Below are 55710 nucleotides of genomic sequence, written 5' to 3' on the forward strand. Positions count from 1 at the left end.
CGGCGTCCGCTTCTCGTACGCCCCGCTTCATCTCGGTGTCTCCCGCTTCCTCCTGACCGCGCACTTCGCTCACAGCAGCCCCGTTTCACTCGCCGGCACTTCTCGCGCACACCTCCGACGACCGTCGGGCTCCCGTTCGTCATCACGGCCGGCTGCGATCGGCTCTCCGGCGTCAGACGCGAAGCGCTCCGGGACGGCTCCTGAGTGCGTCTTTGACGATTACGGTCCCGTAACGCATATTCGGCCCCATTCGTCTCGGATACGTGGGGAACGAGTTGTGTTTTTACTCACGATCGGGTATCTTCTGATCGAACCGGAGGCGCACCTTCCATACTCACCCCTGATGAATAATTACCTTATATTCCCTAATGTGTGTACGAGGGATCCTACCCCTATCAGGGTCATACCTTTAAGTGATGGATCCAGAGTGTGTACCATGACCGAGCCACGTAGTAACACCCGGGAGGTATCGGAGCGGGATCTCTCGGGCCACGGTGGGGGGCTTGCGGCGGCAACGGACGAGCGTTCGAACTGCGGGATCGGCGGAATCGTCGATCTCGACGGCGACCCGAGTCACGAGACGGTTACCGACGCCGTCGAACTGCTCGAGAACCTGGAACACCGGGGAACGACGGGCGCCGAAGAGAACACCGGTGACGGCGCCGGCATCATGGTCGCGCGCCCGGACGACTTCTTCCGCGAGGTCGTCGACGCCGACCTCCCCGAGGAGTACGCCGTCGGCTCCGTGTTCATGCCGACCGAACCGAGCGTGCAGGCCGAGATCCACGACGTCATCGCGGAGGTGTTCTCCGTGTACGGATTGGAGGTCTTGGAGTGGCGCTCCGTCCCGACGGAGAACGCGGACCTCGGTGCGACCGCGCTCGACTCCGAGCCGGAGGTCTCTCAGCTGTTCGTCGCGCCGGTCGAGGGCGCCGGTCTCGCGGAACGATTCACCAGCGAGGAGACGCGTCCGGACGAGGCCGATCCGGAGATCCGCGGGTTCGACCGCGCGCTGTACGCCGCGCGCCGCGAGATCGAGAACGCGGTGTCGGAGGTCGACGGGGCGGGGCGCTTCTACGTCTGCTCGCTCGACCGCCAGCGCGTCGTGTACAAGGGCCTGCTGAAGGGGTCGCAGCTCGCCGGCTACTACACTGACCTGACCGACGAGCGCTTCGCGAGCCACGTCGCCTTGGTCCACGCGCGGTTCTCGACGAACACGCTGGGCGCGTGGCACCTCGCGCATCCGTACCGCAACATCGTCCACAACGGCGAGTTCAACACGATCCGGGGGAACGTCAACTGGATGCGCGCCCGCGAGAACGACCTCGAGCACCCGGCGTTCGGCGCCGAGCTCGACACGATCAAGCCGGTGATCGACGACCCGAACCAGTCCGACACCGCGAGCGTCGACAACGCGGTCGAGCTCCTCCTGCAGGCGGGGCGCGACCTCCCGCACACCCTCCGGATGCTGATCCCGGAGGCGTTCCGCGACGACGAACTGATGGATCAGCCCCGCGCGGATTTCTACGACTACCACGCCTCCCTTGTGGAGCCGTGGGACGGCCCGGCCCTCGTGATCGGCTTCGACGGCGACCGCGTCGCCGGCGTCTTAGACCGGAACGGGCTCCGCCCCTGCCGGTACGAGGTGACCGAGGAGAACCGGCTGATCGTCGGCAGCGAGGTCGGCGCGCTCCCGACCGAGCCGGCGGACGTGACCCGCCGTGGTCGGCTCCAGCCCGGAGAGATCTTCGTCGCCGACCCCGAGGAGGGGCGGATCGTCCCGGACGACGAGGTGTTCGAAGAACTCACCGACGGGAAGTACGGGGAGTGGGTCGCCGAGCGGCAGGTCGACCTCGACGAGATCGTCGACGAGGACGCGGTCGCCGCGGGGATCGATGCGGCCGCTGACGACGGCGACACGGTGGACGACGAGGCCGAGCCGACCGTCCGCGCTCAGCAGGCCGCGTTCGGCTACACCACCGACTCGCTGAACCACCTCGTCGAACCGATGGCGAAAGACGGGAAGGACCCGGTCGGGTCGATGGGCGACGACACTCCGCTGTCGGTGCTCGCCGACGTCGACCGCCCGCTGTTCACCTACTTCAAACAGCTGTTCGCGCAGGTGTCGAACCCGCCGATCGACTACATCCGCGAGGAGCTCGTCACCTCGCTGGAGACCCGGATCGGCAACCAGCGGAACCTGCTGGACGAGACGCCCGAACACGCCGAGCAGATCGTCTCCGACACCCCGATCCTCACGGACGCGGAGACGGCCGCCCTGCGCGATCTCCCCGGTCCTGGCGAGCGCTCGCCGGGAGGTGGCGAGTCGGGCCAAAAAGCGTTCACCTCCGTCACCGTGGACGTGACGTACGACCGCGACGCCTCGCTCGTCGACGCCGTAACCCGGATCCGCGAGGACGCTGCGACCGCCATCGAGGACGGCGCCGACGCCGTGGTCCTCTCCGACCGAGCGGTCGGTCCGGACCGGCTCGCGGTGCCGAGCCTGCTCGCGACCGGCGCGGTCCACCACCACCTCGTCCGCAACGGGCTGCGCAACCGCGCGGGTATCGTCGTCGAGTCCGGCGAACCCCACGAGGTCCACCACATCGCGACGCTGGTCGGCTACGGCGCGGACGCCGTCGACCCGTACCTCGCGTACGCCTCCATCGCCGACGTGGTCGCCGGTCCGGACGGAGCGGACGAGGACGAGGCGCTCGCCGCCTACCGCCACGCGCTGGAGGACGGCCTCCTCAAGACGATGGCGAAGATGGGGATCTCGACGATGGAGTCGTACCAGGGCGCGCAGATCTTCGAGGCCGTCGGGCTCGACTCCGAGTTCGTCGCCGAGTACTTCGAGGGGACCGAGATCCGCACCGAGGGGATCGGGGCCGAGCAGATCGAAGACGACCTCCGCACGCGCCACGCGATGGCCTTCGGCGCCGACCCCGAACTGGAGACGGTCGGCGAGTACGAGCACCGCTCGTCCGGCGTGAAGCACGGCTGGAACCCCCAGACGGTCGGCACGCTCCAGCAGGCGGTCCGGGGCGGCGACTACGAGCAGTACCGGGAGTTCGCCGAGCTGGTCAACGACCAGTCCGAGGAGCTCCAGACGCTCCGCGGCCTCCTCGAGTTCGAGTCCGACCGCGACCCCGTCCCGGTCGACGAGGTCGAGCCCGTCGAGTCGATCGTCGAGCGCTTCTCGACGGCCGCGATGAGCCTCGGGAGCATCTCGCCGGAGGCCCACGAGAACAACGCGATCGCGATGAACCGGCTCGGCGCGAAGTCGAACACGGGCGAGGGCGGCGAACCTCCGGAGCGGTTCGGCACGGAGAAAGAGTGTAACGTCAAACAGGTCGCCTCGGGTCGGTTCGGCGTCACCTCCGAGTACCTCGCGAGCGCCGACGAGCTCCAGATCAAGATGGCGCAGGGGTCGAAGCCCGGCGAGGGCGGTCACCTCCCCGGGAAGAAGGTCAACGAGATGATCGCGCACGTCCGGTGTTCCACCCCCGGCGTCGGGCTCATCTCGCCGCCGCCGCAACACGACATCTACTCGATCGAGGACCTCAAACAGCTGATCTTCGACCTGAAGGCCGCCAGCCCGGAGGCGGACGTCAACGTGAAGCTGGTCTCCGAGGCCGGCATCGGCACCATCGCGGCGGGGGTCGCGAAGGCGAACGCCGACGTGGTCCACGTCTCCGGCCACGACGGCGGCACCGGCGCGTCGCCGAAGACCTCGATCAAGAACGCGGGGCTCCCCTGGGAGCTCGGGCTCGCCGAGGCGAACCAGATGCTCCGCGCGACCGGCCTGCGCGACCGCATCCGCGTGACGGCCGACGGCGGCATGAAAACCGGCCGGGACGTGGCGGTCGCCGCCGCGCTCGGCGCCGAGGAGTACGTGTTCGGCACCGCGTCGCTCGTCACCGCCGGCTGCGTGATGGCCCGGCAGTGCCACGAGAACACCTGTCCGGTCGGCGTCGCCACCCAACGCGAGGACCTCCGACAGCGCTTCCCCGGCCAGCCGGACCACGTCATCAACTACATGACGTTCATCGCGCAGGAGCTCCGCGAGATCATGGCCGAGCTCGGCTACACCGAAGTCGAGGAGTTCATCGGGCGACCCGGCCTCCTCTCCCAGCGCGAGACCGACCACGAGAAGGCGAAGGAGCTCGACCTCTCCGCCGTGATCGCCGAGCCCGCGGGCGACGCCCGGACGAAGACCCGCGAGCAGGAGGACGCCGACATCGAGGCGCTGCTCGACTGGGACCTCATCGACGAGGCGGCCCCGGCCATCGAAGACGGCGCGCCCGTCGCGCTCACCCGCGACGTGGAGAACGTCGACCGCGCGATCGGGGCGACCCTCTCGAACCGGATCGTCTCCGAGCACGGCGGCGACGGCCTCCCGGACGACACCGTCACCTGCCGGTTCGACGGCTACGCGGGCCAGAGCTTCGGCGCGTTCCTCGCGTCGGGGATCACCATGGAGCTGTCCGGCGCCGCCAACGACTACGTCGGCAAGGGGCTCTCCGGCGGCCGGATCGTGATCGACACGCCCGAGGAGGCCGGCTACGACCCCGCCGAGAACGTCGTCGCCGGCAACGTCGGGCTGTACGGCGCCACCGCGGGCGAGGTCTACGTCAACGGCGTCGCCGGCGAGCGGTTCGGCGTCCGCAACTCCGGCGTCAAGGCGGTCGTCGAGGGCGTCGGCGACCACGGCTGTGAGTACATGACCGGCGGGGCCGTCGCCGTGCTCGGCGACACCGGGCGGAACTTCGCGGCCGGGATGTCCGGCGGCGTCGCCTACGTGTACGACCCGGACGACCGGCTCGACGAGCGCGTGAACCGCGGGATGGTGTCGGTGTCGGAGACGTTGGACGACTCCGACGAACGCATGCTCCGTCGGCTCGTCGAGAACCACCACGCCTACACCGACAGCGACCGCGCGGCCGAGCTGCTCGACGACTGGACGACCGCGCTCGATGACTTCGTACGCGTCTTCCCCGACGCCTACGCGGAGGTCATCGCCGAGGGGAAGGGCGACGACGTGCGCGATGAGCCCCCCGAACCGGCCGCCGCCGTCCCCGGCTCCGCGTCGGACGCGACCGGGCAGGCGTCGAGTGACGACTGATTCGGCCGGGGTTGTCTCCCCGTTCCGTCGTCGAGCCGCCGGGACCTTTCCGTCACCCCCACGTCCGGCCGGCGGACCGCTTAATAGGCGCCGCTCGAACGCTCTTACGTGGACGAACTCGTCGTGAGCACGGAGGTGTACGCCGATCCCGAAGACGTGTACGCGTTCCTGCTCGACTTCCCGCGGTACGCCAACTACTCGGAGTATCTCAGAGAGGTACGAACGCTGGAGGGCGAGGGAGGACCGAACACCCGCTACGCGCTGACGTTCGCGTGGTGGAAGATCACCTACACGGCCCACTCGCGCGTGACCGGCGTCGACCCGCCCGAGCTGATCGACTGGGAGATAACGAAGGACATCGACGCCAGCGGCTGTTGGCGCGTGACGCCGGCAGAGACGGACGCCGGTCGCGACGACGCCGGCACCGCGGGCGACTCCACGGATCCCACCGACCGGCCGTGCGAGGTCGCACTCGAAGTCGAGTTCGACCCCAGTTCGGCGAGTTCCGACGCGCTCGACCTGCCGACGCTCGTCTCGTTCGACTGGGTGCTGAAGAAGGCGATCCCCCTGATCAGAGGCGAGGCCGAACGCGTCGTCGAGCGCGCCGTACGCGATCTTGAGGGGTCGACCCGCGACATCGACCTCGACGTGTACGTCGATTCCGAGCGAATCTGAGCGCGTGTGGGAATCGGTGTCGACGGTGTCTCCGAGTCGAAGGCCTTAATATATCCAGCGGGGAACGAATGGATGCGTACGAGGGCTCGTAGATCAGTGGTAGATCATCCCCCTGGCACGGGGAAGGCCCGGGGTTCAAATCCCCGCGAGTCCACTCGACTCACTTCGTTCGTCTCCGTTCCTCGCGTGGTCCCGTTCGCACTGCTCACGTGACCCCCGCGAGTCCATGTTTTTGCGCCGCGAGTACCGTCACGAGCGGCTCGGACGCTCGTGGTGACTCGGAGACGGGCACTGTACCGACGCGGCCGCGCCAGGGCCGGAGCTCCGTTCACGGGCGACAACCACTTGTCCGGGGGAACCGTCCGGTCGGCAGACAGATGGGTCTCAGAGACGACGTGCTTTCGCTCCTCGCGTGTGAGGACGACGCCGTTCGCGGTCGGTTCAACGAGTTGGTCTCGCGTCACGGCCACGGGATGAGCCGGGAGCGGGCGAGCGGCGAGTCGGCTGCGGGAACGGACCGCGCGGATCGGGGGTCACTTCCGGCACTCGCCGACCGCGACAGGCGCCTCATCGATCGAGTTCGACTCGTCGATACCGCCCCGGTCGGCGTTACGCTGTGCGGGCCGGCGTATCGGGATACGCCGATCCTCTACGCGAATCGGACGTTCCGCGACCTCACCGGGTACCCGCTCGACGAGCTCCGTGGCCGGAATCCGCGGCTGCTACAGGGCCCCCGTACGGAGCCGGAGGCGGTCGCAACGCTGCGCGAAGCGGTGTCGATCTGGGAGCCCGTGACGGTCGAGGTGTGGAACCACCGCCGAGACGGAACGCCGTTTCTGAACCGCGTGTCGCTCCGCCCCCTCCGGGGGAAAGACGGGACCATCACTCACTGGGCCGCGGTCCAAGCGGCGGTCGGGGAGACGGCCGACCGGGCGGGCCGCGCCGAGCGCTACCGACGCGGGTCCGCGCTCTGAAGCCGGCGAGCGACGAGCGTGAACGCGCCCAGCCCGATCAGGTAGAGCCGCCAGCCGGCGTTCGCGACCGGGAACCGCCTGTCGACCGGTTCGTCCGTGACGTCTCGGGGGTCGCGCGGTTCAACGGGGTTGTTCACGTGGACGGCCGCAGTCGTCCCGCCACCGCCGGCGTCGAGCTGTCGCCGTCCCGTCTCCGGGTCCGTCTGAACGTCGACGAACGTCTGGACGAACCCGTCCGTCGACGAGAGAAACGCCTCCCCGCTCAGGGCGTAAAAGCGATCTCTGACGGGCCAAAACGTGTTAACGCCGTCGAGGTGGACCCAGTCGAGGGCGACGTGCGCGAACACGTGGACGAACAGGCCGGCCCACGCGACCGCGACCCACCGCTCCGCGCTGCGCTCCGAGAACCGGTCGGCGAGCCGGCGGCGGAGCACCGACCGGTCCCGGATCCGCGTGTCGTAGTAGAGCAGCGCCGCGGCCGCCGCGGGGACCACGAGGTTGTGGCCGACGGTCCGGTGTGCGCCCGACATCAGCGGACCGAGGAAGCTGTCGACCTCCGGCGACAGGACGATCGCGAGGACGACCGCCAGCGCCCGCCGGTCGTAGTAGTCCCCGAGCAGGCCGGCCGCGAGCGCGAGCGCGAAGCCGGCGTGGACGACCGTCGAGACCATCTACCGGGCCACCCCCGTCCGGTCGGTCTCGGCGCCGCCCGTCTCGGCGTCGGTCTCGGTCTCGGCTGTCGGGTCGTCCCCGCCGCCCAGCTCGCGCAGTCGGCGCAGCCGCGCGGCCCGCACCGCGATCAGGGCCGCCCCCGCGGCGACGACGACCAACTGCCACCCGCTCCGGACGAGCGACAGCTCGCGGTCGGCGCCGAGGTCGAGTCCCGGCCGTCCGTCGGGGTTGACGAACGTCGGAATCGCGTGTGTGGCGGTCGTGCCGGGGCTCTGCAGCGGGAGGAGTCCGGGGCCGTCCGCGCCGAGCGCGACGAACGTCTGGACGATCCCCTCCTGCGTCGAGAACACGAGCCGCCCGTCGATCCGGTAGTAGGCGTCGTGGATCGGATACAGCAGGTTCGCCCCCTCGGAGCCGAACAGGTCCGTCCCGACACCGGCGACGAGGAACGCCGCGATCGCCACCCACGCGAGCCGCACCCCGCGCCACCCGAACCGGGTGCGGAGCCGGGAGCGGTCGCCGACGGCGGTGTCCCAGTAGAGTGCGCCCGCCGCGAACAGCGGCAGCCAGAGCGCGTGGAGGAGCGCGTTCGTCGCGCCCGGGACGACGAGGCTCGCGACCGCGTCGAGGTCGGGAGCGACCGCGGCCGCGATGACCACCGCGACCGCCCGCCGGTCGAACGCGGCGCCGAGCAGGGCCGCCGCCAGCACCGCGCCGACGGCGGCGGCGACGAGCGTCGGGGCCATACCGCCCCTGACGGTCGCACGAGGATAAGCGCACCGGGCAGAAACCGCGGCGGCACCGGCGGCTCCGGCGGGTCAGGAGCCGTCTTCCGTCCGGGGCGGGTCGTCGTCGGAGCCGGGTTCGACCGCGTCCGCGGGGACGAACTCGCCAGATTCGATGGGGGCGGAGGGGGAGGTCTCGGACTCGGCGGCCCGGGACTCGGCGGAATCGCCTTCCGATCGCTCGTCGTCGTTCGCCGCCGGAGCGTCGTCGTCGGCCGCGGAGTCCTCGGGCCCGGACCCCCCGTCACTCGCCGGGACGCCGAGCAGCGCGGCCGCCATCTGCCGGCAGACGTACGCGACGAGGTTCGTGACGTGAAGCGCGACGAGCACCGCGACGACGCCGACCCCGACGGCCAGCAGCGCCTCGGGGAGCGTGTCGATCGCCCACGTCACCGGCTCCCCGTTGGACTCGCCGAAGGTGACCACGTAGGGGTACCGCAGCGGGGCGGCGACAAGCGAGAGCCCGTTCGCGAGCGCGAACAGCGGGACGAACGCGAGGACGGTGACGAAGAACTTCAGCGAGAGGAAGCCGACGCCCCGCCACGTCGACGCGGCGTCGACGTACTTCCTGACGCCCCCGAGCGAGCCGCCGGCGTCGGCCGGCACGTCGTCGTATCGGTCGAGGTCCGTGCCCAGCAGCCGGTTGGCGAGCCAGCGCTCGACGCCCGCGGCGATCCGGGCTCCGATGAGCATCGCCACGAGGACGACGACCCCGACGAGCACCACGGAGAGGACGAGCCCGAACGCGAACCCGAACGAGAACAGCACCGAGTAGACGAACCCGAGCGGAATCGCGAGCAGGAGGTACAACAGGTGTCTGTACGTCCGACCGTCGGCGAGGACACCGACGACCGGGAGGGCGGAGGGGGAACGGGGGGAGACCATGCGCGATCGGGACGTTCTCTTCAGCCGACATAAATCGGTCGCAATCGACGGCGGTCGGGGCCGTCAACAATCGATACCGCCGCGGTTCCGGGCGCCCCGCCGGGTCACCCGATGAAGAAGTCGATCGCGTCGCCGGACGATCGGCCCTTGTACAGCTCGGAGTAGCCGCAGTCGGCGCACGAGACGACCGTGAACCGGCGGTTCTGTACGTCGAACAGCTTGGTGAGACCGGTGCCACTCGTGGCGATCTCGTCCGTTTCGGTCTCCTCGCCGCCGCATTTCGGACAGCCGTGGCCGTCGCCGGTGGCGATCGCGTCGTGTTGCGTGTCGGGCGGGCGTTCGCGGTCGGCGGCCGAGCCGTCGCGAGTTTCGTCCGAACGCTCCCATTCGTCGGTCGATTCGTTGCCGAAGACGGAGTACTCCGTCTCGTCGTCGTCGTCTCGGGAGGGCATCGCTGACACCTGCTCCCGCGACGAGTAAACCTCTTGTGGCCCTACTCGTCGATCTCGTCGACCAGTCCGTCGGCGACGCCGACGTACCCGGCCGGCGTCAGCGCCTTCAGCTCCTCGCGAACCCCCCCGTCGACGTCGAGGTCGTCGAAGAGGTCGCGGAAGTCGTCGAGGGTGACGCGCTTCCCGCGGGTGAGCTCCTTCACGCGCTCGTAGGCGTCCGTGTCGCCCTCGCGCCGGAGGATCGTCTGGACGGCCTCGCCGATCACTTCGGGCGTCGCCGCCAGCTCCTCGCGCATGACGGTCTCGTTCGGGACGACCGTTTCGAGCCCGTCGCCGGCCTTCGAGTAGCCGATCAGGCAGTGGGCGAGGGCGGCGCCCACGTTGCGCTTGACGGTCGAGTCCGAGAGGTCGCGCTGGAGCCGCGAGGTCGTCACATAGTCGGCGAGGAAGGTGAGGTCCGAGTTCGCCTTCGAGAGGTTCCCCTCGCTGTTCTCGAAGTCGATCGGGTTCACCTTGTGCGGCATCGTCGAGGAGCCGGTCTCGCCCTCGACGGTGCGCTGCCCGAGGTACCGGTCGGAGACGTAGAGCCACGCGTCCAGGTCCAGGTCGAGGAGGACGTTGTTGACGCCCCGCAGCGCGTCGAACAGCGCGGCGAGGTCGTCGCAGGGGTTCACCTGCGTCGCGAGCGGGGTGTGTTCGAGGTCGAGCCCGCGCACGAACGACTCCGCGAACGCCGACCAGTCGACCTCGGGGTAGGCGGCGTCGTGGGCGGCGTAGGTGCCCGAGGCGCCCGCGAGCTTCCCGGAGAGGTCGCCGTTCGCGACGACGACCCGCCCGAGCGCGCGACCGAGCCGCGAGGCGTACACGGCCATCTCCTTGCCGAAGGTCGTCGGGGTCGCGGGCTGGCCGTGGGTGCGCGCCAGCATCGGCGTCTCGCGGTGCTCCCGCGCGAGCTCGGCGAGCGCGTCGCGCACCTCGCGGATCGCAGGGACGACCGCCTCGCTCACCGCCTGTTTCACCAGTATCCGGTGCGCGAGGTTGTTCACGTCCTCGCTCGTGAGCCCGAAGTGGATCCACGGGTACAGCGCCTCGCTATCCGCGACCGGTCCGGACGCCGCCAGCCCGTCGAGCCGGACCCGCAAGAAGTACTCGACCGCCTTCACGTCGTGGTTGGTCGCGCTGTACCCCTCGGCACCCTCGACCTCGAGCGCCTTGATCAGGCGGGCGTCCTCGACGGAGAACTCCTCGTAGATCGCGCGGAGGTGCGCCTCCGCGTCGCCGTCGAGCGCGATCGGCGTCGCGTCGAGGGCGGCGAGTTCGATCAGGTACTCGACCTCGACGCGGGTCCGGGCGCGCATGAGCGCGGCCTCGCTCACGTACGGCGACAGCGGCGCGGTCCGGGAGGCGTAGCGCCCGTCGAGAGGAGACACCGCCGCGAGCGGGTCCGACCGCGACAGCCCTGCGATAGCGTCACGGCCCGTCGGTTCGGAGTCGTCGGTCATGTCCGCGACTGCCGCCGGAGCCAGCAAAAGCGTGTCGATGGGAGTCGCACGGACGTGGATCCGTTTTCGATCTCTACCGGGGTCTCGGCTGAGATGTATCCGCGAACGTGAATAGACTCCCGCGACGGACCGCAATCGATATACGCGATCGGTCGGTCCCATCGTGTATGAAGATCGCCGGACTCGCGAGCAACCGGGGGCGGAACCTCAGACACATCGCCGACGCCGCGCCGGGGGGCGCGGAGCTGTCGGTCGTCCTGACCAACCGCGAGCAGGCGCCCGTCTTGGAAGCCGCGACGGAGCGGCGGATCCCCACCGAGGTCGTCGAGCGCGAGGGCGGGGAGTCGCGGGCGGCCCACGAGCGACGGATCGTCGACCGACTGGCGGGGTACGACTTCGACCTCGTCTGCCTGGACGGGTACATGCGCGTGCTCACCGACGCGTTCCTCGACGCGGTGCCCACGACGCTGAACGTCCACCCCTCGCTGTTGCCCGCCTTCCCCGGCACGGACGCCCACGAGCAGGTGCTCGACGCCGGGGTCCGCACCACGGGCTGTACCGTCCACGTCGTCACCGAGGAGGTCGACGCCGGCCCGATCGTCACGCAGGAGCCGGTGCCCGTCTACGAGGGCGACGACGCCGACGCGCTGAAAGACCGCGTGCTCCGCGACGCCGAGTTCACGGCGTACCCGCGGGCGGTGCGGTGGTTCGCGGAGGACCGCGTGACGGTCGAGCGCGACGGTGACGACGCGCCCGTCGACGTGACCGTCGACGGCGACGCGGGGGGCGACTTCCCCGAGCGGCGGTTCGTCTCCGAAGAGCGCGCCGAGTCGCTGCGGTACGGTGAGAACCCCCATCAGGACGCCGCGCTCTACGTCGACGACGGCTGCGAGGAGGCGAGCGTCGTCGACGCGACCCAGCTGAACCCCGGCGCGAAGGGGATGGGCTACAACAACTACAACGACGCCGACGCCGCGCTGAACCTCGTCAAGGAGTTCGACGAGCCCGCCGCCGCCGTGATCAAACACACCAACCCCGCCGGCTGCGCGACGAGCGACACGCTCGCGGACGCGTACGACCGGGCGCTCCGCACCGACGCGAAGTCCGCGTTCGGCGGCATCGTCGCGCTGAATCGCACATGTGACGCCGACACCGCCGACGCGATCGCCGACTCCTTCAAGGAGGTCGTCGTCGCCCCCGGCTACACCGACAGCGCGCTCGACGTGCTCCGCGAGAAGAAGAACCTCCGCGTCCTCGACGTGGGCCCCCTCGGTAAGGGCGACGAGCGCTTCTCCGAGCGGTTCACCGAGAAGCCGGTCGTCGGCGGACGGCTGGTCCAAGAGCGAGACCGCCAGTCGCCGGCCCCGGACGATCTCGAGGTGGTCACCGAGCGCGAGCCCACCGAGGCGCAGTTGGAGACGATGACGTTCGCGTGGAAGACGCTCAAACACGTGAAGTCGAACGGGATCCTGTTCGCGACCGGAACGGAGACGGTCGGCGTCGGGATGGGGCAGGTGTCGCGCGTGGACGCCGTCACGCTCGCCGCGATGAAGGCCGAGAAGGACGCCGACGGGAAGTCCTCCGAGGGCGCCGTGATGGCCTCGGACGCCTTCTTCCCGTTCCCGGACGCGATCGAGGAGGCGGCCGAGGCCGGGATCGAGGCCGTGATCCAGCCCGGCGGCTCGGTCAACGACGAGGACGTGATCGCCGCGGCCGACGAGCACGACATGGCGATGGCGTTCACCGGCTCGCGCTGCTTCCGACACGACTGAGCCGGCGGTCCGTCACCGACTCCCCGACCGCGTCCATCCGCGTTTCTCGGGGCGGGCACCGCCCGCGCCGCTCCCGATCACCGATACCCACCACTACCCCGAGAGCACCCGCTACCGGTGGTTCGTGAGGATGCCCGGCAATCAGTGACCGACGCTAGGCCGGAGCCGGTTCAAAAATCGGTCGACCGGTCGACGCGGAGGCGGGACGCTACGTTCCCAACTGCTCGCGCGCGAACTTCGTCAAGAGCGGGAGGTCGGAGAGGTGGAGGAGCTTCGCCATCGACGCCTTCTGGCCGCGGTTCGCCTTCTCGAGCGTGTTCTCCTCCGCCCGCTGGAGATCGCGCATGAACTGGTCGTAGCGCTCGTTGGGGGCGAGGTACAGCAGCCGCGTGAGCATCAGGCGCGCCTTCATCCGCGGGGCCACGTCGCGGTGCCAGAGCCGCTCGTAGACGGCGAGGCTCTCGGCGTCGAGGCGACGCTCCGAGTCGGTGAGACACCGGTCGACGGTGGCCGCCGCGGCGCGGGCCGACTTCATCCCCTTGTGGATCCCCTCGCCCCACAGCGGGTCGATGGAGGGGACCGTGTCGCCGATCGCGAGGAAGCGGTCGGTGTGCATCTCGTCGGGCATCTGGATGTGCGCGGAGCCGCGGTGGACCTTCCCGTCGATCTTCTCGGCGTCGGCGAACCGCGGGTCGCGGTCGACCCACGCGTCGAGGTAGCCGTCGACGGTCTGGCCGTCCTGGGCGAACTCGCGGTGGCGGTCGTTCTGGATGTAACAGATCCCCACCTTCGCGGTGTCCTCGCCGGTGGCGAAGATCCACGAGTACCCCCCGGGGGCGATGTCGTGGTCGAGCCGGAGCATCATCGCCCGGCGGAGGTCGGCGTACTCCGGGTGGTTCATCTCGACGCCCTCCATCTCGTACTCGATGCCGATCGCCTGGTTCTCGCGCTCGAGGTCGACCACGTCGAGCGCGCTCGCGATCGGCGCCGCCGGACCGGTCGCGTCGACGACCACCTCGGCGTACACCTCCTCGTCGCCGTTGTACCGGACCCCTTCGATGACGCCGTCGTCGTCGAGGATGGGGCGGGAAACCCGCGCGTCGAACCGGTACTCGGCACCGTTCTCGCGGCCGTGCTCGACGAGGAACCGCTTGAACTCGGCGAACTCCAACACCGCGCCGGGTTGGTAGCTCTTGTAGTGGTTGTTGGGCGACTCCAACACCACGTCGTCGGTGTACGACATCACCACGTCGTCGGGGATACCGAAGGAGGACATCATCGACGGGAACGTCCCGGCGGTCGACTTGTTGCTCTGGCGGGGGAACTCGTCTTCCGGCTCCGTTTCGAGAACGACGACGTCGTAGCCTCGCGTCGCCAGATCGCGAGCGCACTGGGCGCCCGCCGGTCCGGCACCCGCGATCACGACGTCGTAGCGATCAACCATATACCCGTGAATACGGACCCACGTAATTAGGCTTGCTGAAACCGGTCGCAACCAGGCCGTGAGCCGGTTCGGCCGCCGAAATTTGGCGGTTCGTTGAGGACGGAATATCCGAAGGCGGTCCGACCCCTCAGCGAACTGGTCGCAGCCGGAACGCGACGAAAAAAAAAACCGTTCCGCTCAGCGCCGGGTCAGTAGAACTCGCGGACGAGGTCCGTCGCGCCCTCGGGCGCGCCGTCCGGGATGACGGACATGTCCTCGTCGACGCCGTGGCGCTCGTGGTACGGCACCGACTCCTCGTCCTGGTAGATGACGCCTTGATGCTCCGTCTCGTCGTCGAAGATGACGTCTTTGGCGGCCGCCTTGTCGCTGGGGTCGTGGTCCGTCTCCTTCAGGTCGACCAGCGAGTCGCGGAAGTAGTCGTAGGTGTCCACGTCGTTGAACGTCACGCACGGCGAGTAGACGTTCACGAAGCCGAACCCGTCGTGTTCGACCGCCTTCTGGATGATCTCCTGATGGCGGAGCGCGTCCGACGAGAACGACTGGGCGATGAACGTCGCGCCCGACGCCAGCGCCAGCGCGTGGGGGTTGACCGGGGGCTGTTTGGGGCCCTCGGGGCTCGTCGAGGTCTCGAAGTCCTCACGCGAGGTCGGCGAGGCCTGCCCCTTCGTCAGCCCGTAGATGCGGTTGTCCATCACGACGTACGTCATGTCGACGTTGCGTCGAACGGCGTGGACGAAGTGGCCCGCGCCGATGGAGTAGCCGTCGCCGTCGCCGCCGGCGACCATCACTTCGATGTCGGGCCGGGCCATCTTGACGCCGGTGCCGACGGGGAGTGCGCGTCCGTGAACGCCGTGGAGCGCGTAGCTGTGCATGTACGTGCCGATCTTGCCGGAACAGCCGATACCGGCGACGACGAAGGTGTTGTCGGGGTCGTTGCCCGTCTCTGCGAGGGCCTTCATCATCCCGTTCATGGTGCCGAAGTCGCCGCATCCCGGGCACCACGTCGGCTGCTTGTCGGACTTGAAGTCGGTGAATCGAATGTCTGAGCTCATTGGTTACGCCTCAACCCCCTCCGAGAGGGTCGCTTTGATGTCATCTGCGAGTTCGTCAGCCTTGAACCGCACGCCGTTGTACTTGTTAATCCGGTCGACCCGCTCTAACACGTCGTGTTCGACGAGGTCGGCGAACTGCCCCTGCTCGTTACACTCCACGACGATGACGTTCTCCGCCGCCGCCACGTCCTCGGAGAGGTCCGGTCGCGGGAAGATGTACGGAACCGAGAGCACCCGCACGTCGTACCCGTCGTCCGCGAGGAACTCGACGGCTTCGGCGAGCGCGCCCTCGTTCGACCCCCACGTGACCACGAGCGTGTCGGCGTCCGCGTCGCCGAACTCGCGCGGGCTCCAGTCCTCGCGTTGGCGGGCCGTCTCGACCTTTCGGTTGCGCTTGTCGACCTGCTCGACGCGCATCTCGGTGTCCTCCGTCCGGCGGCCCTGCTCGTCGTGCTCGAGGCCGGTGGACATGTGCGCGCCGTCGGCGGTGCCGGGGAACGCCCGCGGCGAGATCCCGTCGTCGGTGATCTCGTGGGGCTGGAAGCCGCCGGAGTCGCTCATGTGGTCGTCGATGTCGGCCTCGTCGACGACGAAGCCGCGGTCGACCTCCACCTCGTCCATGTCGAAGGTGTCCGGGGAGAACGTCTGCTCGGTGACCGCCATCGAGAGGTCGGCGGTGAGGTAGACGGGGAGCTGGTACTTCTCGGCGAGGTTGAACGCCTCCACCGTCTTCCAGAAGCACTCGGCGATCGTCGTCGGCGCGAGCACGAACCGGGGGACCTCCCCGTGGCCGCCGTACAGCATCTGGTTTAAGTCGCCCTGCTCCTGCTTCGTCGGCATCCCGGTCGAGGGGCCGGAGCGCATCACGTTACAGATGACCAGCGGCGTCTCCGAGGTCGCGATGAGCCCGAACGTCTCGGTCATCAGGTCGATCCCCGGACCGGACGTGGCGGTCATCGACCGCGCACCCCCGCGGGCGGCGCCGAGCGCCATGTTGATCGCGGACAGCTCGTCTTCCGCCTGCACGACGTGGCCGCCGTAGCGCCCGATCCGACCGGTGAGATACGTCATCACGTCGGTCGCGGGCGTGATCGGGTAGCCGGCGTAGAAGCGGCAGCCGGCCGCGATGGCGCCCATCCCGATTGCTTCGTCGCCGTTGAGGAGGACGTAGTCCTCGTCGGTGGTCTCGAGGTCGTAGTCGAACTCGTGGTCGTACTCCTCGGCGACGTACGACTGCCCCGCGCGGGCAGCCTCCTTGTTGTTGTCGACGAGCTTCTGGCCCTTATCGGAGAAGCGCTTCTCCAGCGCGGAGTCGAGGTTCTCGATGGGGAACTCGGCGACCTCGCAGGCCGCGCCGAGCGCGACGACGTTCCGCATGATCGCCCCGCCGGCCTCCTCGGCGAGCCGTTTGAGGGGAACGTCGATCCCGATCATCTCCTCGGGGATCTCCACGTCCTGCATCGTCGTCCGCTCGCCGTCGTAGATGATCACCGACCCCTCGTGGAGCTCCTCGAGGTTCTCCTCGATCGTCCGGGGAGTCAGCGCGATGAGGACATCCAGGCGATCGACGACGCTCTGTACCTTGTCGACGGAGGTTCGCACCTTGTAGGCGGTGTAACCGCCTCGGATCCGCGAGGCGAAGTCCTTCGACGTGAACACGTGTCGACCCGCCCGAGAGAGCGCTTGCGCGAAGATCTTCCCGGTCGAGTCGATGCCGTCGCCGGCCTCCCCGCCGACGGCCCAATTGAAGTCCGCAGCCATGCTATGAGGGGGATTTCGCCGGACTCATCAAAAGACTTCTGGAAGGAGCCATCGACCCATTTCTGAACGTTTACTGAATTCTGCGCGAATTTTGACGGGAAGAGCGCCCGGTTACGGGTATATGTCGTTTATGCTGGACAAGTGTTTTTGGCATCTCTCACGATCGACCCGCATCGTCGTCGGGTGTTTTCGACGGTCGTCGAACAGCGGAGGGCGGCGCCGGGAGCCGTCCGCGCCCGAGCACAAGCGGGGGGCGCGTGGAGAGACCGGAGAGGGCGGAGAGGGCGAACCGGAGAGGGCGGAGAGGGCGAAAAGGACGGAGAGAAGAGGGGCGGCCCGCGGCTCGGTCCGATGGACGGGCGCTCGCGTCGGTTTCGACACGGGCAGCACCGACGCCGACGGGAACACGTTTGTGTCTCCCGGTCGGATCGCAGATATGGACACGACAGCGACTGTCAGCGCGGTCGAAACGGTCGGCCGCGACACGTACGCCCTCCGGTTCGACGCCCCCGACGGGTTCGCCGCCGAGCCCGGTCAGTTCGTCAAACTTGGCACCGAGATCGACGGCGAATCCGTCGCCCGCTTCTACACCCTCTCGTCGCCGACCGTCGGCGACAGCTTCGAGGTCACGATCGGCATCGACCCCGACGAAGGCGGCAAGTTCTCCGCGTTTCTCGCCGACGCCGAGGCGGGCACGGAGATGACCCTCTCCGGCCCCTTCGGCGATCAGCACTACGACGGGGAGCCGCGTGCGGTCGTGATCGCGGGCGGCCCCGGCGTCGGCCCGGCGGTCGCCATCGCGGAGCGCGCGCTCGACGACGGCGCCGAGGCCGCGGTCGTCTACCGCGACGACGACGTGTCGCACGCGGACCGGCTGGACGCGCTGGAGGAGCGCGGGGCCGCGGTCTACCGCCTCGACGCGGACGAGGCGCTCGACGCGGCGGTCGCCGAGTCGCTGACCGGAAGCGAGGGCGAAACCGTCTTCGTGTACGGGTTCGCCGACCTGGTGGCCGACGCCGAGGCCGCGGTCGAGGCCGCCGGCGGAGACGCCGACGCGGCCAAAGTCGAGAACTTCGGCTGAGCGCTGGCGCGCGGGTTCGGACGGACACTCGCGGGTCGCGGGTGCGCGGCGTGGCCACCCCCTCCGTCTCAACCGCGCTCGGCACCGCAGGCGCACGCCGACCGGGGCTCTCACTCTCCCTGATCGAGGTCCCACGGCGCGTCGTCCGGGAGATCGCTCGTCTTGTACACGCCTCTGCCGACGGCGACCGTTCTGCTCTCGGCGTCGTCGTCCGCCTCGGTGTCGCGGCGGAACTCGTCCGCGTCGCCGTCCGGTTGGACGACCTCCACGTCGACGACCGCCGTCTCACCGCCCTCGCGGACCGTCTCCGCGGTCGCGACGAGGTCGTCGGTCGCCGGCGCGAGGTAATCGATCCGGAAGTCGATCGTCGGCGTCGGAAACCCGACCAGCGCGGTCGCGGCCGCGCCGGCGACGCTGTCGGCCAGCGAGAAGGCGACGCCGCCCTGGGCGATCGCCTGCCGGCGGTTCGAGGAGTGCTTCTCGCCGAACTGCAGGCGGCCGACCGCGCGCCCCTCCGCGGCCTCGGTCACCTCGATGTCGAGCAGGTCGCGGAACGGACTGCGGTTGAAGTAGTCGAGGATGTCGTCGGTGTCGTCGGCGTCGTCGGCGTCGTCGTCGCTCATCGCGGATCAGGGGCGTCGGCGGCGAAGTAGTCGGTGAGTCGCTCCGCGGCCTCGGCGGCCCGCGGCGTCACGAGGGCGAAGCGGATCCACTCGTCGCGGGCGGTGCCGAACGCGTCGCCCGGCATCCCGGCGACGCCGGCCTCGTCGACGAGGCGCTTGACGTTCGCCATCGTGCCGGGGAAGCCGTCGAAGCGCGCGAGCACGTAGAACGCACCCTCCGGGCGGGTGTACTCGGCGCCGGCGGCGTCGAGCGCGTCGGTGAACGCGTCAGCGCGGGCGGCGAGCAGGTCGCGCGCCTCCGCGTAGTAGTCCGGCGGCGTCTCCGCGAGCGCGTGGTGGACCGCGTACTGCGAAGGCCGCGCCCCGGTGACGTTCACGAGCATGTGCCGCGTCTTGGCGTCGCCGACGTGCGCCTCCGGAAAGACGCCGTAGCCGACACGGAACCCCGTGATCGCCATCGACTTCGAGAAGCCGCTGGTGACGATGACCCGGTCGGAGTCGAGCGTCAGGGCGGACTCGAACTCGTCGGTCAGGTCGAAGTGGTCGTACACTTCGTCGACGAGGACGACGGCGTCGACCGCCTCCGCGACCGCGACGACCTCGCGGACCGCGTCGATGCCGTAGACGGCGCCGGTCGGGTTGTTCGGCGTGTTCAGGACGATGAGCGCGGTGTTGTCGCTCGCGGCCTCGCGGATCGCGCCGACGTCGAGGCTCCCGTCGCGCTCGGTCGGGGCGAGGGTCGACTCCCCGCCGAGCATATCCGTCTTCCCGGGGTAGTACGGATAGACGGGGTCCATCAGCAGCGCCTCGTCGCCCGCGCCGCGCTCGAACGCGCGCGCCATCGCGAGGTAGTTCGCCTCGCCCGTCCCGTTCGTGACCACCACGCGGTCGGGGTCGACGTTCCGCCGCGCCGCGATCGCCTCGCGGAGCTCCAGCAGCCCCTCGCTCGGCGGGTACTGGAAGTCGTCCGGCGGGAGGTCGGCGTACTCGTGGAGCGCCTCCCGCAGCGCGGCCGGCGGCTCCCAGTCGGGGTTGCCGCTCACCATGTCGATGACATCCCCGTCGGCCCGGGCCGCGTACTGCATCACGTGGAAGAACTTCGGCTCCTCGTACTCCATACCGGTCGGTCGACATCGGGCGCCGTGGCTCTTTCGACTGGTCGGCCGCGCGCGACACCGACCCCGCTCCCCGCTGGATCGACCCCTCTGCTCCCCGCCGATCCCGATTCCCCCGCTCCCCGCCGGTCCCGAGTCGGTGGTTTCACCTACGATCACGGTCACCCGGTGGTATGAACAAACGGGGTCACGTTCTCAACGCCCTCCTGCTCGCGCTCGGGCTCGGGTTCGTCATCGAGCCGAGCCTCGACACGGCCACCGCGCGGACCGTCGCCGAGATCACCGTCCCGATCGTGTTGGGAGCACTCTTCCCCGACGTCGACACCGCCTTCGGTCGCCACCGGAAGACGCTCCACAGTCTCCCGGTGCTCGGCGTCTTCCTCGCGTACCCGATCGTGTTCGGGAACCTCCAGTACGTCTGGATCGGCGTGTTGACCCACTACGTGCTCGACGTGGTCGGGAGCCGGCGCGGGATCGCGCTGTTCCACCCGCTGTCGGACACCGAGTACGGGATGCCGACCGGCGTGACGACGAGCAGCAAGTACGCGGATCTGGTCACCGTGGCCGTCACCGCGGTGGAGATCGCGGTGTTCTGGGCGATTCACACCTACGTCGTGACCCTCGATCTGGACGTGTCCGCGATCGCGTCGGAGGCGGCCGCCGGGATCGGGGTCTGAGAGTCAAAGACCGATACCGACACGCCGGCGAACCCGGAGCCAGCGCCGGAGCTAGTTCGGGCGGTAGTCAGAGAGCGTCCCGGAGTAGACGCTCACGTCGTTGAACCGCCCCTCGTAGGCGACGTTGCTCGGGAGAGTCGGCTCGTCGCCGGAGAGGAACTGCCGGTCGAGCTTCTCCCACGTGTTCTCGTACGCGAGGTGGGCGAACTCCACGAGCCCGCGGAGCTGATGGGCGGCCCCGCCCCGGTGGACCACGGTGCGGGGGCGCGCCTCGCGGAAGGCGTCGACGACCCCCTCGATGCCGTCGAGGTCGCCGTCGAACTCCGTCCACGCCTCGCCGACGGTGCCGGGGAGGTGGGCGTACGACGAGCCGAACCCCGGCTGCCCGGTGGCCTCGGAGATCCGACGGGTCCGGGCGTTCTGGTGCGGGAGGAGCTTCGTGTTGTACGTCTCCACCGCGTCGATCCGGGCGCCGTGGGCCTCGATCTCGGGTCTGGTGAGCGAGATGGTGGCAAAGCTCGGGTGGGGTGCGAGCACGGCCGCGTCCTGCCGGTCCGCCTCGGCCATCGCCGCCTCGAAGGTGATGTAGTCGGGAACCGGTTCGTCCAGGCCGAGAACGAGGATGTGTCGCCGGTTTCCCCAGTCGCCGGTGAACACCTCGCGGGCGGGGATCACGGTGAGGTCGTCGTCGGAGAATCGGGTCGCACGCTCCCGGATCGTCGGCAGACGGGTGAAGTGCGGGGCGTACACGAGCGCGTCGATCCCCCGTTCCTTCGCGAGGGCCACGACGTCGTCGCCGAGCACCTTCACGTGGGCGTCGACGCGCGTTCTCGATCCAGTCACGGGTGGGCGTTCTGCGTCGCCGAGCAAAGGCGTATCGTTCGACGGCGAATCGATCCCGACCCCGTCGGTCGCGATCGGGCCTCGACCGGCGGCCGCCGGGGGAAACCGTTAATCCCTCGGGGCGGAGACGAGATGACATGCCCCGCTGGACGTGCGGAATCGACGGCTGCGACGCCGCCTTCGACGACGTGGAGTCGGCCATCGTCCACCAGACGAACGGTCACCAGCGCCACGAGTGCAAGGTGTGCGGCACGATCGTCCCGGACGGCTACTTCGCGATCCGCCACGCGTTCGACGAGCACACCCGCGCCGAGTTCGTGCGCGCGTACGACGCCGACTCCGCGGCGGTCCGCCGCCGCGAGGAGATCAAACGCGAGATCGAGCGCGAGGCCGACCTCCAGCGCGTCGTCGATCAGTTGGACAGGAGCCCCTGACCGAGCGCGCTCCCCTCAGAGCACCCGCTTTCCGAACGCGCTCGCGGCGAGCTCCGTCGCGAGCTCCGCGGTCTCGTTGTGCTGGTCCAGCGTCGGATTCACCTCGACGAGCTCCATCGATCGGAGGCAGTCGCTCTCGGCGACTGACTCCATCGCGCTGTGCGCTTCCCGGTAGGTGACCCCACCGCGAACCGGGGTGCCGACGCCCGGCGCCTCCTTGGGGTCGAGCCAGTCGAGGTCGAGGCTGACGTGCACCCCGTCGACGCCCGCCGACGCCTCGGCCATCGCCTCCTCCGTCACGTCCGTGACCCCCCGCTCGTCGATGTCGGACATCGTGTACGCCGCGAACCCGTGGTCACGGATCACCTCGACCTCCGCGTCGTCGACGGAGCGCAGGCCGACGAGCGCGACGTTCTCCGGGCTGAGCCCGGTCGCGTTCGCCCAGTCCGACTCGGCGAACTCGCCGAGCCCGAGCGCGGCGGCGAGCGGCATCCCGTGGACGTTCCCGGAGGGCGTCGTCGCGGGCGTGTTGAGGTCGGCGTGGGCGTCGAACCACACCGCGCCGATCTCCGCGTCGCGCGCGGATCCGGCGAGCGATCCGATGGCGATCGAGTGGTCCCCGCCGAGCGCGAGCGGCACCTCTCCCGCGGCCAGCGTCCCGCCGACCTCGTCCGCGAGCCGGCGACAGACGTCGGCCGTCTCGCGCAGGAACTTCGCCTCACCGTCCCGGGGCGCCTCCGCGTCCGGGTCGCGCTCCTCGGCGCGAGGGACCGCGAGGTCGCCCGCGTCGACCGTGTCGACGCCCGCGTCCGCGAGGTGGTCGGCCAGCCCCGCGTAGCGGATCGCTGACGGCCCCATATCCACGCCGCGTCGGTTCGCTCCGTAGTCGGTCGGCGCGCCGATGATTCTGACGGTGGTCATGTCCGAGAGAGCGCCCCGGCGGCGCTTGAATGGTAGGGTCTCCGCCGCGACCGCACCGCGATCGCACACGGTTTTCACGTCCGGACACCAACGGAGAGCATGAGCGGCTCCAGCGGTAACTTCGCTCCCACGGATCTCGAACCGATCGGCGCCATGATCGCCGTCGCGTTCACCGGCGCCGTGATCGGGCTCGTCGGTGCCGGACTCGCCTTCTTCGTCGGCGACCTCGGTCTCGCGCTGATCGGCGTCGGCGCCGTGGTCGCGCTCTCCAGTCCGATCGCGTATATTCGACTCCGTCGGCTTCGGCGGTCCTGAGAAACCCCACGATCGTTTATAACGACCTTCCATCGCATTTAAGCGGTGCCGCCGTCTATTCGGGTCTATGTCATCGATCGAGCTCACATCGAGTCAGAAAAGCATCCTCACGGCCCTCATCAACCTGTACGGGGAACAGGAGGACGCCGTCAAAGGCGAGGCGATCGCCGAGGAGGTCGACCGCAACCCGGGGACGATCCGCAACCAGATGCAGAGCCTGAAGGCGCTCCAGTTAGTCGAGGGCGTACCCGGGCCGAAAGGCGGCTACAAGCCCACCTCGAACGCGTACGAGGCGCTCGACATCCAGCGCATGGACGAGCCCGCGGACGTCCCGATCTACCACGAGAGCGAGGAGGTGACCGGGGTCAACGTCGACGGGATCGACCTCTCCAGCGTCCACCACCCGGAACTCTGCCGCGCCGAGATCCACGTGCAGGGCTCGGTCCGCGACTTCCACGAGGGCGACTCCGTCACCGTCGGTCCGACCCCCCTCTCGAAGCTCGTCATCGACGGGACCGTCGACGGCAAAGACGACACGGCGAACATCCTCATCCTCCGCATCGATGATATGCGCGCGCCCGACGAGCCCGCCGAGCACTGATCGTCTCACCGACACTCTCGTTCTGCGTTCCGCTCTTCGCAACCCGAACGTAGCCGCTTCCGTTCTGCGCTCGCGCCGTCGCCGTCGCTGAAGCCGGTGTCGAGACGTGGACGGGGATCGACGACTGTCGGAGCCGTCCACCGGAGTCAAAAAACGCCGCGCCGCGCTTGGTTCTCGTCGCCGGGCGTTACATGTCGCCGAACGCGCTCACGCCGCGTCCGGCCGAGGAGACCTTCGCGATCCACCGCACCGCGATCGACTTCTTCAGCAGCTTCGCGGGGGTGCCGCCGAACGTCTTGATCGGCATCCCCACCACGTCGTGGGCGACCGCGTCCTCGCCGACCGAGATGACGGTCCCCTTGTCGCTGTGCTGCCACGACTGGAGCGGCGCGCCGCGGGCGGCGCGCGCGAGGTTCTCGCCGGCGACCTCCGCGGCCTGCCAGGCGGCCTGCGCGGTCGGCGGGGCCACGTCGTCGTCGCCCTGCTCGATGAGCGCGGTGTCGCCGATGGCGAACACGCGGTCGTCGCTGGTGGTGAAGTCCGAGGCGGCGTGGACGCGGTTCGAGCGATCGTCCTTCTCGACCTCGACGCTCTCCAGTTCGGGCTGGCCCGTGATGCCGCCGGTCCAGATCAGCACGTCGTAGGTGAGCTCCTCGGGGTCCTCGTCCTCGCCGCCGCCGAGGTAGACCGCGTCCTCGTCGGCCTTCGAAATGAAGTCGCCCGTGAGGATGTCGATGTCGGCGTCTTCGAGCCGCTGGCGGAGCGCGCCCTGCACCTGGGGGTCGTTCCCGGGGAAAACCTCGTCGAGGCCCTCGACGAGTTTGATGTCGATGGGGGCGCGGTGTTTGTCGCGGTACTCCGCGATCTCGCCCGCGGTCTGGATGCCCGAAAGCCCGGCGCCGCCGACGATGACCTCGACAGGGTCGGAGCGGGTCGCCTCCGCGGCGGCCGACCGAACGTCCTCGTGGATCGCCTTCGCGTCGTCGAGGCTCTTGAGCTGGTGGGCGTTCTCCTTCAGCCCCTCGATGCCGAAGAAGGCGGTCGTGGAGCCGACGCCGAGCAGGAGGTAGTCGTAGTCGACGGTCGTCCCGTCGTCGGTCTCGACGACGCGGTCGTCGGTGTCGACGTCGACGACGCGACCCTGCACGAACTCCGAGTCGGGGGATTTGATCTCGTCGACGGGGATGGTGATCTTCTCGGCGACCGCGGGGTTGCGGATCGCGCGGTGGACCTCGTGGAGAACGAGGTGGTAGTCGTGCTCCGAGATCCACGTGAGCTCGGCCTCGCCATCGCCGACCTCGTCCTCGAACGCCTTCACCGCCCCTGCGCCGGCGTAGCCGGAGCCGACGACGACGACCTGTGTTGTCATGCCTGTCGCTCCGCGGTCCGCGGGTAAAGTCGCTTTGGAACGTCGCTGACGCCGTCGTCAGTTGACCGATCGGGCCGATCCGACGATCGGGCCGGCGCCGCCGGTCAGAGGGAGAGCCCGGCGTGCCAGCGGTCGGCGCCCGCCTCCCGCTTGACCTCGTCCATCCGGGCGAGGAGTTTCACCGCGAGGCTCGCGGTCTCGGCCGCCCGCGACTCGCCCTCGGTCCGGAACTCGCCGGTGACCCGGTTCGCGTAGACGGAGCAGACCGCGCCCGCTCGGAGCCCGTACACGTTCGCGATCGTGAGGATCGCCGACGCCTCCATCTCGATGTTCTTCACGTTCGCGTCCTGCAACTCCGCGACCAGCTCGTCGGAGCCGGCCGCCTCGAACCCCTCGAACCCGGGGCGACCCTGCCCGGCGTAGAAGGAGTCGGCGCTCATCGTCACGCCGGTGTGGTAATCGTACCCGAGCCGTTCGGCGGCGGCGACGAGCGCCGAGACGACCTCGCCGTCGGCGGCCGCCGGGTAATCCTCCCGGACGTACTCGTCGCTGGTCCCCTCCTGCCGGACCGCGCCGGTCGTGATCACCAGATCGCCCACGTCCATCCCGGGCTGGATCGCGCCGCAGGAGCCGACCCGGATGAACGTGTCGACGCCGACGCGCGCCAACTCCTCGACCGCGATGGCGGCCGACGGCGATCCGATCCCGGTCGAAGTGACGGAGATCGGCGCGTCCTCGTAGGCGCCGGTCGCGGTGCGGTACTCGCGGTGGGAGGCGACCTCCTCGTGGTCGTCCCACAGCGCCGTGACCTTGTCCACGCGCTCGGGGTTGCCGGGGAGGAGCACGGCGTCCGCAACGTCGCCGGGGCCGACCTCGACGTGGTACGCCGCCTCGTCGTTCGGGTCCTCGCTCCGGTCGCTCTTGTCGGTCATGTCTCCGCCCTTCGGCGAGCCGTTTAAAAGGAGTTCCGTCTCGGCTGCTCGGCGCGTTTCAAACGCCGCGGGCGTCGTCGAGCGTCCCCTCCGAGATGGTGTTCGGGAGCAGTTCGCCGAGCGAGTACTCGCTGGTCTCGCCGTCGCCCTCGTCACAGATAACGACGAGGTCGGCGGCGGCGAACTCCGCGAGCGACTGCCGGCACATCCCGCAGGGAGTGACGCCGTCTCGGACGCCCGACGTGACGGCGATTCGGTCGAACTCGCGGTGGCCGTTCTTCACCGCCTCCGCGAGCGCGACCTCCTCGGCGTGGAGGCTGTTGGAGTAGTTGGCGTTCTCGATGTTACAGCCGGTGTAGACGGTGCCGTCGGCGGTTCGGAGCGCGGCGCCGACGCGGTACTCGGAGTACGGGACGTGCGCGTCGTCGAGCGCGTCGCGCGCGGCCTCGATCAGGTCCATACGGTGGCGTCGACCGGCGAGCCGATAAGCGGTCGGATCGCGGTCGAGGCGGGAGCCACTGTGAGCCGGAGGCGACCGAGAAGGGGACGACCGGAGAGCCGGTCGCTAGCGACCGGTGTCGTACTTGTACGTCGCCTCGTCGGGGTCGATCCCGAAGTCCTCCGGCGATTCGGTCGTGTCGGCCGCGGCCTCGGCGGGTTCGGCCTTCTTGAACGCCTCCCGGAACCGGTCGGGCATCTCGAACTCGTCGACGGCCAGCCGCAGGCCGACCACGCCGCCGCCGAGGAACTCGCGCTTCTCCGCGATCCGGTCCGAGAGCGCCTCGGGGAGGTCGTCGGTGGCGACCTCCTCGAAGCCGAACTGGGTCAGGTACTCGGGCTGGTCGGTGAGCACGTACACCGTCTCGAACCGGTCGGTGGCCGCGGTGTCGACGAGGCGCTCGACCACGTGCGCGCCGACGCCGCGACCGCGCCACTCGGGGAGCACGCCGATCCCGGTGACCTCGATCCGGTTCTCCGCGTCCTCGCCGCCGCGGTGTAGCCGGAGCCGGCCGAACCCCGCCCGGTCGCCGGACTCCTCGTCGACCGCGATCACGTAGTCCCGCGACCGAAAGGCGACGTCGTCGAGCCCCAGCTGCTCGATCGCGTCCAGTAACCACGCCTCGTCACGGTTCTTGGCGTCGCGGACGTACATGGGTACACGTACGCCGGGCGACGTAAAAACGGTTCCCCGACCGTCCCCACGACGGCGAGGAGTCTATATCCCCTGTCCCATCAGGTGGCTGCGCAGCACGTCCGGCGTCTTGAGCCCGGCGTCGCTGTTGACGAGGACCACCGTCTCGTCGCCGTCGAAGAACCCGTCCTCCTTGAGCGCCCACGCGCCGGCGGGCGCGGCCCCGCCGGTGGCGCCCATCTCCATCACCTCGTTCTGCGCGACGGCGACCGCGCTCGCGAGGATGTCCTCGTCCTCGACGCCCACCGCCGTACCGCCGCTCTCCCGGACCGCCTCGAGCGCGGCCGCACCGCCCGCCGGGTCGGCGATCTCCAGCTCGCCGCAGATCGTGTCGGGCGTCGACCACGGCTCCGGCTCGTCGAGGTCGCGCTCGAACGCGGCCGCGATCGGCGCACAGCCCGCGGCCTGCGCCGCGACGACCCTCGGGACGGCGTCGATCGCGCCGACGCGTTCCAGCTCGGAGAACCCCTTGTACACCCCGGCGACGACCTCGCCGGAGCCGGTCGGGACGACCACCACGTCGGGCGCCGCGCCGAGGTCGGCGACCAGCTCGAACGCGAGCGTCTTCACCCCGTCGTGGCGGTACGGCGTCGCGAACTCCCCGAGGTCGGTGTAGTCGGTCTCCAGCTGTTCGTCGACGGCGTCGGCCGCGTCCGGGAACCGCCCGCCGACGACGCGCATGTCGCCGCCGTGGACGTTCGTCATCGCCTTGTTCGAGAAGGCGCACCGCGAGGGGACGAACGCGTACGAGCGCAGGTCGGCCCGCCCCGCGTACGCCGCCATCGACTGCCCGGCGTTGCCCGGGCTCGCGCACGCGAGCGGCTCCACGTCCGCCCCCTCCGCGGCCCGCGCCGCGACGGCGGTGAGCGCGACCGAGAGGCCGCGGTCGAGCACGGTCCCGGTCGGGTTCCGCCCCTCGTCTTTCACGTACACCGACTCCACGTCGAGCTCGTCCGCGAGCCGCTCCGTCGGGACGAGCGGCGTGGCGCCCTCGCCCGCCGAGATCGCGGCGTCGGCCGGGAACGGTAGCAGGGCGTCGAAGCGCCAGTGACCGCGCCCCGCCCCGGCCGGACCGTCCTGGGGCGACCCCAGCAGCGTCTCGGGATCGACCGCGTCGTAGTCGTAGGCGGGGTCGAGCCCGCGCGCCTGTTCCTCGGCCGACACCGTCGTCGGGTCCGCGGTCTCGTGGACGCGACCCGACGCGCGACTCTCCAGCCCGCGGAACGCCGTCGTCGTCTCCGTCGACTCCATACGAACCCTTGCGGCGGCGACGACTAATCGCTTCCCTCTCGGCGGCGTCGACCGCCGCGCCCGACCGTGGACATCCTACGGTCGCTTATAAACTCGCGACCCGATGAGTCACGTATGCACGGAGACGCTACCGTCGTCGGCGGCGGGCTCGCGGGGCTCGTCGCGGCGACCCGGCTCGCCGAGGCGGGCGCGGACGTGACGCTGTACGAGCGACGGCCCGAAGTCGGCGGGCGCGTGCGGACGGAGACCGTCGACGGGTTCACCCTCGACCGCGGCTTTCAGGTGTTGTTCACGAGCTACCCGGCGGTCGCGAGCGAGGTCGACGCCGACGCCCTCGACGTCCGCCGGTTCGCGCCCGGCGCGACGATCTGTCGCCCGGGGTCCCGCTCGGTGCTCTCGGACCCGCTCCGCGACCCCCGCGGAGCGATTCCCTCGCTGCTGAACGACGAGGTCTCCTTCTCCGACAAGCTCCGGACGCTCGCGCTCCGGTACGACCTCACGAAGCGCGACGAGGACGAGTTCTTCGCCGGGCGGGACGCCTCGATCCGCGAGTACCTCCGCGACTGGGGGTTCGCGGACGACTACGTCGAACACTTCGTCGAGCCGTTCTACGGCGGGATCACCCTCGACAGAACCCTGTCGACCTCGAAGCACGTCTTCGAGTACACGTTCCGCGCGATGGGCCGCGGCGCCATCGGCGTCCCCGCGGGGGGGATGGCCGCGCTCCCCGAAGCGCTCGCCGCCCGCGCCCGCGAGGCGGGCGTGACGATCGAGACCGGCGAAGACGTCGAGTCGGTCCGGACCGCCGGACAGGGGCGGGTCCCGTTCCGGACCGGCAGCGACGACGCCGCGGGCGCGACCGTCGAACTGGCGGACGGGTCGACGCGCGAGACCGACGCGGTCGTCGTCGCGACCACGCCCCCGGAGGCCCGGCGGCTCACGGGCGTCGAGTCGGTTCCGACGGACGGCGTCCCGAACGTGACCGGGTGGTACACGCTCCCCGCGGGCGAATCCTTCGAGACGGGCAAGCGGATCCTGCTCAACGCCGCCGGCGACTCGCCGAACGCCGTGGTCCCGATGTCGGAGGTCGCGCCCGAGTACGCCCCCGACGACCGCGCGCTGCTCGCCGCGACGTTCCTCGGCGAGGAGTCGCTGGACCGCCCCGCGGACGCCCTGCGCGACGACGTGTGCGACGCCCTGCGCGCGTGGTTCCCCGACCGCGACGTCGACGGCTTGGAGACCGTCGACGTCCACCGGATCCGGTTCGCACAGTTCGCGCAGCCGCCGGGCGTCCACGCCGACCTCCCGGACCCGGACGACCCCGAGGGGCCGGTCGTGCTCGCGGGCGACTACACGGAGTGGTCGTCGATTCAGGGCGCCCTCGAGAGCGGGCGAACGGCCGCCGAGACGACGAGGCGGTACCTGTAACGCGCGCCGCGACGGCTCGCCGGCGTCACTCCTCGCGCCGGAACGACTCCTCGCCGTGCTCGTCGACGGCCGCGAGCAGGTCGTCGCGCTGACGGCGGATCTCCGGCGGGAGATCGGCGTACGCGTCGTCGAACATGTCGGCCGGATCGGGAGCGATCGACTCGGCGAAGTCGATCGCGTCGGCGACGATCGCGTCCGCCTCCTCGCGGATCGACGCGACGCCCTCGTCGTCGATCCGCCCGGTCTCGCGCAGGAACCCCTCCATCCGGTCGACGGGGTCGAGCGCCCGCCACGGGTCCACGTCGTCGGCGTCGCGGTAGGCGGTCGGGTCGTCGGCGGTGGTGTGGGCGCCGAACCGGTACTCGACGAACTCGATCAGGGCCGGGCGGGTGGCGCCGTCGCCCGCCGGCTCGTCCGCCGAGCCGCCTTCCCGCGCCTGCTCCGCCGCCTCCAGCGTGACCGCGTAGCTCGCGAGGGGGTCCATCCCGTCGACGCGGACGCCGTCGAAGCCGTAGGCGATCGCCTTCGCGGCGAAGGTGTCGCTCGCGGTCTGGCGCGCTTCGGGGATCGAGATCGCCCAGCCGTTGTTGTGACAGCAGAAGAGGGTCGGCGTGCCGAAGACGCCCGCGAAGTTCATCGCCTCGTGGAAGTCGCCCTCGCTGGTCGCGCCGTCGCCGAAGTGTACGGCCACGACCCGATCGTCGTCCCGATAGTCGAACGCCCACGCGGCCCCCACCGCGTGCGGGAGGTGCGCCGCGATGCCGATGTTCAGCGGGAAGACGTTCCCCCCGGCGATCGCTTCGGTCCCCGACTCGTGGCCCATCCAGTAGGGGAGGTACTCCGTGAGGAGGTCGCGCACGACGACCGCGCCGTGCTCGCGGTACTGGTAGCTGATCAGGTCGCGGTCGGCGAGCGCGTGCGTCGATCCGACCGCCGACCCCTCCTGGCCCGCACAGGGTGCGTACGTGCCGATCCGTCCCTGTCGCTGGAGGCTCACCGCGCGCTCGTCGAACCGGCGAGTGACCACCAGATCGCGGTAGATGGCGCGGAAGCGCTCGTCCGAGAGGTCGGGGATCGTCGCGTCCGGCAGCGGTCGCCCGTCGGCGTCGAGCACCCGGAACACGTCCTCGTCCGCGAGCGGGTCGGCCGCGGGGCCGGGGGAACCGGCGTCGGCGGCGCCGTTCTCGTCCATGGGGAAGGGTGTGCGCGCCGGTCACAAGGAGTTAGCGGTCCCGGCGGCGTCCGACCGCGTCCGATTCCGTCGGCGAACGAAGGTGATCGGGAGGCCGACGAGGACGCCCGCGACGGCGACCGCGCCGAGCACGAACCCGACGAGCAGCGGCACGGGACCGGCCGTGAGCATCTCCGGCCCCCAGACGAGCACGAACCGGCCCGTCCACACGGCGCCGGTGAGGAGGGCGGTGAGCAGTCCGAACGCGGCTCCGCGAGGGTACGTGACGGTCCCCAACCGCTCGACGAGGGCCCACCAGAGACCCGCACCGGCGACGAGCGCGGGCGAGGCGAGGAGCGGCATCGACAGCGCGGCCGGAAGGCCGATCACCTCGGCGAACAGTCCGAGCATGTCGGAGAGCAGGAGCGCCGTGACGGTGGCACAGCCGAACGCGTAGACGCCCGCGATCAGCGTCCACCGCCGCGGAGACGAGAGTTCGAACTCGGACCGGGGAGCGTCGTCCATACCCGAAGAGTCGTGAGCGGGAAATTAAATGTCTTCCGTGGGTGAAACGCCGGTTTGGGTCTCCTCCGCGACGGCGTCCGCAGCCGCGGAAACATTCATTATGAGTGGTTGATACATTCCGCGTATGAACCTTCGCGACGGCGCGACGCTCGGCCGGGCCGCACTGCGCTCCGTCAGCTACCTGCTCCGCGGCGACATCGAGTTTCCGGAGGGACGGCTTCAGGACACGGTCGAGACGGCGGACGGGACCACCTTCGTCGTCTATCGAGAGACGGTGCGGCGGTCGGCCGGATCGGACGAGGCCGAGGGGGGTGCGGTCCTCGTCTTCCGGATGCGGGTGACCGATCCGGCGGCTCGCGGGCCGTTCCGGACCGCCCTGTTCGATCCGCTCGCGAACGTCGCGACGCCGTTTTTCGCGGGGCTCCCCGGATTCCGGCGCAAGCTCTGGCTGGCGGGTGAGCAGCCGGGCGAGTTTCTCGAGCTGTACGAGTGGGGGAGCGAGGCGGACGCTCGTCGGTTCGTCGACGCGTTGCGCTCGCTGATCGACCCCGTCGACCACGCGGGGACGGTCGAGTTCGACGTGGTCCCGCACGACTCCGTCGAGGAGTACGTCGAGGCGGGGCAGGCGGCGTGGCGCGAGGCGCCGCCGGAGGCGAACCGCCCGCCTCGTCGGACCGCCGTGTTCACGGGATTGGCGGGTATCGGGGTGGCGATCGCCGCCGGATACGCGCTCCGGAAGCGGCTTCGCCGGTAGTCACCGGCGAGGTGGCCGTCAGCCGTCGGACCGCTCCGGTTCGACCGTCGTCGACTCGTACTCCATCCCGGCCTCGTCGAGAAACGACCGCAGCGTGGCCATCCCGCGGTCGAAATCGAAGCCGACGCCGTCGATGTGGGGATTCCCGTTCTCGGTCGGCTCGAGCTCCCAGTGCGCGTGGAGTTCGATCTGGCCGTCGTCGTTGCGCCAGCCGCGCAGATGCGTCTGCCACCAGCGGTACGTCGTGCCGTCGATCGTGTGGCGCTCGTGTACCACGCGGGCGAGGTTCATGACCTCGCCGCGCTTGTGGTAGGAGAACTCCCAGTTCGGCGCGAAGCTGTACTCGCCGAGCGCCGCTTCGATCTCGTCGACGGAGCCGTCTACCACGAAGTACTCACCGGACGGCCGGGATTCGGTAAACAGCGCCTTTCGCAGCTGCCGGTAGCCGTTGCGGATGACGTCGAACGGGACCCGAACGGCGTCCCAGACGTTGATCGATGTCATGGTCGGTTACGGTGCGCGGGACGCGCGGGACTGTGTCTGGATCGCGCCCGGTTCGAGCGCGATCACGCGCCGACGCGTCCGTCGCCGACGGTCGTTACTGGTTCCACCAATCGTGACAGTTATTGTCTTGCACATGCGTGACGACATGTGTCCGAGATATTTAATCACAGATGGTAGGTCCACCGTGTCACCGCGCCATCGACGTGCCACACCGCCGCCAAACCGAGCACCGCGCGGCCGCGAAGCGCGCATGTCACTGGGATAATCTTTTTTAGCCGCTCGTTCGACTAACGCCCATGGTAACTAGTCGCATAGACGACTGGCTGTCCGTCATGTGGCAAAGCCTGACATCCACCGGGGGGTTGCTCCTCGAACTCGTCGGGATCGGGCCCGATGTCGACCCGCACACGAAGGTCACATTTCGGGCGATCGCGGACGCAGTCGTCCCCGAGACGCCGGGACTCGCGGGGGCGCTCGGCCCCGAGCACGTCTCCGGCGGCCTGGCGGTCGACCTCGACGCGTTCACCGTGACGTACGTCGACAACGGCTTCCAGCTCGGCCTCCCCCATCTCGGACCGCAGGGGAACATCCCGATCGCGGACCCGATCGCGCACCTCCTCGACTCGGCGGCACTGACGCTCGTCGAGCGAGGAGACAACGAGCAGGAGCCGGACGTGGACCGGGCGCTGTCGCTTCTCGGTCCGGACGACCCGTCGCCGAGGGCCGTCGAGGACGTCGTCGGGCCGTTCGCGAAGCTCTCCCGGCGCGACCGGCTGCGGGCCATCGCCATCGTCGACGAGTTCGACGTCGAGTTCACGCCGACGGACGACGACCTGTTCGAGCTGGACGCCGGTCTCGTGGGGCAGCTGGTCATCGGCTTCATGGAGATGATCTACTACAGCGAGTGGCAGGGGTACGACGAGTTCACCCAGCCGCCGAGCCGACGCGGCCACCCGAACGACCAGTCCGCAGTCCAGAGCTGGCGACAGACCGGGTTTCCGGGGTTCGCGAACGGATACGCCGCGCTCCGCGGCTACGTCGGAACGACCGATAGCCCGCTGGGCGACGGCGACACGTGGACGACCGTCGACGAGGCGGCGGATGTCCGGATCGTCCGTGAGTCGGGGGGGTTCCGCGAAAACGACTACGAGACGAGCGACTACCGGGAGCCGTTCCCGGTGGAGTCGGGGTGATCGAAGATGGTCGAAGACAGCTACGACGCGATCGTGGTCGGGGCGGGCGGCGACGGACCGGTCACGGCGTGGAAGCTCGCGGAGGCGGGCCTCTCCGTGCTCGTGCTCGAGGCCGGCCCGTTCTACGGGAACGAGCAGTGGCCGCGTCCGAACGAGGATCCGGGCGGCGAGGCGTCGTCGAGCGCGGAGGACCTGAGCGGCGACCTGCTCGACGAGCAGTTCACCACCCGCGAGTTCGAGATGATCACCAAACTCGTCTTCGGGCCGGCCGACCACGAACGCGGGTTCTGGTTCCGGAAGTTCCCGGGCGACGGCGCGATCTTACAGTGTGCCGGCGTCGGCGGAACCACGCTGCATTACACCGGGTGCCATCCGCGCGCCTACCCGGCGGCGATCGACGAGCAGGGACACTGGCCGATCGAGTACGCCGACCTGATCCCCTACTACCAGGAGGTCGAGGAGATGTGCGACGTGGCCCCGGCGCCCGTCACCGCCAAGGAGGAGCTGTTCTTCCGCGGCGCGGCGGACGCCGGCTGGGAGCTGATCGAGGACCTGAACGTGACGGAGCCGGGATATCGCCCGCAGCCGAACGCGATCACACAGCCGGACGAGCGGCTCCACGTCGACGCGGGGTACGACGGCGACTTCACCTACCCGGACGTCGAGGGCGACACCCTCGCGCTCGGTAACATCGCCGGGAACCCCCATCCGCGCGGCGCCCCGTACGAGGAGAAGGCGAAAAAGGCGAGCAACGTCAGCTTCGTCCCGCCCGCGCTGCGCACCGGCAACGTCACGATCCGACCCAACGCCTTCGTCACGGACGTGGTAACCGTGACGCCCCGCGGCGATACGCCGACGGTGGCCGGAGTGCAGTTCCGGGACACGTGGTCGGGGTCGGTGAAGCAGGTCGATGCCGAGGTCGTCGTCCTCGCCGCGGGCGCCATCGAGACGCCGCGGCTCTGGCTCAACGCCGATCTCCCGGCGAACGAGTGGGTCGGTCGCGGGCTGACGATCCACTTCGGCGACAACGTGATGGGACTGTGGGACCCCGACGATCTGGACGAGGCGATCGGCAGCGACACGATCGACCAACACGAGGGGCAGGACATCGCCGCCCGGTTCGACTACCCGGGCGTGGGGATGCTCCAGACGGTCGGCACCGCGCCGGGGATCGGCGCGATCTTGGGGTTCGGTGCCAGCGCGTCGGGGTTCGCGTTCCAGAACGACACCGCGGGCGAACCGTGGGACACGATAGGCCGATTGGCCGGGACCGAGCTCAAGCGGCTGCTCTCAGACTACCGCCGAATGCTGCAGATCCTCGTCGTGAGCGACGACCGTCCCCATCAGCGGAACGGCGTCACGGTCGCGCCGGGGGTCGCCGACGAACACGGACCGATCCCCATCGTCAACTACGAGCCCAGCGAGGGCGACCGGCAACGGCGCGACGAGCTCGCGCGGATCGCCGCCGACATCCTGCGTGAAGCCGGCGCGTCGCACGTCCACCGCTCCGACTCGCCGCCGACCGCGCTCCACGTCCACAGCACGATGCGAATGGGGAAAGTCGTCGACGAGGCGTGCGAGGCGTACGACGTTGACCGACTCTTCGTCGCCGACCACTCCGTCCTGGCGAACGGCGTCGGTGGCGCGAACCCGACGAACACGGGCCAGGCGCTCGCGGCTCGGACGGGCGAACGCATCGTCGAGCGCCACTTCTAATCGCCTCCCCCCGTCGGCGCGCGATGGTCAGACCCGTTCGCCGGTCGCGCCGCGCCCGTCACGCCGGATCCGTCACGGAGCGTTTGAGCACGAAGGCGTACCTCGAGTCGGCCTTCCACTCGTCGACGCTCTCCTCGGTGATCTCGCCCGACGAGTACACGCGCTCGTCGTCGAACGCGATCACGTGTCGCGGCCATGGGTAGGGGAGGTCCCAGCAGAACCCGATGCCGATCCCGTCGCGGTCGTTGGCGAACGCCCAAGCGAGCGCGACCAGGGCGTAATCCTCGCAGTCGCCCCGTCCGGCGTCGACGCACTCACGAGGTCGTTTGGCGAAATCGCGGATCCCGTTCCACCGGTCCTGCGTCCAGTCGTACTCCGACTCCGACCACGCTTCGAAGTCGAAGGAGCGCCACCGATCGTCGCGGTCCACGTAGCGATCGGGCGCGATGAACGTGAACGGCGTCCAACGGCGAGCGTTCATACCTGCCAGTATCACGTCAACGAGACTAATAGATGGGGGCGAACGGGCGGGGAGGGGTCGACCGACTTCGCGCTCAGGGCGTGATCACGGCCCGCCCGTCGATCTCACGGTGTTCGAGCTTCTCGGCCACCGTGTTCACCTCGTCGAGGTCGTAGCGGCTGGTGTGGAGGTCGACGTCGCCCTGTTCGACGAGCGAGACCAGCTCTTGGAGCTCGGTGTACCGACCGACGATGTTGCCGACGAAGGAGAACTCGCCGTTCACCAGCGCCTGCGCCGGTTCGTGGATGTGCCCGCCGTAGCCGATGATGTGGTGGTCGCCGCCGGCGGTGGTGATCTCCGACGCGTACGCCGTGGTCACGTCCTCGCCGACGAAGTCGAGCACCTGCGCGGCACCCGTTCCGTCGGTGATCCCCCCGATCTGGGCCGCGACATCCTCTTCACCCGGATTGACGAGGTGGTCGGCGCCGTACCCCTCCGCGAGATCGAGCGCGGACTCCTTGAGGTCGACCGCGGTGATCCGGGCCGCGCTCATCGCGTTCAGGCATTGGAGGCCGATGTGGCCGAGGCCGCCGACGCCGATGACGACGGCGTGGTCGCCGGGGTTGAGGTCGGCGACCGCCTTCTTCGCCGCGTGATACGCCGTGATCCCCGCGTCCGCGTGGGGCGCGATGTCGATCGGTTCGACGCCGCCCGGGAGGGGGATCACCGAGCGCTCGCTGGTGTGGAGGTACTCCGCGAAGCCGCCGTCGGTGGTGAGCCCGTTGAACGCGTCGTTCTCGCAGTACATCGTCTCGCCGAGCCGGCAGGGACGACAGGTCCCGCAGGTCTGGACCGGGTGACAGATCACCGGGTCACCCTCAGAGACGATACTCACGTCGTCGCCGGTCTCGACGACGGTGCCCGCGTTCTCGTGGCCCAAGGTCAACGGGAGCTCCTGTGGCACGTACTCCGTCCACATCCCCTCGATGATGTGGTTGTCAGTCTGGCACCACCCCGCGCCCTCGACCTCGACGATCACGTCGCTCGCGCCGGTCGCGTGCGGCCGGTCCACCTCGTCGATCGAGAGCCCCTCGCTCATGTCGTCCGTGTACTCGTGGAGTCTGGCTGCTTCCATGTGCCATCACATGGCACGGGTGGAGGAAAACGTTTACCGCGAGGCGCTTTCGGGGACGCCGCCGTCTGCGTGGTTGCGCGCGGTCGCGTACGCCTCGCGGACGCGCCGGAACGACTCCTCGTCGCCGCCCTGATCCGGGTGCGTCTCCTTGACGCGCTCGCGGTAGGCGCGCTTCACCTCGGCGGCGTCGGCGTCGGTCGCCACGTCGAGTTCGGCGAAGGCGGCCGCGACGGGGTCTTGCCCGCCCGCGCTGCTCGCTCGGCCGATCCGATCGGCGGCGCGGCCGGCTGCGCCGACGCGCTGCCCGCCCCTCCCGACACCCCCGCCCGTTGCCCACTCGGGTTCGGTCACGTCGAAGGGGAGCCGTCGACCGAGCCCGCGGCCGGGCATCTCGTGTTCACAGAGGACGGTGTAGATCCCCTCCCCCTCCAGTCTGAAGTAGTCGTGCGCGTCGAAGGTGATGGCGACGCCGCGTTCGGGGAGGTAGAAGGGAACCGCCACGCCGTCGAACGCGTGGTTCTCGTCGAACCGCTCGCCGATCGCTCGCAGGTACTCGCGGATCTCCCGCCGCCGTCGCTCGTCGGCGGCGCGCCCGGACTCGGTGCCGGCCGCGTCGCCGGGGCCGCGCCCGACGCCTCCCGGGCCGGCACCGCCGGCGCCGTCGCTCGGGGCGGGGCCCACGTACCGGTCCCCGAGGTAGAAGGCGAGCGCGACGAGCGCGGACGCGACGGCACCGAGCGCGAGGCCCAACGCGACCCACGGCGGCAGGAGACCGATGAGCTCGACGACCACGCTCGCAGTTACGGCTCCGAGCGTATCAACCCCTCGGCGGGGTCAGCCGGTCGGTTCGGCAGCGGCTGGCGGTGGACTACGCGACTGAGGAAGGGGCAGCGTTGCGCCGACGCGTCAGAGCATCCCCTTCGCCTCGAGTCCGTCGATGATGTCGTCGACGAGCGCTTCGGGGGTGTCGTAGGGGAACTCCTGCTCGCTGCCGAGCTTCGCGGCCATCTCCATCGCGGTGAAGCTCACGTCGCCGGCCTCGAACTTCGTGCCCGGTCCGTCCGGAAGCGCGGGGACCAGATCCATCTGGTTCTCGACCGGGAAGTCGGCGCCGCCGAAGGCCTCCAAGAACTGTTCGCGGAGTTCCGCTTTCACGTCTGTCATACACCCACGTCCCGGGAGCGACCGCAAAAGCGTTGCGGAACAACCCTAAACCGGTTGAGGGTTCTCAGCAGAACGACCGAGACGAGGGGGTACCCCGGATCCTGCGGAACTTTGTCGATGGGCGACCGAGAGGGCGACATGTCGTTCAACTTCGATTACGACCTGCTGTGCGAGTTGACCGAGGCCCGAGGCGTTCCGGGATACGAAGACGAGGTCCGCGAGATCGTCCGCCGCGAGTTCGCCGACCGCGCCGACCGCGTCCGCACCGACGCGATGGGGAACGTCGTCGCCACGATCGAGGGCGACTCCGACTACTCGGTCGCCGTCGCGGCCCACATGGACGAGATCGGGTTCATGGTCCGACACGTCACCGACGAGGGGTTCGTGCAGGTGGACCCGCTCGGCGGGTTCGACGCCCGGGTGCTCCGCGCCCAGCGCGTCACCGTCCACGGGGAGGAGGATCTCACCGGCGTCATCGGCTCCGTCCCGCCGCACACGCTCACGGACGAGCAGGCGGAGCAGGAGGACGAGGTTTCGGACGTGTTCATCGACGTGGGGCGCGACGCCGAGGCGGTCGAGGAGCTCGTCGGCGTCGGCGACCTCGTCACCCTCGACCAGACGACGACCCGCATGGGCGACCGGATCACGGGGAAGGCGCTCGACGACCGGATCTGCCTGTTCGCGACGCTCGAGGCCGCAGCGCGGATCGAATCGCCCGACGTGACGATCCACTTCGCGGCGACGGTCCAGGAGGAGGTCGGGCTCCGCGGCGCGACCGCGCTCGGCGTCGACATCGACCCCGACCTCGCGCTCGCCCTCGACGTGACCGTCGCGAACGACGTGCCGCAGATCGGCGACGCGGCGGACGCGGTGACCGAACTGGGCGAGGGCACCGCGGTCAAGCTGAAGGACTCCTCGGTGATCACTAGCCCGAAGGTCCACAGGCGACTCACCTCGGTCGCCGAGGAGGAGGGGATCGACCACCAGCACGAGGTGTTGCCCGCGGGCGGCACCGACACCGCCGGCTTCCAGAACACCGCGGGCGCCAAACCCGTCGGGGCCATCTCGGTCCCGACCCGGTACCTCCACACCGTCACCGAGACGGCCGACGGCGGCGACGTGACCGCGACGATCGACCTACTGACGGCGTTCTTAGAGTCAGAGACCGGCGAGCACGACTACACGCTATGAACCGATTCGCCGGGAAAACCGCGATCGTGACGGGCGCCAGCTCCGGGATCGGGCGGGCCACGGCGCTCCGCTTCGCCGAGGAGGGAGCGAACGTCGTCGTCGCCGACATCGCCCCCGACGCCGGGCGCGAGACCGTCGACCAGATCGCCGACGCGGGCGGGGACGCGACGTTCGTTACGGTCGACGTGGCCGACCCGTCCTCCGTCGAGGAGATGGTCGACGCCGCGGTCGAAACCTACGGGAGCCTCGACATCGCACACAACAACGCCGGGATCCTCACCGACTTCGTGGAAACGACCGAGGTGACGGCAGAGAAGTGGGACCGACTGATGGACGTGAACCTGAAGGGCGTCTGGAACTGTCTGAAGGCGGAGCTTCCCGTGATGAAACGCCAGGGCCACGGTGCGATCGTGAACACCGCCTCGATGGCCGGGCTCGTCGGGATTGGCGCCCTCTCGAGCTACGCGGCCAGCAAGCACGGCGTCGTCGGACTCACGAAGTCGGTCGCGCTGGAGAACGCGAGCCGGGGAATCCGCGTGAACGCAATCGCGCCGGGACCGACGAAGACGAACATTCAGTCGGGGCTTCTCGGGGGGTCGGGCAGCGCCGGCCCCGCGTCGTTCCGCGACCGGCTCAGGTCCACTATCGCGCTGGTCAAAACCGCGATCCGGACGCTTCGAGCCGACTTCGACACGTCGACGATGCGCGACGTGCCGATGGATCGCATCGCCGATCCGGAGGAGATGGCGGGGCCCGTGGCGTTCCTCTGCTCGTCGGACGCCTCCTACATCACCGGGCACACGATCCCCGTCGACGGGGGACAGGCGGCCGACTGAGACGCCTCACCGATCGTCGATCGGGACGAACTCGGACTCCGTGGGGCCCGTGTACCGCGCCCGCGGGCGGATGAGGCGGTTGTCCTCCTGGTACTGGACGACGTGGGCGATCCAGCCGCCGACGCGGCTCATCGCGAAAATGGGGGTGTACATGTCGACCGGGATGCCGAGCGAGTCGTAGACGGAGCCGGAGTAGAAGTCGACGTTCGGGGCGATCCCCTTGTCGAGCAGCCCCTGGTCGGTGAGGTACTCCTCGATCGCGGTGGTGTAGTCGAGCCACTTCGTGTCGCCGGACGACTCCGAGAGGTCGCGGAGCTTCTCCTCGAGGATGTTCGCGCGGGGGTCCTTCACCTTGTAGACGCGGTGGCCGAAGCCGGGGATGCGGCGCCCGTCCTCGCGGGCGTCTTTCACCCACTGCACCGGGTCCTTGTCGGAGGAGTCGACCTCCTGAAGCACCTCCATCACGTCCTGATTCGCACCGCCGTGGAGGGGGCCCGAGAGCGCGCCGATCCCGCCGGTGACGCCGGAGTACACGTCCGCCATCGTCGAGCCGATCACGATCGCCGTGAACGTCGAGGCGTTGAACCCGTGGTCGGCGTGGAGCGTCAGCGCCATATCGAACGTCTCGGCGCTCACCTCGTCGGGCTCGGTTCCGGTGAGCATGTAGAGGAAGTTCGCGGCGTGCGACAGTTCCGGGTCGGGTGCGACCGGGTCTTCGCCCTGCCGGGCGCGCTCGAAGGCGGCGAGGATCGTCGGGATCTTTGCCGTGATCCGGCGACCCTTCCGGAGCGTCGCGTCGAGGTCCGCGGGGTCCGCGTCCTCCTCGGGCTCGTACGCCGACAGCATGGAGACCGCGGTCCGCAGGGCGGCCATCGGGCGTTCGCCCGCGTCGGCGAGCGTCCGAACGGTATCGAGCACGCCGTCGTCGACGGCGCGTTCGGCGGCCAGGTCCGCGGTGAAGGCGTCGAGTTCGTCGCGTGTCGGAAGCGACCCGTGCCAGAGAAGGTACAGCACCTCTTCGTAGCTCGCGCCGCGCGCGAGGTCCTCGATGTCGTAGCCACGGTACACGAGCTTGCCGACCTCACCGTCGACGTAGCTCAGATCCGACTCCGCGACGAGGACGCCTTCGAGCCCGCGCTTTAACTCGTCTGACATGCTGTGACCTTCCGACCACCACCAAAAAAGCGTTATCTTTCAGGAGGAACTTGTACGACGATCGTCGAACCGATCCGCGTCGCGCGACGGCATTCAGCCGCTCCGGTTTGCGGGTGCCCCGGTGACGACCCCCGGCAGTCTCACCCGAGGCGGGCACGGAACCCGGACGGTCAGCGAGCCGGCGCGAAGCTCAGCGAGCCGGAACGACCGTCACCGTGCGTTTCCGGTCGATCGCGTCCTCGAGCTCCTCGGCGATCGCGGAGCCGCGAGACACCTGGACCTCGCCGCCGCGGCCGACGGTGGCGGTGAAGAGGTACTCGCCGTCCGCGCGCACCTCGACCGTCTCGCCGACGCCGGCGTCGACGTCGATGACGACGTGCCGGGAGGTTATCTCGGGGGTCACGACGGTGCCGCGCTCCTCGCCGACCTGTCCGCCCTGCCCGTTCGCGCCGCGCCCATCGCCGCCCGACCCGCCCCCGCGGCCGCCGGGTTTCTCGTCGTGCGTGCGGACGTCGATCTCGATCCCCAGCCGGTTCTCGATGTCGCTGATGCGGCCGCCGCCCTTGCCGATGACGGTGCCGATGTCGCCTTCGGAGACGTACACCACCGCCTCGTCGTTCCCCTTGAGTTCGACGTCGACGTGGCCGTGTGCGACCGACTTGATCTCGCGTTCGATCTCCTGTTTCGCGATCCGACCGACGCCCGTTTCGGACTCGGCCTCGCCGCCGTCTTCGTTCAGCGGAACCGTGACGACCTGCCGGTTGAACGTGTAGATCTCGTATTCGGGGCGCCCCGTCTCGAAGTTCGACACCTGAATGACCGGGCGTGCGAGGTCCTCGGCGGTGAGTCCCGCCGGCACCTTCACCTCCGTCGCCACGTCGTAGACGGTGTGGACCTCGCCGGCCTCGATGTAGACGACGGTGTCGACGATCTGCGGGATCATCCCGAGTTCGACGCGGCCGACGAGCCGCTGGAGCGCGTCGATGGCGCGCGAGGCGTGGACGACGCCGACCATCCCGACGCCGGCCATCCGCATGTCCGAGAACACCTCGAAGTCGTTCGTCTTCCGGACCTCGTCGTAGATCGTGTAATCGGGCCGAACGAGGAGCAGCGAGTCCGCGGTGTTCTCCATCTCGCCGCCGAGCGCGCCGTACTGCGTGATCTCCGGGCCGACCTGAAGGTCGCGCGGCTTCTCCATCGTCTTCACTGCGTAGTCGCTGTCGTTCAGGAACTCCGCGACCGCCTGCGCGAACGTCGACTTCCCGGCGCCGGGCGACCCGGAGATGAGCACGCCGCGCTTCCGCTCCGCGAACCGGTCGCGCAGTTCGTCGGCGAACTCGTAGTCGTCGAGGTCCGTCTTCGCGATAGGCCGGACGGCGGTGATCTCGAAGCCGTCGGCGAACGGGGGTCGCGCCACCGCGATCCGGTAGTTCCGGAACTGGACGATATCCATCCCGTCGTCGGAGAGCTCGATGAACCCCTCGTTCGACTGGCGCGCCAAGTCGACGATCGAGTTGGCCCACTCGCGCATCTGCGCCTCGTCGGTGGGGTCGTCCGCGATTTCGACGTAGCGCATCTCGCCGAGCGCCCCGCGCTTCGCCTTCGGAACGGTCCCCGTCTTGAGGTGGACCGACATCGTCTCCTCGGTGAAAAACTCCTGTATCGGCAGCTCGTCGACGACGCCGCGGGCCACCGGCTCGACGTACTCGACGTCGATCCCCTTCGCGCGGGCGACCTCGGCCTGCACGACATCGCTGGAGAGGAGCGTGGCGTCGCGGTCGGCCGCAGTATCGCGGATCAGCGCGTCCACGTCGCCCTCGTGGGCGTGCGATCGGGCGTCGCCGTCGGCGCGCTCGCCGACGTACTCCAGTTCGATCGTCCCGTCGTCGGCGAAGTCGGCGAGCCGCTTGAGCTCGCTCAGCCCGTCCCACCCCGACTCCAGCCCGTCGTTGGCCTGCGACTCCAGCTCGCCGACGACGGCCTCCGGGACGAGCACCGTCGCCGCCGCGTAGGTCCCGTCCTCGACGCGTTCGGACACGCGGCCGTCCACGACCGCACTGGTGTCCGGTACTACGTTCATACCGTGAGTCCGGGCGGGAACCGTATAAGCGTGTTCGACCGGACGGCGTCCACGTCGGCGGCGAATTCCCCGGTGAATCAGTCGTCCGCCGCCGCGACCGACCCGCGATCGGCCCGCAGCCGCCGGGCGTACGCGACGAAGTTGTCGAACAGCGGCTTCGCCTCGCAGGCGGCGTCGTAGGCCTCGGGCGTGATCTCGGCCAACACCGCGTCGACGCGGGCGTCGCCGAGGCGCTCGCGTTTCCCTTCCGTGACCTCTCGCGCCGTGTCGAGGTCGTACTCGGGGTGGAACTGGACGCCCCAGCAGTGGCCGTCACGGAACGCGTGGACGCCGTGGTCGTTCTCGGCGAGCAGGGTCGCGTTCGGCGGAAGCTCTGTGACCGTGTCGCCGTGGGTCGTGAAGACGGTGAACGCCTCGTCGACCCCCGCGAACAGCTCGTCGTCGCCGCGGTGGCGCACCTCGTTGTATCCGATCTCGAACTCGTCCATACCGGCGACGCGCCCGCCGAGCGCCTCGGCGACCACCTGGTGGCCGTAACAGACGCCGAGCACCGGAAGGCCGGCCTCCGCGGCTTCGGCGACGTAGTCGACGAGGGGCGGGATCCACGCCTCGTCCCAGTAGACGGAGGAGCGCGACCCGGTGACCACGACCCCGTCGAACTCGGTGTGGTCGGGCAGGTGCCCGTCGCTGACGGAGAACTCGACGAGGTCGGCGTCGAGCTCCCGCCGGAAGTTCCGACGGGTGTTCGCGCCCTCGTGGGCGGCGTTCAGCAGGGCGAACCGGAGGCGTGTCATTGGACGCCCCGAGACGCGACGGAGCAAAAACGGTTGCGGCGGCGGGAAGCGCTACCGGCGTCGGCGAGCGGCGGGTTCGGTCGGGTGACGACCGCGCTCACCCCGAGAAGGGGTCCGCGGCGTGCTCCGCGAGCCAACCGACGAGGGCGTCGTTGACCGCGGCGGACGCCTCCACGCCGACGAGGTGGCGCGCGCCCGGGACTGCATGGAGCTCCCCGCGCGGGAGTCCCTCGGCGAGCCCTTCCGCTGCCGGCTTCGGACAGACCGCGTCCTCGGTCCCGTGGACGACGAGGGTCGGCGTCGTGAGCTCGTACAGCCGGTCCGAAACGTCGAACCCCTCGACCGCGGCGCGGTGAGCCTCGAACGTCTCGCGACCGGCGTCTTCGCCGAGCCGCCACTCGACGATCCGCGAGAGCACGTCGGGATGCCGCTCTCGGAACGGCTCCGAGAGGAGCCCGTTCAGCGACCCCTTCACCGACGACGGCGTCGACGGGTCGGCCCACACGCCGTCGGGGTTGTAGGCGTCGCCCGCGGGCGGGGTCCCGATCACCGAGAGGCTCGCCGGGCGCGACGAGGCGAGCGCGTACGCGAGCGCGACCATGCCGCCGAGCCCGTACCCGACGAGGTGGGCGTTCCGGACGCCTTCCGCGGCACACACCGCGTCAACGTCGCTCGCGAGGTCCTCGACCGCGTACGGCCCCGGCGGCGCGTCCGACCGGCCGACGCCCCGCGTTTCGGGCGTGATCACCGTGTGCGGTCCGGCGAGCGCGGCGTGTTGCCAGCCGAACTGCCACGCGCCGAGCCCCACGTCGCCACAGAACACGACCGCCTCGTCGGGGTCGCCCGCGTCGGGGGCGTCTACCTCGTACCGGATCTCGACGCCGGCGTTGTTGGCGTGGGGCATGGAGAGCGGTGGTTCGCTAGGCCTCCTGCAGGTTGCGAAGGACGTCCGGCGCCGCCTCCAGCGCATCGTCGAGCGCGCCGGCGTCCGGGCCGCCGCCCTGAGCGAAGTCCGGCGGGCCGCCGCCGCCGCCGCCGACGCGCGCCGCGAGTTCGGAGACCACCTGTCCGGCGTTCACGTCGACGCCGTCGGGAACGCCGACCACGAAGCTCGCGGAGCCGTCCGCCCCGCTGCCGACGACCGCGACCTTCCCGTCGTCGACGTGGGCGTTCGCGGTCGCGCGCAGCTCGTCGGCGTCGCCGTCGAGGCGCTGGATCACCGCGGTCACGCCGCCGACATCGACCTCCTCGGCGTCGGCGCCGCCGGAGGCGCGCGCCGCCGCGAGCTCCTCTTTGAGCGACTCGATCTCCTTCCCGCGCGCCTTCCACTCGTCGAAGAACCGCTCCGCCGTCTCGGGCACGTCGAGCGGGTCGACGTCGAGCGCGTCGGCGGCGTCGTACAGCGCGTCCTCGGTGCGCTGTGTCGCCTCGACCGCCGCGCCGCCCGCGGCGAACACGATCCGCTCGACGCCGTCCTGCACGGGCTCCGTTTTCAACACCTTCACCGCGCCGATCTCGCCGGTCCGTTCGACGTGAGTGCCGGCGCAGGCCTGCACGTCGGCGTCGCCGACGTGGATCAGGCGGACGTTCGTTCCCGGGGGAACCCCGCCCTGATAGAGGTCGAAGCCGTGTTCCGCCTCCGCCTCGTTGCGGTCGGGCCACTCCTGACGCACCGGCACGTCGTCGCGGACGAGATCGTTGGCGACGCGCTCGATCGCTTTGACCTGATCGCGGGTGATCCGCTCGAAGTGGCGGACGTCGAGCCGGGAGGAGTCGATCCCCTTCTGAGCGCCCGCCTGCCGGACGTGTTCGCCGAGCACCTCGCGGGCCGCGTGGCCGATCAGGTGAGTCGCCGTGTGGTGGGCGCGGAGCCGATCACGGCGGTCGCCGTCGACCTGTCCCTTGACGAACTCCCCCTTGCCCGGATCGGCGTCGGTGCGGTGAAGCACGACGCCGTCGCGCTCCTGTACGTCGACCACGTCGACGGTCGTCTCGCCGGCGGTGAGCTGCCCGCGGTCGGCGGGCTGGCCGCCGCCCTCCGGGTAGAACATCGTCTGGTCCAACACCACGTCGTACCCCTCCTCGCGATCGAACACGTCGAGGACGACGGCCTCGAACTCGGTGCGCCCCTGGTCGTCGTAGAACAGCTTCTCCGTCTCGGGGAGGTCGTCGAGCCGGCTGTCGCGGTCCCCGTCCGACTCGTCGCCGTCCTCCTCCTCGTGGCGGTCGGCGACGAGCGCGTAGAAGTCGTCCGGCACGTCGACGGTCGCGCCGCGCTCGGCGGCGATGTCGGCGACCATGTCGGGCTGGATCCCGTGGGAGTCGTACAGCTCCAACAGCGCCTCCGTCGGGATCGGCTCGCCCGTGCCGGCGTACTCGTCCGCGAGCGACTCCACCTTCCGAGAGCCGCGTTCGAGCGTCTTGCGGTACTTCCGTTCCTCGGTGCGGACGATCTCGCGGATCGTGTCGCGGTTCTCGTAGCCGAGCCGATCGGCCTGCATGTCGACCAGCTCGTCGAGCGGGGCGTCGACGCCGACCTCGTCGACGAGCCGCTTCGTGCGCCGAAGCACCATCCGAGCGAGGTATCCCGTCCCGACGTTCGAGGGGACGATCCCGTCGCCGAACATGTACGCGAGCGTCCGCGAGTGGTCGGCGATCGCGTAGATCGACTCGAGCGGCTCGACCAGCTCGCGGAGCCGGTCGACCTCGACGTCGAGCCGATCGGCGATCTCGCCGCGGGCGGCCTCCACGTCGTCGACATCGTCGATGTCGAGCCGGCCGGAGAGCTTCGCGGCGCGGTGGACGATCGCCTGCTCCTCGTCGTCGTAGTCGATCCCCGCGTTCTCCTTGAGGAAGTCGATCGCGTCGGGGTACACCGCCTCGTACACCGTCGCCGTCCCCTGGCTCATCCACGTCCACCGTTCGAGCCCGTACCCGGTGTCGACGATGTACGTGTCCATGAACGAGTACGTGTGCCCGTCCTTCATCTCGTAGTCGCCGTCGGGGTCGCGCTCCATGCACATGAAGACGAGCGTCGCCAGTTCGGCGCCCTTGTAGATGACCTCGATGGCGGGCCCGGCGTTCCCGCCGCCGACCCACGGGTCCTCGATGTAGGTGATCTCGTCGAGGTCCGCGCCGAGGCTCTCGAACAGCTCGTCACAGTACTCGACGGTCTCGTCTTTCCAGTACACCTCGCCGTGGTAGGCGTACTCGTCCTCGTCGACCTCCTCGCGCGTGTTGAACGCGTGATGGGCCATCATCTCGAAGGCCATCGTGTGTCGGCCCGTCTTGCCGACGTTGTCGATGTCCTGCATCCGGATGCAGGGCTGAGAGATGGTGAGGGGGTTCGCGGGGGGCGGCGTCTGGCCGGACGTGACCAGCGGCTGGAAGTCGTAGATCGACGCCTGGGTCAGGAGCACGTCGTCGCGCCAGCGGTTCGCCGCGACCGGGTACGGGTCGATCCGCTCGTGGTCGTGCTCTTCGAAGAAGGAGAGAAACGCCTCTCGCATCTCCGACAGCGAATGGGCCTCCGGAAATCCCGGGTCGTCGATGAAGCTGTAGTCCTCACAGGGCGGCTCACCGCACAGTTCGCGGTCGGCGTCGCGGGTCCAAAAGTGCGCGCCACAGGAGGGGCACTCCTTCCGCTCGAACCCCTCCTCTTCGAAGTAGTCGAGACGGTACTCCGCTTCGAGGTCGCTCATTACACGAACGTGACCCGTGTTCCGTCAAAAGGGTTCCGGGGTGCCTTCCGACGCGCTCCGCCGACGGGTCTGAGACACGCGCCGCAGCCGTGACGGTACGCAATCCCGTTCTCCGGGGAAACTGGACGACTGGAGAAAATTTTATCCGAGCACAGATGGTGTTTATCGGCATCGTGAACACCGAGCCGAGGAGGCGGCGATCTGTTCTCGTCCTCTCCGGCAACCCGGGCGACGCGGCCGACGTGGCCGACACACTGCACGCGTTCGACGCCTCCGCGGCGTCCATCGGCGACGCCGCTCCGTCTGCACCCGGCGACGATGACATCGCGACCGCGGACATCGCCGTCGTCCTCGATGCCGAGGGGCTCGACGCGGTCCGCGACCGCGGCGGCTCGTTCCGCGTGGTCGCCTTCGTCGACGACCCCGTCGCACCGCCGGCGACCGACCCGCTCGTCGACGCGATCGCGACCACGCCGGCTGACCTCGACGCGACGCTCCGCTGGCTCGTACGCAGGGAAGAGTCGACGCTCGACCATGCCAACGAGCGGCTACGGGCAGAACGCGATCGGCTGCTGGCGCTGTTCTCGAACGTTCCCGATCCGGCGATCGCGTACGACTACGTCGACGGCGAGCCGATCGTTCACCGGGTCAACGACGCGTTCGAGGAGACGTTCGGCTACGACGCGGATCGCGTGGTCGGCGAGTCCGTCGACGACTACATCGTCCCGACCACCGACGAGGCGGCGTCCGAGGCCGCGGATCTCAACGAGCGTCTCCAGCGCGGCGAGAGCGTCAGGCGAGAGGTGACCCGCGAGACCGCGGAGGGGCCCAGACACTTCATCCTCCACGTCGTCCCGATCCGGCTCGACGCGGAGAACGTCTCCGGGTACGCCATTTACACCGACGTGACGGAGCGGCGCGAGCACGAGGCGGCGCTGGAGCGACAGAACGAGCGGCTCGACGAGTTCGCGAGCATCGTCTCCCACGATCTCCGGAACCCCCTTTCCGTCGCGGAAGGGTACGTCGACCTCGCCCGCGAGACCGGCGAGACGGAGTATCTCGAGAAGGCGACCGAGGCGTTGGGACGCATGGACGAGCTCGTCGGCGACCTGCTCTCGCTGGCCCGACAGGGAGAGTCGGTCGGCGAAACGAAATCCGTCTCGATCAGCGCGCTCGCGAGAGACGCGTGGGAGAGCGTCGACACGGACGACGCCGATCTCGTCTTCGACGGCGACGTGACGATCGACGCGAACCCGACCCGGACGCGCGAGCTGCTGGAGAACGTGTTCCGAAACAGCGCGGAGCACGGGCGACAGTCACCCGACGGGAGCGGCGGTGACGCGCTCACCGTCCACGTCGGGGCGGTGTCGTTCCGCGGTGCCGACGGCGGTTCGGAAAGCGGGTTCTTCGTCGAAGACGACGGCTGCGGACTCCCCACGGACGAGTGCGACCGCGTGTTCGAGAGCGGGTTCACGACCGAAGAGAACGGGACGGGACTCGGACTCGCGATCACGGAGCGGATCGCCGACGCGCACGGGTGGGACGTGCGCGCGCTCACCGGTGATTCCGGCGGCGCGCGGTTCGAGTTCAGGACCTCGTGACGGTCCGAAACGACCTTACGCCGCGCGCTCGCCTCTCCGGTATATGGTCGAGAACGTCGTTTATCCCGCGTACTTCGACGCCGACCGATCGCGGTCCGAGGGGCGTCGCGTCCCGATGGACCTCGCGATCGAGGAGCCCACCGTCGACGAGATCGCGAAGGCGGTCCAACAGGTCGGCTACGACGCGGTGATCGAGCGCGAGAAAACGTACTCCCGCGAGTTCGAACCGCGAGGCGCGGTCGTCGTCAAAGGCACCGAAGACACCGCGAAAAACGACCTCGTACAGGCGATCGCGGCCTACCTCGGGATCATCCGCGAGTGACGATGCGACGCGTCGGCACCGTCGTTCGCACGGCAGGGGGCCTCGCTATCGCCCGCACGGAGGCGGGCGCGGAGCCGCCGCGGATCGGCTCGTCGGTGGTCGACGAGTCGCTCGCGACGGTCGGCCGCGTCGTCGACGTGTTCGGGCCCGTCGGTCGACCCTACGTGGCGGTGACGCCGAGCGACGACGACCTCGCGTCGCTCGTCGGCGGGAAGCTGTACGCGCGCTAACGGCCCGGCAGCGCACTCCGTCCCCTCACTCAGGGGTCGGCGATTCCGCGGTGCCGCCGACAGCCTCCGTCTCGTCCTCGTCACTCTGACCCTCGTCGCCTCGTTCCTCGCCGTCGTCGTCGCTCACGATCGAAAAGTCGTCGATCGTCTTCGTCGAGCGCACGAGCCGCTCGGCGACGACCAGCTTCTCCATCCGATCGAGTCGGTCCCAGTCGATCTCCGTCGGCGGCGACTCTTCGAACGCCCGAAACTGCTGGTACACCGCCTCGTTGACGAACCGCTCGAACGAGTCGCAGTTCGGACACGTCACCGAGAGGTGCGAGGTGTCGAACTCGCGGCTCACCGTGTGTTCGAGGCAGTTCAAACAGCGGTACGTTCGAGTGCGACTCATAGACGAACCACGGGACCGAACGCGCTAATACCTGCGGGTACCGGTGCGGAAAGCGGTGCCCGAAGCGCCGCGAGGCGGCGCCGGGCCGCTAGAACAGCGCCGACGCCGCGGCCTCGGCGGTCTCGATGACCGGGCCGAAGCCGGGCAAGAGAAGCACCGTCGCGACCGCCGCGAACACGACCGCGGCGTACAGCCCGGTCGGCCGCACGTCGATCGCGTCCAGCGAACTCGACGAGGCGGGGTCGTCGATGAACAGCGCCTTCACGACTCGGCTGTAGTAGTACAGCGAGATGACGCTGTTGACGGCGCCGAACGCCGCCAGCCACAGGAAGCCGTTATCGATGGCTCCCATGAACAGGAAGTACTTCGAGAAGAACCCGGCGAAGGGCGGCAGCCCGGCGAGCGAGAACATGAACACGGCCATCGCGACGGACGCGACCGGCGCGCGCCGTGAGAGCCCGGCGTAGTCCTCGAAGGTCCGACCGACGCCCCACCGCTCCGCCATCGCGACGAAGAGGAACGCGCCGGTGTTCATGAACCCGTAGACGAGCAGGTGCGCCATCGCCGCGCCCATCACGGCGTCGTTCGCGCTTCCGCTCTGTGACAGCGCCGCGACGCCGATGAGCACGTAGCCCGCGTGCCCGATGGAGGAGTACGCGAGCATCCGCTTGACCTCCTCCTGGACGGCCGCCGCGAAGTTCCCGAGCGTCATCGTCACCGCGGCGAGCACGCCGAACGCCAGCACCCAGTCGATGCCGGCGGTGAGCGACGCCCCGACCGGGAACGCCTCGGTGAACAGGCGGAACGCGACCACGAAGCCGGCCGCCTTCGAGGCGGACGAGAGGAACGCGCTCACCGGTGCGGGCGCGCCCTCGTACGCCTCCGGCGCCCAGAAGTGGAACGGGACGGAGGCGGTCTTGTACGCGACGCCGCCGACGATCATCACGATCCCGAGGCCGGCGACGCCGGCGAGGCCGTCGAGCGAGCCGATCCCCTCGGCGACGCCGGCGAACAGCAGCGAGCCGGTCGCCGCGTACACGAGCGAGATCCCGAACAGGAAAATCGCGGAGGAGAGCGCGCCGACGAGGAAGTACTTCATCCCCGCCTCGACGCTCCCGCGGTCCTGCTTGAGGTACGCGACGAGCACGTACGACGGCAGCGACACCATCTCGAGGGCGACGAAGACGACCGCGAGCGAGTTCGCCGCCGCGAGCAGCGCCATCCCGGTCGCCGCGAACACGACGAGCGAGTAGAACGCCGCCGGACTCGCGTGGTCGTGGAAGTAGTCGTGGGCCGCGACGACGACCAGCGCCGTCACGGACGCGAAGATGGCGGTGAAGAACAGCGCCATCGTGTCCACCTTGATCGCCTCGGCGAACAGGGTGATCGCGCCGCCGGTGTCGGCGCTGCCGGTGCCGGAGACGACCAGCCAGACGCTCGCCGCGAGCGCGGCGAGCGACCCGAGCGCGCCGACGACCGCCATCGAGGTGTTCGACCGCGCGTCGGGGCTGATCGTGTCGACGAGCAGCAGCGCGAGCCCGGTGAACGCGAGCAGGAAGACGGGCAACAGCGCCGCCACCTGTGGTAGCGTGTTAACCATTGATAGTCACCCCCTCGACCACGGGAAGGGCAGCGTCACGGATCATCTCGAAGAAGATGTCGGGCGCCACGCCGAGCACGATGATCGCCACCAGCAGCACCGCGAGCGGGGCGACGTCGTGGAACGGCGCGGGACCGACCTCGTAGTCGGTTTCGAGCTCGAACGGCCCGAACAGCGTGCTCTGCATCGCCGACAGCAGGTAGCCGGCGACGATGACGATACCGAACATCGCGAGCGCCGTGAAGAGCGGCGCGTACGGCAGCGCCGGAGCGGAGAACGAGCCCACGAAGATGAAGAACTCACCGGCGAAGCCGGCCATCAGCGGGAGCCCCATGTACCCGAACGCGCCGGCGACGAGGATGCCGACCGCGACGGGCATCCGGTCGGCCATGCCGGACATGTCGCCGACCATCCGCGTGTGCGTCGCGTTGTAGATGACGCCGACGGCCATGAACATCAGCCCCGAGATGAGGCCGTGCGCGACCATCTGGAACGTCGCGCCGCCGACGCCGTACTCGGTGAACACGACCAGCCCGAGGATGACGTACCCCATCGACGAGACCGAGGAGTACGCGACGATCCGCTTGAGATCCTTCTGTGCCAGCGCCAGCATCGCGCCGTAGATGACGCTGATGACGGCGATAGCGGCGATCGGGACCGCGAGCGCGGACGCCTGGTCCGGGAGCATCGTGAAGTTGAACCGGAGCAGCGCGTACGTCCCCATCTTCAGGAGGACGCCCGCCAGCAGCACCGACACCGGCGTCGGCGCCTCAACGTGAGCGTCCGGGAGCCACGTGTGCACCGGCACGATCGGGACCTTCACCGCGAAGCCGGCGAACATCGCGACGAACGCGATCATCGCGATCCGGTCCGGCGAGATGCCGAACCACGTCTCCAAGCCGCCGCTGGCGATCGCCTGCGTGATCTCCGGCAGCGCGAACGACTGCGTGTCGCCGAGCGCGAACGTCAGCGACATGAAGCCGATGAACATCAACAGCGACGCCGCGTTCGTGTACACGAAGAACTTGATCGCGGCGTACTTCCGACGGGGACCGCCCCAGACGCCGATGAGGAAGTACATCGGCACGAGGACGGCCTCCCAGAAGACGAACCAGAGGAAGAAGTCAAGCGCGGTGAACACGCCGAGGAGGTTCGCCTCCATGAACAGCATGAGCCCGTAGAACTGACTCTGGCGGGCGTCGATCGGCGTCCACGCGCTCACGATCGCGAGCGGGACGAGGAACGTCGTGAGCACGACGAGCGGGAGGCTGATCCCGTCGACGCCGACGAACCACGACACGGTCCGACCGCCGACCTCCAGCCACTCGATCTGCGTCGCGTACGCGATGTCGCCGCCCGTGAGGGCGTTGCCGGCGCCGTCGAAGCCGGACCAGAGGTACAGCGCCCCGGCGAACGGGAGCAGGCTGAACGCGAACGCGAGTCGCCCCGCCCACTCGTCCGGAGCGAGCAGCACGAGGAGCGCGGCCACGAACGTGAACCCGATGAGGGCTTCGATCATCATAGGAACCACCCCCCGCTCACGCCGAGCGCGAGCAGCAGCGCGACGAGCCCCAGCGTGAGCAGCGTGGCGTACTGCGACACCACGCCGCTCTGGAGCCGGCGAACTCGGCTCCCGCCGAAGAGGCTCACCGACGAGACGCCGTTGACGACGCCGTCGATGATCCCCTGATCGAAGGTGTTAGCGCCGCCGGCGACGTCTTCGGTGCGATACGCGAGCCATACCTGCAGTTCGTCCAAGTAGTAGTTGTTGTACAGCACGTCTTTGATCCCGCCGAGCTTCGCCGTGTGCTCCGTCGGCGACGGAACGTTGTAGAGCCGCCAAGCAACGAGGAGCCCGCCCAGCGCCAGGCCGAGCGAGACGGCCGCGCCGACGAGCACCGTACCGACCTCGCCGCCGACGAGATACCCGCTACTGTACGGACCGATGTCCGCGTAGTGGTGCGAGGAGAGGCCGTCGATGCCGCCCCAATGGTTGTCGAGCCACAGGTGGAGCAGGTCGATCCCCTCCACTCCGAGCACCTTCTGGACCGGCACCATGTTGATGAATCCGGTGACCACCGCGAGCACGCCCAGCACCGTCAGCGGCCCCTTCACGTTCCAGCGAACGGGTTCGGGGTCGCGAGCGGTCGCGCTCCGGGGCTCGCCGTGGAACGTCAGGAACACCATTCGGAAGGTGTAGAAGGCGGTGACCGGCACCGCGAGCAGCCCCATCAGGTAGCCGCCGAGCAGCAGCGGGTCGTTGAGGCCGTGCACGAGCGCCTCGTAGAGGATCTCGTCTTTCGACCAGAAGCCGGCGAACGGGAAGATGCCCGCGAGCGCGAGCGAACCGGCGAGGAACGTGTAGTACGTCACCGGCATCTTCGATTTGAGCCCCCCCATGTCCCACATGTCCTCGTTGTGATGCATCGCGATGATGACCGCACCGGCGCCGAGGAACAGCAGGGCCTTGAAGAAGGCGTGGGTGGTCAGGTGGAAGACCGCGGCCACGTACCCGCCCGCGCCGAGCGCGAGCATCATGTAGCCGTACTGCGAGATGGTGGAGTACGCGAGCACCTGCTTCAGCTCGTCTTTCACGAGCCCCATCGTCGCCGCGAACAGCGCGGTGAAGCCGCCGATGAAGGCGATGATCGCGAGCGCCGTCGGCGACAGCGCGTAGAACCCGTACATGCGCGCGACGAGGTAGACGCCGGCCGCCACCATCGTCGCGGCGTGGATCAGCGCGGAGACGGGCGTCGGGCCCTCCATCGCGTCGGGGAGCCACGTGTGGAGCGGGAACTGCGCGGACTTCCCGACGACGCCGCCTAACACGAGCAGGCCGACGACCGTGAGCCACGTCTGCAGTTCGACTCCGCCGGGCGTCCATGCGACCGATCCGGAGCCGTTGAGCGCCGCCTCGGCGAGCGCCGGGAACGACCCCTCACCGGCGAACTGCGCCGTGCCGAACGTCGCGAGCACGGCGACGACGCCGATCAGGAAGAAGTAGTCACCGAACCGGGTGACGAGGAACGCCTTCTTCGCCGCCGACGGCGGCCCGGGCTCTCGGAAGTGGAACCCGATGAGCAGGTACGAGCAGAGCCCGACCAGCTCGAAGAACATGAACGCCATCAGCAGGTTGTCGGCGACGACGAATCCGAGCATCGAGGCCGAGAACAGCCCGAGCCCGGCGTAGTACCGGGGGAGCCCCGTCTCGCCCTCGTCGTTCATGTAGCCGAGCGAGAACACGTGGACCAGAAGCGCCACGAGCGTCACGATGACGAGCATGAGCGCCGACAGCGGGTCGATCAG

At 69.5% G+C, this 55710-nt stretch carries 50 protein-coding genes, 1 tRNA gene and 1 pseudogene (1 of these 52 cut by a window edge); 19 read left to right on the forward strand and 33 right to left on the reverse strand.

Going from position 1 to position 55710, the window contains the following annotated elements; all coding sequences use genetic code 11:
• The first annotated feature begins 436 nt into the window (after window positions 1-436).
• The 4 genes from gltB to ACT4MF_RS01435 all read left to right on the forward strand — a co-directional run bounded on the left by gltB (window position 437) and on the right by ACT4MF_RS01435 (window position 6774).
• Window positions 437-5125, forward strand: a complete 4689-nt coding sequence (gene gltB, locus ACT4MF_RS01420) for a glutamate synthase large subunit (protein ID WP_444681504.1) — start codon at window positions 437-439, stop codon at window positions 5123-5125.
• Between the two features lie 108 nt (window positions 5126-5233).
• Window positions 5234-5800, forward strand: coding sequence for a type II toxin-antitoxin system RatA family toxin (locus ACT4MF_RS01425; protein ID WP_099255064.1), 567 nt, complete (start codon window positions 5234-5236; stop codon window positions 5798-5800).
• Window positions 5801-5882: 82 nt separating this feature from the next.
• Window positions 5883-5954, forward strand: a tRNA-Ala gene (locus tag ACT4MF_RS01430).
• 223 nt (window positions 5955-6177) lie between these two features.
• On the forward strand, window positions 6178-6774 hold the full coding sequence (locus tag ACT4MF_RS01435; RefSeq protein ID WP_444681505.1) for a PAS domain-containing protein: 597 nt from the start codon (window positions 6178-6180) through the stop codon (window positions 6772-6774).
• On the opposite strand, the gene ACT4MF_RS01440 is transcribed toward ACT4MF_RS01435, so the two are convergent.
• The 5 genes from ACT4MF_RS01440 to purB form a co-directional block, all read right to left on the reverse strand.
• Window positions 6750-7445 (reverse strand): metal-dependent hydrolase, encoded by a 696-nt coding sequence (locus tag ACT4MF_RS01440; protein ID WP_444681506.1) that lies wholly within the window; start codon window positions 7443-7445, stop codon window positions 6750-6752. The two genes, ACT4MF_RS01435 and ACT4MF_RS01440, sit on opposite strands and share 25 nt — an antisense overlap.
• Entirely contained in the window at window positions 7446-8192 is a 747-nt protein-coding gene (locus ACT4MF_RS01445) for a hypothetical protein (protein ID WP_444681507.1), read from the reverse strand.
• A 72-nt stretch (window positions 8193-8264) separates the two neighbouring features.
• Window positions 8265-9116, reverse strand: coding sequence for a sensor domain-containing protein (locus ACT4MF_RS01450; protein ID WP_444681508.1), 852 nt, complete (start codon window positions 9114-9116; stop codon window positions 8265-8267).
• A gap of 104 nt (window positions 9117-9220) precedes the next feature.
• Window positions 9221-9568, reverse strand: a complete 348-nt coding sequence (locus tag ACT4MF_RS01455) for a zinc ribbon domain-containing protein (RefSeq protein WP_444681509.1) — start codon at window positions 9566-9568, stop codon at window positions 9221-9223.
• A 41-nt stretch (window positions 9569-9609) separates the two neighbouring features.
• Window positions 9610-11070, reverse strand: coding sequence for an adenylosuccinate lyase (gene purB / locus ACT4MF_RS01460; RefSeq protein WP_444681510.1), 1461 nt, complete (start codon window positions 11068-11070; stop codon window positions 9610-9612).
• A gap of 167 nt (window positions 11071-11237) precedes the next feature.
• Here purB and purH point away from each other — a divergent pair, with 167 nt between their 5' ends.
• Window positions 11238-12842 carry a bifunctional phosphoribosylaminoimidazolecarboxamide formyltransferase/IMP cyclohydrolase gene (purH, locus tag ACT4MF_RS01465; RefSeq protein WP_444681511.1) on the forward strand — a complete coding sequence of 535 codons (1605 nt, stop codon included), beginning with the start codon at window positions 11238-11240 and terminating at the stop codon, window positions 12840-12842.
• A gap of 208 nt (window positions 12843-13050) precedes the next feature.
• On the opposite strand, the gene ACT4MF_RS01470 is transcribed toward purH, so the two are convergent.
• The 3 genes from ACT4MF_RS01470 to ACT4MF_RS01480 all read right to left on the reverse strand — a co-directional run bounded on the left by ACT4MF_RS01470 (window position 13051) and on the right by ACT4MF_RS01480 (window position 17099).
• Window positions 13051-14286, reverse strand: coding sequence for a digeranylgeranylglycerophospholipid reductase (locus tag ACT4MF_RS01470; protein WP_099255148.1), 1236 nt, complete (start codon window positions 14284-14286; stop codon window positions 13051-13053).
• A gap of 188 nt (window positions 14287-14474) precedes the next feature.
• Window positions 14475-15338 (reverse strand): 2-oxoacid:ferredoxin oxidoreductase subunit beta, encoded by an 864-nt coding sequence (locus ACT4MF_RS01475; protein WP_099255149.1) that lies wholly within the window; start codon window positions 15336-15338, stop codon window positions 14475-14477.
• A gap of 3 nt (window positions 15339-15341) precedes the next feature.
• Window positions 15342-17099: a 2-oxoacid:acceptor oxidoreductase subunit alpha gene (locus ACT4MF_RS01480; protein ID WP_444681512.1), complete on the reverse strand. Its 1758-nt coding sequence runs from the start codon at window positions 17097-17099 to the stop codon at window positions 15342-15344.
• Between the two features lie 436 nt (window positions 17100-17535).
• On the opposite strand from ACT4MF_RS01480, the gene ACT4MF_RS01485 reads away from it, so the two are divergent.
• The gene (locus ACT4MF_RS01485) at window positions 17536-18180 is read left to right on the forward strand and encodes an FAD-dependent oxidoreductase (RefSeq protein WP_444681513.1); all 645 of its coding nucleotides are present in this window, start codon (window positions 17536-17538) and stop codon (window positions 18178-18180) included.
• A 110-nt stretch (window positions 18181-18290) separates the two neighbouring features.
• Here ACT4MF_RS01485 and ACT4MF_RS01490 read toward each other — a convergent pair whose 3' ends face one another.
• Both ACT4MF_RS01490 and ACT4MF_RS01495 read right to left on the reverse strand, forming a co-directional pair.
• Window positions 18291-18803, reverse strand: a complete 513-nt coding sequence (locus ACT4MF_RS01490; RefSeq protein ID WP_444681514.1) for a PaaI family thioesterase — start codon at window positions 18801-18803, stop codon at window positions 18291-18293.
• Window positions 18800-19921 carry a pyridoxal phosphate-dependent aminotransferase gene (locus ACT4MF_RS01495; protein ID WP_444681515.1) on the reverse strand — a complete coding sequence of 374 codons (1122 nt, stop codon included), beginning with the start codon at window positions 19919-19921 and terminating at the stop codon, window positions 18800-18802. Before ACT4MF_RS01495 ends, ACT4MF_RS01490 begins: the two co-directional genes overlap by 4 nt.
• A gap of 170 nt (window positions 19922-20091) precedes the next feature.
• Here ACT4MF_RS01495 and ACT4MF_RS01500 point away from each other — a divergent pair, with 170 nt between their 5' ends.
• On the forward strand, window positions 20092-20595 hold the full coding sequence (locus tag ACT4MF_RS01500; RefSeq protein ID WP_444681516.1) for a metal-dependent hydrolase: 504 nt from the start codon (window positions 20092-20094) through the stop codon (window positions 20593-20595).
• A gap of 51 nt (window positions 20596-20646) precedes the next feature.
• Here ACT4MF_RS01500 and ACT4MF_RS01505 read toward each other — a convergent pair whose 3' ends face one another.
• On the reverse strand, window positions 20647-21438 hold the full coding sequence (locus tag ACT4MF_RS01505) for a PHP domain-containing protein (RefSeq protein ID WP_180271731.1): 792 nt from the start codon (window positions 21436-21438) through the stop codon (window positions 20647-20649).
• 137 nt (window positions 21439-21575) lie between these two features.
• Between ACT4MF_RS01505 and ACT4MF_RS01510 the strand changes: the two genes are divergently transcribed.
• Complete coding sequence (locus tag ACT4MF_RS01510; RefSeq protein ID WP_099254749.1) at window positions 21576-21872, forward strand: DUF7565 family protein; 297 nt, start codon at window positions 21576-21578, stop codon at window positions 21870-21872.
• Between the two features lie 15 nt (window positions 21873-21887).
• Here ACT4MF_RS01510 and rocF read toward each other — a convergent pair whose 3' ends face one another.
• On the reverse strand, window positions 21888-22793 hold the full coding sequence (gene rocF, locus ACT4MF_RS01515) for an arginase (protein ID WP_099254748.1): 906 nt from the start codon (window positions 22791-22793) through the stop codon (window positions 21888-21890).
• 99 nt (window positions 22794-22892) lie between these two features.
• Here rocF and ACT4MF_RS01520 point away from each other — a divergent pair, with 99 nt between their 5' ends.
• Both ACT4MF_RS01520 and ACT4MF_RS01525 read left to right on the forward strand, forming a co-directional pair.
• Window positions 22893-23108, forward strand: a complete 216-nt coding sequence (locus ACT4MF_RS01520; RefSeq protein ID WP_099254747.1) for a hypothetical protein — start codon at window positions 22893-22895, stop codon at window positions 23106-23108.
• A 67-nt stretch (window positions 23109-23175) separates the two neighbouring features.
• Window positions 23176-23709 carry an Rrf2 family transcriptional regulator gene (locus ACT4MF_RS01525; RefSeq protein WP_099254746.1) on the forward strand — a complete coding sequence of 178 codons (534 nt, stop codon included), beginning with the start codon at window positions 23176-23178 and terminating at the stop codon, window positions 23707-23709.
• Window positions 23710-23896: 187 nt separating this feature from the next.
• On the opposite strand, the gene ACT4MF_RS01530 is transcribed toward ACT4MF_RS01525, so the two are convergent.
• The 5 genes from ACT4MF_RS01530 to ACT4MF_RS01550 form a co-directional block, all read right to left on the reverse strand.
• On the reverse strand, window positions 23897-25078 hold the full coding sequence (locus ACT4MF_RS01530; protein ID WP_099254745.1) for an NAD(P)/FAD-dependent oxidoreductase: 1182 nt from the start codon (window positions 25076-25078) through the stop codon (window positions 23897-23899).
• A gap of 104 nt (window positions 25079-25182) precedes the next feature.
• A complete protein-coding gene (locus ACT4MF_RS01535) occupies window positions 25183-26010 on the reverse strand; it encodes a nucleoside phosphorylase (protein WP_444681517.1) in 828 nt (275 codons plus the stop codon).
• Between the two features lie 58 nt (window positions 26011-26068).
• Window positions 26069-26470, reverse strand: coding sequence for a cytidine deaminase (gene cdd, locus ACT4MF_RS01540; protein WP_444681518.1), 402 nt, complete (start codon window positions 26468-26470; stop codon window positions 26069-26071).
• Window positions 26471-26575: 105 nt separating this feature from the next.
• The gene (locus tag ACT4MF_RS01545; RefSeq protein WP_099254742.1) at window positions 26576-27163 is read right to left on the reverse strand and encodes a GNAT family N-acetyltransferase; all 588 of its coding nucleotides are present in this window, start codon (window positions 27161-27163) and stop codon (window positions 26576-26578) included.
• Between the two features lie 63 nt (window positions 27164-27226).
• Window positions 27227-28453: a pyridoxal-phosphate dependent enzyme gene (locus tag ACT4MF_RS01550; protein WP_444681519.1), complete on the reverse strand. Its 1227-nt coding sequence runs from the start codon at window positions 28451-28453 to the stop codon at window positions 27227-27229.
• Between the two features lie 114 nt (window positions 28454-28567).
• Between ACT4MF_RS01550 and ACT4MF_RS01555 the strand changes: the two are divergent.
• Window positions 28568-29800, forward strand: a pseudogene (locus ACT4MF_RS01555) (NAD(P)/FAD-dependent oxidoreductase); the annotation flags it as partial.
• Window positions 29801-29906: 106 nt separating this feature from the next.
• Here the strand turns inward: ACT4MF_RS01555 and ACT4MF_RS01560 are convergent.
• Both ACT4MF_RS01560 and ACT4MF_RS01565 read right to left on the reverse strand, forming a co-directional pair.
• Window positions 29907-31073 (reverse strand): thiamine pyrophosphate-dependent dehydrogenase E1 component subunit alpha, encoded by a 1167-nt coding sequence (locus ACT4MF_RS01560; protein ID WP_444681520.1) that lies wholly within the window; start codon window positions 31071-31073, stop codon window positions 29907-29909.
• Between the two features lie 21 nt (window positions 31074-31094).
• Window positions 31095-31577: a hypothetical protein gene (locus ACT4MF_RS01565; protein WP_099254738.1), complete on the reverse strand. Its 483-nt coding sequence runs from the start codon at window positions 31575-31577 to the stop codon at window positions 31095-31097.
• 124 nt (window positions 31578-31701) lie between these two features.
• On the opposite strand from ACT4MF_RS01565, the gene ACT4MF_RS01570 reads away from it, so the two are divergent.
• Window positions 31702-32331, forward strand: coding sequence for a hypothetical protein (locus tag ACT4MF_RS01570; RefSeq protein ID WP_444681521.1), 630 nt, complete (start codon window positions 31702-31704; stop codon window positions 32329-32331).
• An 18-nt stretch (window positions 32332-32349) separates the two neighbouring features.
• On the opposite strand, the gene ACT4MF_RS01575 is transcribed toward ACT4MF_RS01570, so the two are convergent.
• Window positions 32350-32835: a hypothetical protein gene (locus ACT4MF_RS01575; RefSeq protein WP_444681522.1), complete on the reverse strand. Its 486-nt coding sequence runs from the start codon at window positions 32833-32835 to the stop codon at window positions 32350-32352.
• A 296-nt stretch (window positions 32836-33131) separates the two neighbouring features.
• Between ACT4MF_RS01575 and ACT4MF_RS01580 the strand changes: the two genes are divergently transcribed.
• A complete protein-coding gene (locus ACT4MF_RS01580; protein WP_444681523.1) occupies window positions 33132-34028 on the forward strand; it encodes a hypothetical protein in 897 nt (298 codons plus the stop codon).
• A gap of 6 nt (window positions 34029-34034) precedes the next feature.
• Window positions 34035-35744 (forward strand): GMC oxidoreductase, encoded by a 1710-nt coding sequence (locus tag ACT4MF_RS01585; protein WP_444681524.1) that lies wholly within the window; start codon window positions 34035-34037, stop codon window positions 35742-35744.
• A 58-nt stretch (window positions 35745-35802) separates the two neighbouring features.
• On the opposite strand, the gene ACT4MF_RS01590 is transcribed toward ACT4MF_RS01585, so the two are convergent.
• From ACT4MF_RS01590 to ACT4MF_RS01605, 4 genes are all read right to left on the reverse strand, one after another.
• Window positions 35803-36225, reverse strand: a complete 423-nt coding sequence (locus tag ACT4MF_RS01590; RefSeq protein WP_099254733.1) for a hypothetical protein — start codon at window positions 36223-36225, stop codon at window positions 35803-35805.
• 73 nt (window positions 36226-36298) lie between these two features.
• A complete protein-coding gene (locus ACT4MF_RS01595) occupies window positions 36299-37339 on the reverse strand; it encodes an NAD(P)-dependent alcohol dehydrogenase (RefSeq protein WP_444681525.1) in 1041 nt (346 codons plus the stop codon).
• A gap of 33 nt (window positions 37340-37372) precedes the next feature.
• Window positions 37373-38131 (reverse strand): J domain-containing protein, encoded by a 759-nt coding sequence (locus ACT4MF_RS01600; protein WP_444681526.1) that lies wholly within the window; start codon window positions 38129-38131, stop codon window positions 37373-37375.
• Window positions 38132-38245: 114 nt separating this feature from the next.
• Window positions 38246-38503, reverse strand: a complete 258-nt coding sequence (locus ACT4MF_RS01605) for an MTH865 family protein (protein WP_099254731.1) — start codon at window positions 38501-38503, stop codon at window positions 38246-38248.
• 138 nt (window positions 38504-38641) lie between these two features.
• Here ACT4MF_RS01605 and ACT4MF_RS01610 point away from each other — a divergent pair, with 138 nt between their 5' ends.
• On the forward strand, window positions 38642-39694 hold the full coding sequence (locus ACT4MF_RS01610) for a M42 family metallopeptidase (RefSeq protein ID WP_444681577.1): 1053 nt from the start codon (window positions 38642-38644) through the stop codon (window positions 39692-39694).
• On the forward strand, window positions 39691-40530 hold the full coding sequence (locus ACT4MF_RS01615; RefSeq protein WP_444681527.1) for an SDR family NAD(P)-dependent oxidoreductase: 840 nt from the start codon (window positions 39691-39693) through the stop codon (window positions 40528-40530). The genes ACT4MF_RS01610 and ACT4MF_RS01615 overlap by 4 nt, the downstream gene beginning before the upstream one ends.
• Window positions 40531-40536: 6 nt before the next feature.
• Here the strand turns inward: ACT4MF_RS01615 and citZ are convergent, their stop codons facing one another.
• The 5 genes from citZ to alaS all read right to left on the reverse strand — a co-directional run bounded on the left by citZ (window position 40537) and on the right by alaS (window position 48260).
• The gene (gene citZ, locus ACT4MF_RS01620; RefSeq protein WP_444681528.1) at window positions 40537-41685 is read right to left on the reverse strand and encodes a citrate synthase; all 1149 of its coding nucleotides are present in this window, start codon (window positions 41683-41685) and stop codon (window positions 40537-40539) included.
• A gap of 190 nt (window positions 41686-41875) precedes the next feature.
• The gene (locus tag ACT4MF_RS01625) at window positions 41876-43765 is read right to left on the reverse strand and encodes a PINc/VapC family ATPase (RefSeq protein WP_444681529.1); all 1890 of its coding nucleotides are present in this window, start codon (window positions 43763-43765) and stop codon (window positions 41876-41878) included.
• Window positions 43766-43842: 77 nt separating this feature from the next.
• Entirely contained in the window at window positions 43843-44559 is a 717-nt protein-coding gene (locus ACT4MF_RS01630) for a type 1 glutamine amidotransferase (RefSeq protein ID WP_444681530.1), read from the reverse strand.
• A gap of 97 nt (window positions 44560-44656) precedes the next feature.
• Entirely contained in the window at window positions 44657-45463 is an 807-nt protein-coding gene (locus ACT4MF_RS01635; RefSeq protein ID WP_099254726.1) for an alpha/beta fold hydrolase, read from the reverse strand.
• Window positions 45464-45479: 16 nt separating this feature from the next.
• A complete protein-coding gene (alaS, locus tag ACT4MF_RS01640; protein WP_444681531.1) occupies window positions 45480-48260 on the reverse strand; it encodes an alanine--tRNA ligase in 2781 nt (926 codons plus the stop codon).
• Between the two features lie 155 nt (window positions 48261-48415).
• Here alaS and ACT4MF_RS01645 point away from each other — a divergent pair, with 155 nt between their 5' ends.
• The 3 genes from ACT4MF_RS01645 to ACT4MF_RS01655 are packed head-to-tail and all read left to right on the forward strand — an operon-like array spanning window position 48416 to window position 50413.
• Window positions 48416-49861 (forward strand): ATP-binding protein, encoded by a 1446-nt coding sequence (locus ACT4MF_RS01645; RefSeq protein ID WP_444681532.1) that lies wholly within the window; start codon window positions 48416-48418, stop codon window positions 49859-49861.
• A gap of 43 nt (window positions 49862-49904) precedes the next feature.
• Window positions 49905-50183: a signal recognition particle subunit SRP19 gene (gene srp19 / locus ACT4MF_RS01650; RefSeq protein ID WP_444681533.1), complete on the forward strand. Its 279-nt coding sequence runs from the start codon at window positions 49905-49907 to the stop codon at window positions 50181-50183.
• Window positions 50184-50185: 2 nt separating this feature from the next.
• Window positions 50186-50413, forward strand: coding sequence for an H/ACA ribonucleoprotein complex subunit GAR1 (locus ACT4MF_RS01655; protein ID WP_099254754.1), 228 nt, complete (start codon window positions 50186-50188; stop codon window positions 50411-50413).
• Window positions 50414-50438: 25 nt separating this feature from the next.
• On the opposite strand, the gene ACT4MF_RS01660 is transcribed toward ACT4MF_RS01655, so the two are convergent.
• The 4 genes from ACT4MF_RS01660 to nuoL form a co-directional block, all read right to left on the reverse strand.
• Window positions 50439-50804, reverse strand: coding sequence for a hypothetical protein (locus ACT4MF_RS01660; protein WP_444681534.1), 366 nt, complete (start codon window positions 50802-50804; stop codon window positions 50439-50441).
• 88 nt (window positions 50805-50892) lie between these two features.
• The gene (locus ACT4MF_RS01665; protein WP_444681535.1) at window positions 50893-52404 is read right to left on the reverse strand and encodes an NADH-quinone oxidoreductase subunit N; all 1512 of its coding nucleotides are present in this window, start codon (window positions 52402-52404) and stop codon (window positions 50893-50895) included.
• Entirely contained in the window at window positions 52397-53926 is a 1530-nt protein-coding gene (locus ACT4MF_RS01670) for a complex I subunit 4 family protein (RefSeq protein ID WP_180271730.1), read from the reverse strand. The genes ACT4MF_RS01665 and ACT4MF_RS01670 overlap by 8 nt, the downstream gene beginning before the upstream one ends.
• Window positions 53923-55710: the 3' portion of an NADH-quinone oxidoreductase subunit L gene (gene nuoL / locus ACT4MF_RS01675; RefSeq protein ID WP_444681536.1), read on the reverse strand. Its footprint extends 255 nt past the window's final position; 1788 of the gene's 2043 nt are visible here — the last part of the coding sequence; its start codon lies off the right edge, out of view; the stop codon is at window positions 53923-53925. Before nuoL ends, ACT4MF_RS01670 begins: the two co-directional genes overlap by 4 nt.

Origin of the sequence: Halorubrum sp. FL23, from assembly GCF_052439115.2 — an archaeon.
In the GTDB taxonomy this organism is placed as follows: Archaea; Halobacteriota; Halobacteria; order Halobacteriales; family Haloferacaceae; genus Halorubrum; species Halorubrum persicum.

Coding starts and splice junctions, on each gene's coding strand:
- gltB (WP_444681504.1), top strand. CDS start 437: ATGACCGAGCCACGTAGTAACACCCGGGAGGTATCGGAGCGGGATCTC.
- ACT4MF_RS01435 (WP_444681505.1), top strand. CDS start 6,178: ATGGGTCTCAGAGACGACGTGCTTTCGCTCCTCGCGTGTGAGGACGAC.
- ACT4MF_RS01440 (WP_444681506.1), bottom strand. CDS start 7,445: ATGGTCTCGACGGTCGTCCACGCCGGCTTCGCGCTCGCGCTCGCGGCC.
- ACT4MF_RS01445 (WP_444681507.1), bottom strand. CDS start 8,192: ATGGCCCCGACGCTCGTCGCCGCCGCCGTCGGCGCGGTGCTGGCGGCG.
- ACT4MF_RS01450 (WP_444681508.1), bottom strand. CDS start 9,116: ATGGTCTCCCCCCGTTCCCCCTCCGCCCTCCCGGTCGTCGGTGTCCTC.
- ACT4MF_RS01455 (WP_444681509.1), bottom strand. CDS start 9,568: ATGCCCTCCCGAGACGACGACGACGAGACGGAGTACTCCGTCTTCGGC.
- purB (WP_444681510.1), bottom strand. CDS start 11,070: ATGACCGACGACTCCGAACCGACGGGCCGTGACGCTATCGCAGGGCTG.
- purH (WP_444681511.1), top strand. CDS start 11,238: ATGAAGATCGCCGGACTCGCGAGCAACCGGGGGCGGAACCTCAGACAC.
- ACT4MF_RS01470 (WP_099255148.1), bottom strand. CDS start 14,286: ATGGTTGATCGCTACGACGTCGTGATCGCGGGTGCCGGACCGGCGGGC.
- ACT4MF_RS01475 (WP_099255149.1), bottom strand. CDS start 15,338: ATGAGCTCAGACATTCGATTCACCGACTTCAAGTCCGACAAGCAGCCG.
- ACT4MF_RS01480 (WP_444681512.1), bottom strand. CDS start 17,099: ATGGCTGCGGACTTCAATTGGGCCGTCGGCGGGGAGGCCGGCGACGGC.
- ACT4MF_RS01485 (WP_444681513.1), top strand. CDS start 17,536: ATGGACACGACAGCGACTGTCAGCGCGGTCGAAACGGTCGGCCGCGAC.
- ACT4MF_RS01490 (WP_444681514.1), bottom strand. CDS start 18,803: ATGAGCGACGACGACGCCGACGACGCCGACGACACCGACGACATCCTC.
- ACT4MF_RS01495 (WP_444681515.1), bottom strand. CDS start 19,921: ATGGAGTACGAGGAGCCGAAGTTCTTCCACGTGATGCAGTACGCGGCC.
- ACT4MF_RS01500 (WP_444681516.1), top strand. CDS start 20,092: ATGAACAAACGGGGTCACGTTCTCAACGCCCTCCTGCTCGCGCTCGGG.
- ACT4MF_RS01510 (WP_099254749.1), top strand. CDS start 21,576: ATGCCCCGCTGGACGTGCGGAATCGACGGCTGCGACGCCGCCTTCGAC.
- rocF (WP_099254748.1), bottom strand. CDS start 22,793: ATGACCACCGTCAGAATCATCGGCGCGCCGACCGACTACGGAGCGAAC.
- ACT4MF_RS01520 (WP_099254747.1), top strand. CDS start 22,893: ATGAGCGGCTCCAGCGGTAACTTCGCTCCCACGGATCTCGAACCGATC.
- ACT4MF_RS01525 (WP_099254746.1), top strand. CDS start 23,176: ATGTCATCGATCGAGCTCACATCGAGTCAGAAAAGCATCCTCACGGCC.
- ACT4MF_RS01530 (WP_099254745.1), bottom strand. CDS start 25,078: ATGACAACACAGGTCGTCGTCGTCGGCTCCGGCTACGCCGGCGCAGGG.
- ACT4MF_RS01535 (WP_444681517.1), bottom strand. CDS start 26,010: ATGACCGACAAGAGCGACCGGAGCGAGGACCCGAACGACGAGGCGGCG.
- cdd (WP_444681518.1), bottom strand. CDS start 26,470: ATGGACCTGATCGAGGCCGCGCGCGACGCGCTCGACGACGCGCACGTC.
- ACT4MF_RS01545 (WP_099254742.1), bottom strand. CDS start 27,163: ATGTACGTCCGCGACGCCAAGAACCGTGACGAGGCGTGGTTACTGGAC.
- ACT4MF_RS01550 (WP_444681519.1), bottom strand. CDS start 28,453: ATGGAGTCGACGGAGACGACGACGGCGTTCCGCGGGCTGGAGAGTCGC.
- ACT4MF_RS01560 (WP_444681520.1), bottom strand. CDS start 31,073: ATGGACGAGAACGGCGCCGCCGACGCCGGTTCCCCCGGCCCCGCGGCC.
- ACT4MF_RS01565 (WP_099254738.1), bottom strand. CDS start 31,577: ATGGACGACGCTCCCCGGTCCGAGTTCGAACTCTCGTCTCCGCGGCGG.
- ACT4MF_RS01570 (WP_444681521.1), top strand. CDS start 31,702: ATGAACCTTCGCGACGGCGCGACGCTCGGCCGGGCCGCACTGCGCTCC.
- ACT4MF_RS01575 (WP_444681522.1), bottom strand. CDS start 32,835: ATGACATCGATCAACGTCTGGGACGCCGTTCGGGTCCCGTTCGACGTC.
- ACT4MF_RS01580 (WP_444681523.1), top strand. CDS start 33,132: ATGGTAACTAGTCGCATAGACGACTGGCTGTCCGTCATGTGGCAAAGC.
- ACT4MF_RS01585 (WP_444681524.1), top strand. CDS start 34,035: ATGGTCGAAGACAGCTACGACGCGATCGTGGTCGGGGCGGGCGGCGAC.
- ACT4MF_RS01590 (WP_099254733.1), bottom strand. CDS start 36,225: ATGAACGCTCGCCGTTGGACGCCGTTCACGTTCATCGCGCCCGATCGC.
- ACT4MF_RS01595 (WP_444681525.1), bottom strand. CDS start 37,339: ATGGAAGCAGCCAGACTCCACGAGTACACGGACGACATGAGCGAGGGG.
- ACT4MF_RS01605 (WP_099254731.1), bottom strand. CDS start 38,503: ATGACAGACGTGAAAGCGGAACTCCGCGAACAGTTCTTGGAGGCCTTC.
- ACT4MF_RS01610 (WP_444681577.1), top strand. CDS start 38,642: ATGTCGTTCAACTTCGATTACGACCTGCTGTGCGAGTTGACCGAGGCC.
- ACT4MF_RS01615 (WP_444681527.1), top strand. CDS start 39,691: ATGAACCGATTCGCCGGGAAAACCGCGATCGTGACGGGCGCCAGCTCC.
- citZ (WP_444681528.1), bottom strand. CDS start 41,685: ATGTCAGACGAGTTAAAGCGCGGGCTCGAAGGCGTCCTCGTCGCGGAG.
- ACT4MF_RS01625 (WP_444681529.1), bottom strand. CDS start 43,765: ATGAACGTAGTACCGGACACCAGTGCGGTCGTGGACGGCCGCGTGTCC.
- ACT4MF_RS01630 (WP_444681530.1), bottom strand. CDS start 44,559: ATGACACGCCTCCGGTTCGCCCTGCTGAACGCCGCCCACGAGGGCGCG.
- ACT4MF_RS01635 (WP_099254726.1), bottom strand. CDS start 45,463: ATGCCCCACGCCAACAACGCCGGCGTCGAGATCCGGTACGAGGTAGAC.
- alaS (WP_444681531.1), bottom strand. CDS start 48,260: ATGAGCGACCTCGAAGCGGAGTACCGTCTCGACTACTTCGAAGAGGAG.
- ACT4MF_RS01645 (WP_444681532.1), top strand. CDS start 48,416: ATGGTGTTTATCGGCATCGTGAACACCGAGCCGAGGAGGCGGCGATCT.
- srp19 (WP_444681533.1), top strand. CDS start 49,905: ATGGTCGAGAACGTCGTTTATCCCGCGTACTTCGACGCCGACCGATCG.
- ACT4MF_RS01655 (WP_099254754.1), top strand. CDS start 50,186: ATGCGACGCGTCGGCACCGTCGTTCGCACGGCAGGGGGCCTCGCTATC.
- ACT4MF_RS01660 (WP_444681534.1), bottom strand. CDS start 50,804: ATGAGTCGCACTCGAACGTACCGCTGTTTGAACTGCCTCGAACACACG.
- ACT4MF_RS01665 (WP_444681535.1), bottom strand. CDS start 52,404: ATGGTTAACACGCTACCACAGGTGGCGGCGCTGTTGCCCGTCTTCCTG.
- ACT4MF_RS01670 (WP_180271730.1), bottom strand. CDS start 53,926: ATGATGATCGAAGCCCTCATCGGGTTCACGTTCGTGGCCGCGCTCCTC.